General features: G+C 68.1%; 50 protein-coding genes (1 of these 50 only partly in view). 38 read left to right on the top strand and 12 right to left on the bottom strand.

What is annotated here, in order from left to right; all coding sequences use genetic code 11:
• The 3 genes from ABGI63_RS18040 to ABGI63_RS18030 form a co-directional block, all read right to left on the bottom strand.
• Positions 1 to 219, bottom strand: the start of a protein-coding gene (locus ABGI63_RS18040) for a hypothetical protein (RefSeq protein ID WP_349743751.1). The gene continues 378 nt to the left of window position 1, outside the view; the window shows 219 of its 597 coding nt (coding positions 1-219); its start codon is at positions 217 to 219; the stop codon falls past the left edge of the window.
• Positions 220 to 327: 108 nt separating this feature from the next.
• Positions 328 to 1,338, bottom strand: coding sequence for an HpcH/HpaI aldolase/citrate lyase family protein (locus ABGI63_RS18035; protein ID WP_349743750.1), 1,011 nt, complete (start codon positions 1,336 to 1,338; stop codon positions 328 to 330).
• Between the two features lie 79 nt (positions 1,339 to 1,417).
• Positions 1,418 to 2,407 (bottom strand): malate dehydrogenase, encoded by a 990-nt coding sequence (locus ABGI63_RS18030; protein WP_349743749.1) that lies wholly within the window; start codon positions 2,405 to 2,407, stop codon positions 1,418 to 1,420.
• Between the two features lie 261 nt (positions 2,408 to 2,668).
• Between ABGI63_RS18030 and ABGI63_RS18025 the strand changes: the two genes are divergently transcribed.
• From ABGI63_RS18025 to ABGI63_RS17965, 13 genes are all read left to right on the top strand, one after another.
• Positions 2,669 to 3,430 (top strand): GntR family transcriptional regulator, encoded by a 762-nt coding sequence (locus ABGI63_RS18025; RefSeq protein WP_349743748.1) that lies wholly within the window; start codon positions 2,669 to 2,671, stop codon positions 3,428 to 3,430.
• A 95-nt stretch (positions 3,431 to 3,525) separates the two neighbouring features.
• Positions 3,526 to 3,969, top strand: a complete 444-nt coding sequence (gene sdhC, locus ABGI63_RS18020; protein ID WP_349743747.1) for a succinate dehydrogenase, cytochrome b556 subunit — start codon at positions 3,526 to 3,528, stop codon at positions 3,967 to 3,969.
• 16 nt (positions 3,970 to 3,985) lie between these two features.
• A complete protein-coding gene (gene sdhD, locus ABGI63_RS18015) occupies positions 3,986 to 4,345 on the top strand; it encodes a succinate dehydrogenase, hydrophobic membrane anchor protein (RefSeq protein ID WP_266008263.1) in 360 nt (119 codons plus the stop codon).
• The gene (gene sdhA, locus ABGI63_RS18010; protein WP_269841634.1) at positions 4,345 to 6,141 is read left to right on the top strand and encodes a succinate dehydrogenase flavoprotein subunit; all 1,797 of its coding nucleotides are present in this window, start codon (positions 4,345 to 4,347) and stop codon (positions 6,139 to 6,141) included. The genes sdhD and sdhA overlap by 1 nt, the downstream gene beginning before the upstream one ends.
• A 13-nt stretch (positions 6,142 to 6,154) precedes the next feature.
• On the top strand, positions 6,155 to 6,859 hold the full coding sequence (locus ABGI63_RS18005) for a succinate dehydrogenase iron-sulfur subunit (protein ID WP_137940649.1): 705 nt from the start codon (positions 6,155 to 6,157) through the stop codon (positions 6,857 to 6,859).
• A 22-nt stretch (positions 6,860 to 6,881) separates the two neighbouring features.
• Positions 6,882 to 7,157: an FAD assembly factor SdhE gene (locus tag ABGI63_RS18000; RefSeq protein WP_137940648.1), complete on the top strand. Its 276-nt coding sequence runs from the start codon at positions 6,882 to 6,884 to the stop codon at positions 7,155 to 7,157.
• A gap of 27 nt (positions 7,158 to 7,184) precedes the next feature.
• On the top strand, positions 7,185 to 8,495 hold the full coding sequence (gene gltA / locus ABGI63_RS17995; protein ID WP_349743746.1) for a citrate synthase: 1,311 nt from the start codon (positions 7,185 to 7,187) through the stop codon (positions 8,493 to 8,495).
• A gap of 238 nt (positions 8,496 to 8,733) precedes the next feature.
• Entirely contained in the window at positions 8,734 to 9,744 is a 1,011-nt protein-coding gene (locus tag ABGI63_RS17990; RefSeq protein ID WP_266008260.1) for a LacI family DNA-binding transcriptional regulator, read from the top strand.
• A gap of 25 nt (positions 9,745 to 9,769) precedes the next feature.
• A complete protein-coding gene (gene rbsK / locus ABGI63_RS17985) occupies positions 9,770 to 10,696 on the top strand; it encodes a ribokinase (protein ID WP_349743745.1) in 927 nt (308 codons plus the stop codon).
• A 23-nt stretch (positions 10,697 to 10,719) separates the two neighbouring features.
• Positions 10,720 to 11,682: a nucleoside hydrolase gene (locus tag ABGI63_RS17980; RefSeq protein WP_349743744.1), complete on the top strand. Its 963-nt coding sequence runs from the start codon at positions 10,720 to 10,722 to the stop codon at positions 11,680 to 11,682.
• A 10-nt stretch (positions 11,683 to 11,692) separates the two neighbouring features.
• Positions 11,693 to 13,015, top strand: a complete 1,323-nt coding sequence (locus ABGI63_RS17975) for a TRZ/ATZ family hydrolase (protein WP_349743743.1) — start codon at positions 11,693 to 11,695, stop codon at positions 13,013 to 13,015.
• A gap of 129 nt (positions 13,016 to 13,144) precedes the next feature.
• A complete protein-coding gene (gene purL, locus ABGI63_RS17970) occupies positions 13,145 to 17,143 on the top strand; it encodes a phosphoribosylformylglycinamidine synthase (protein ID WP_349743742.1) in 3,999 nt (1,332 codons plus the stop codon).
• A 128-nt stretch (positions 17,144 to 17,271) separates the two neighbouring features.
• Positions 17,272 to 18,816 (top strand): methyl-accepting chemotaxis protein, encoded by a 1,545-nt coding sequence (locus tag ABGI63_RS17965; RefSeq protein WP_349743914.1) that lies wholly within the window; start codon positions 17,272 to 17,274, stop codon positions 18,814 to 18,816.
• An 18-nt stretch (positions 18,817 to 18,834) separates the two neighbouring features.
• Here the strand turns inward: ABGI63_RS17965 and ABGI63_RS17960 are convergent, their stop codons facing one another.
• Entirely contained in the window at positions 18,835 to 19,821 is a 987-nt protein-coding gene (locus ABGI63_RS17960; RefSeq protein ID WP_349743741.1) for an LLM class flavin-dependent oxidoreductase, read from the bottom strand.
• A gap of 131 nt (positions 19,822 to 19,952) precedes the next feature.
• On the opposite strand from ABGI63_RS17960, the gene ABGI63_RS17955 reads away from it, so the two are divergent.
• Positions 19,953 to 21,047, top strand: a complete 1,095-nt coding sequence (locus ABGI63_RS17955; RefSeq protein WP_349743740.1) for an ABC transporter substrate-binding protein — start codon at positions 19,953 to 19,955, stop codon at positions 21,045 to 21,047.
• Positions 21,048 to 21,057: 10 nt separating this feature from the next.
• Positions 21,058 to 23,676, top strand: a complete 2,619-nt coding sequence (locus tag ABGI63_RS17950) for an ATP-binding protein (protein WP_349743739.1) — start codon at positions 21,058 to 21,060, stop codon at positions 23,674 to 23,676.
• Here ABGI63_RS17950 and ABGI63_RS17945 read toward each other — a convergent pair.
• Complete coding sequence (locus ABGI63_RS17945; RefSeq protein ID WP_349743738.1) at positions 23,668 to 24,732, bottom strand: S1C family serine protease; 1,065 nt, start codon at positions 24,730 to 24,732, stop codon at positions 23,668 to 23,670. The genes ABGI63_RS17950 and ABGI63_RS17945 overlap by 9 nt on opposite strands.
• A 29-nt stretch (positions 24,733 to 24,761) precedes the next feature.
• On the opposite strand from ABGI63_RS17945, the gene ABGI63_RS17940 reads away from it, so the two are divergent.
• Positions 24,762 to 25,478 (top strand): heparan-alpha-glucosaminide N-acetyltransferase, encoded by a 717-nt coding sequence (locus ABGI63_RS17940; RefSeq protein WP_349743737.1) that lies wholly within the window; start codon positions 24,762 to 24,764, stop codon positions 25,476 to 25,478.
• A complete protein-coding gene (gene rlmB / locus ABGI63_RS17935) occupies positions 25,475 to 26,221 on the top strand; it encodes a 23S rRNA (guanosine(2251)-2'-O)-methyltransferase RlmB (protein ID WP_137940636.1) in 747 nt (248 codons plus the stop codon). The genes ABGI63_RS17940 and rlmB overlap by 4 nt, the downstream gene beginning before the upstream one ends.
• A gap of 6 nt (positions 26,222 to 26,227) precedes the next feature.
• Here the strand turns inward: rlmB and ABGI63_RS17930 are convergent, their stop codons facing one another.
• Complete coding sequence (locus ABGI63_RS17930) at positions 26,228 to 27,040, bottom strand: GGDEF domain-containing protein (protein WP_349743913.1); 813 nt, start codon at positions 27,038 to 27,040, stop codon at positions 26,228 to 26,230.
• Positions 26,923 to 27,678, bottom strand: a complete 756-nt coding sequence (locus tag ABGI63_RS17925; protein WP_349743736.1) for an MASE1 domain-containing protein — start codon at positions 27,676 to 27,678, stop codon at positions 26,923 to 26,925. The genes ABGI63_RS17930 and ABGI63_RS17925 overlap by 118 nt, the downstream gene beginning before the upstream one ends.
• A 125-nt stretch (positions 27,679 to 27,803) precedes the next feature.
• Here ABGI63_RS17925 and upp point away from each other — a divergent pair, with 125 nt between their 5' ends.
• The gene (gene upp / locus ABGI63_RS17920; RefSeq protein WP_137940635.1) at positions 27,804 to 28,436 is read left to right on the top strand and encodes a uracil phosphoribosyltransferase; all 633 of its coding nucleotides are present in this window, start codon (positions 27,804 to 27,806) and stop codon (positions 28,434 to 28,436) included.
• Here the strand turns inward: upp and ABGI63_RS17915 are convergent, their stop codons facing one another.
• Genes ABGI63_RS17915 through ABGI63_RS17905 form a run of 3 tightly spaced genes read right to left on the bottom strand, consistent with a single transcriptional unit; the run spans position 28,437 to position 30,584 of the window.
• On the bottom strand, positions 28,437 to 28,985 hold the full coding sequence (locus ABGI63_RS17915) for a chromate transporter (RefSeq protein ID WP_137940634.1): 549 nt from the start codon (positions 28,983 to 28,985) through the stop codon (positions 28,437 to 28,439).
• Entirely contained in the window at positions 28,982 to 29,566 is a 585-nt protein-coding gene (locus ABGI63_RS17910; protein WP_349743735.1) for a chromate transporter, read from the bottom strand. The genes ABGI63_RS17915 and ABGI63_RS17910 overlap by 4 nt, the downstream gene beginning before the upstream one ends.
• A gap of 10 nt (positions 29,567 to 29,576) precedes the next feature.
• Positions 29,577 to 30,584: a D-2-hydroxyacid dehydrogenase family protein gene (locus ABGI63_RS17905; RefSeq protein WP_349743734.1), complete on the bottom strand. Its 1,008-nt coding sequence runs from the start codon at positions 30,582 to 30,584 to the stop codon at positions 29,577 to 29,579.
• Between the two features lie 107 nt (positions 30,585 to 30,691).
• On the opposite strand from ABGI63_RS17905, the gene ABGI63_RS17900 reads away from it, so the two are divergent.
• Complete coding sequence (locus ABGI63_RS17900) at positions 30,692 to 31,198, top strand: DUF1993 domain-containing protein (RefSeq protein WP_349743733.1); 507 nt, start codon at positions 30,692 to 30,694, stop codon at positions 31,196 to 31,198.
• Positions 31,199 to 31,211: 13 nt separating this feature from the next.
• On the opposite strand, the gene ABGI63_RS17895 is transcribed toward ABGI63_RS17900, so the two are convergent.
• Positions 31,212 to 31,670, bottom strand: a complete 459-nt coding sequence (locus tag ABGI63_RS17895) for a hypothetical protein (protein WP_137940630.1) — start codon at positions 31,668 to 31,670, stop codon at positions 31,212 to 31,214.
• Between the two features lie 271 nt (positions 31,671 to 31,941).
• Here ABGI63_RS17895 and ABGI63_RS17890 point away from each other — a divergent pair, with 271 nt between their 5' ends.
• The 19 genes from ABGI63_RS17890 (at position 31,942) to ABGI63_RS17800 (ending at position 52,289) form a co-directional block, all read left to right on the top strand.
• Positions 31,942 to 33,831, top strand: a complete 1,890-nt coding sequence (locus tag ABGI63_RS17890; RefSeq protein ID WP_349743732.1) for an O-linked N-acetylglucosamine transferase, SPINDLY family protein — start codon at positions 31,942 to 31,944, stop codon at positions 33,829 to 33,831.
• The gene (locus ABGI63_RS17885) at positions 33,828 to 36,185 is read left to right on the top strand and encodes a type I secretion system permease/ATPase (protein ID WP_349743731.1); all 2,358 of its coding nucleotides are present in this window, start codon (positions 33,828 to 33,830) and stop codon (positions 36,183 to 36,185) included. The genes ABGI63_RS17890 and ABGI63_RS17885 overlap by 4 nt, the downstream gene beginning before the upstream one ends.
• A gap of 13 nt (positions 36,186 to 36,198) precedes the next feature.
• Positions 36,199 to 37,395, top strand: a complete 1,197-nt coding sequence (locus ABGI63_RS17880) for an HlyD family type I secretion periplasmic adaptor subunit (protein ID WP_349743730.1) — start codon at positions 36,199 to 36,201, stop codon at positions 37,393 to 37,395.
• A 69-nt stretch (positions 37,396 to 37,464) separates the two neighbouring features.
• A complete protein-coding gene (locus tag ABGI63_RS17875; protein ID WP_349743729.1) occupies positions 37,465 to 38,892 on the top strand; it encodes a TolC family protein in 1,428 nt (475 codons plus the stop codon).
• A 44-nt stretch (positions 38,893 to 38,936) separates the two neighbouring features.
• Positions 38,937 to 39,875, top strand: a complete 939-nt coding sequence (locus tag ABGI63_RS17870) for a class I SAM-dependent methyltransferase (RefSeq protein WP_349743728.1) — start codon at positions 38,937 to 38,939, stop codon at positions 39,873 to 39,875.
• Positions 39,876 to 39,878: 3 nt separating this feature from the next.
• On the top strand, positions 39,879 to 40,457 hold the full coding sequence (locus ABGI63_RS17865) for a GNAT family N-acetyltransferase (protein WP_349743727.1): 579 nt from the start codon (positions 39,879 to 39,881) through the stop codon (positions 40,455 to 40,457).
• 22 nt (positions 40,458 to 40,479) lie between these two features.
• A complete protein-coding gene (locus tag ABGI63_RS17860; protein ID WP_349743726.1) occupies positions 40,480 to 40,779 on the top strand; it encodes a hypothetical protein in 300 nt (99 codons plus the stop codon).
• Between the two features lies 1 nt (position 40,780).
• Positions 40,781 to 41,509, top strand: a complete 729-nt coding sequence (locus ABGI63_RS17855) for an SDR family NAD(P)-dependent oxidoreductase (protein ID WP_349743725.1) — start codon at positions 40,781 to 40,783, stop codon at positions 41,507 to 41,509.
• 1 nt (position 41,510) lies between these two features.
• The gene (locus ABGI63_RS17850; protein WP_349743724.1) at positions 41,511 to 42,209 is read left to right on the top strand and encodes an MBL fold metallo-hydrolase; all 699 of its coding nucleotides are present in this window, start codon (positions 41,511 to 41,513) and stop codon (positions 42,207 to 42,209) included.
• Between the two features lie 17 nt (positions 42,210 to 42,226).
• Positions 42,227 to 43,252 (top strand): 3-oxoacyl-ACP synthase III family protein, encoded by a 1,026-nt coding sequence (locus ABGI63_RS17845; RefSeq protein WP_349743723.1) that lies wholly within the window; start codon positions 42,227 to 42,229, stop codon positions 43,250 to 43,252.
• Positions 43,249 to 44,451: an SDR family oxidoreductase gene (locus tag ABGI63_RS17840; protein ID WP_349743722.1), complete on the top strand. Its 1,203-nt coding sequence runs from the start codon at positions 43,249 to 43,251 to the stop codon at positions 44,449 to 44,451. Before ABGI63_RS17845 ends, ABGI63_RS17840 begins: the two co-directional genes overlap by 4 nt.
• A complete protein-coding gene (locus ABGI63_RS17835; protein WP_349743721.1) occupies positions 44,445 to 46,292 on the top strand; it encodes an HAD-IIIC family phosphatase in 1,848 nt (615 codons plus the stop codon). The genes ABGI63_RS17840 and ABGI63_RS17835 overlap by 7 nt, the downstream gene beginning before the upstream one ends.
• Positions 46,273 to 46,521 carry an acyl carrier protein gene (locus ABGI63_RS17830; RefSeq protein ID WP_137940618.1) on the top strand — a complete coding sequence of 83 codons (249 nt, stop codon included), beginning with the start codon at positions 46,273 to 46,275 and terminating at the stop codon, positions 46,519 to 46,521. The genes ABGI63_RS17835 and ABGI63_RS17830 overlap by 20 nt, the downstream gene beginning before the upstream one ends.
• Before the next feature lie 12 nt (positions 46,522 to 46,533).
• Complete coding sequence (locus ABGI63_RS17825) at positions 46,534 to 47,874, top strand: class I adenylate-forming enzyme family protein (protein ID WP_349743719.1); 1,341 nt, start codon at positions 46,534 to 46,536, stop codon at positions 47,872 to 47,874.
• A 74-nt stretch (positions 47,875 to 47,948) separates the two neighbouring features.
• Entirely contained in the window at positions 47,949 to 48,359 is a 411-nt protein-coding gene (locus ABGI63_RS17820) for a sugar 3,4-ketoisomerase (RefSeq protein WP_137940616.1), read from the top strand.
• Positions 48,359 to 49,459: a DegT/DnrJ/EryC1/StrS family aminotransferase gene (locus ABGI63_RS17815; RefSeq protein WP_349743718.1), complete on the top strand. Its 1,101-nt coding sequence runs from the start codon at positions 48,359 to 48,361 to the stop codon at positions 49,457 to 49,459. The genes ABGI63_RS17820 and ABGI63_RS17815 overlap by 1 nt, the downstream gene beginning before the upstream one ends.
• A 6-nt stretch (positions 49,460 to 49,465) precedes the next feature.
• Positions 49,466 to 50,446, top strand: coding sequence for a glycosyltransferase family A protein (locus ABGI63_RS17810; RefSeq protein ID WP_349743717.1), 981 nt, complete (start codon positions 49,466 to 49,468; stop codon positions 50,444 to 50,446).
• Positions 50,447 to 50,458: 12 nt separating this feature from the next.
• On the top strand, positions 50,459 to 51,412 hold the full coding sequence (locus tag ABGI63_RS17805; protein ID WP_349743715.1) for an alginate O-acetyltransferase AlgX-related protein: 954 nt from the start codon (positions 50,459 to 50,461) through the stop codon (positions 51,410 to 51,412).
• A gap of 7 nt (positions 51,413 to 51,419) precedes the next feature.
• Positions 51,420 to 52,289, top strand: a complete 870-nt coding sequence (locus ABGI63_RS17800) for a CgeB family protein (protein ID WP_349743713.1) — start codon at positions 51,420 to 51,422, stop codon at positions 52,287 to 52,289.
• Between the two features lie 122 nt (positions 52,290 to 52,411).
• Here the strand turns inward: ABGI63_RS17800 and ABGI63_RS17795 are convergent.
• Positions 52,412 to 56,952, bottom strand: a 4,541-nt coding sequence (locus tag ABGI63_RS17795) for an SPM autocatalytic domain-containing protein (protein ID WP_490424230.1), incomplete at its 5' end; no start/stop codon positions are given.

The raw sequence follows: 56,952 nt of genomic DNA, 5'->3' as shown, positions 1-56,952 counted from the left end.
ATAGGCGCGCTCGGTGGCGGCCAGCTGTTCTTCGGTGGCATCGGCCAGCGGCGGCGGGGGCGGCACCGGCTTGGCGACGGGCTTGCCACGGGGCTTGGCCGGGGCTTTCTTGCCGGCTTGCGGGTTGGCCGGCTTGGCGGCGGGAGCCGCAGGCTGGGCCATCACGGCGCCAGCGCTCGCGAGGCTGATCAGCAGGGTCAGGGTGGGAATGATTTTCATGGGTATCTCTGGGTACGGCAGGGAAGGCTCGCGCTGCAATGTAGCCGCATCGGCGATCGGTGCGGGTGAGCGATTGTCACCGCCACCGCCGCAGCGCTGCCCCCTGCTTTACCCCAAATGGGCGGCGTCGCCGAAGTAGGCCTGCTCGACTTCGATCGGCAGGGTCTGGCCGGTGCGGTGAGCGCGCTCCAGCAACTGCCAGAAATAGCGGTAGCTGGCACGGTCGTGCAAATGGTCGCGGTACTGGATCGGCGCCCAATGGGCCGCCTGGGCGGCATGGATGATGTCGATGGCCTCGTCGATCTCGGCCACGCTGGGGGCGAAGGCGTCGATGATGGGTTGGATCTGGCTCGGGTGGATGCTCCACATGCGCGTGTAGCCGAACTCGCGGGCGGCGCGCCGCGCGGCTTCCTCGATGGCCGCGACCTTCTTGAACTCGGTGACGACGCAGTGCGACGGTGTCTTGCCGAAGCCATGGGCGGCGGCGGCGATCTCGAGCTTGGCTCGCACCACCAGCGGATGGCTGAACTGGCCCTGCAAGCTCATGCCCTGACGCGGGATCGTGCCGCGATGGGCCGAGACGAAGTCCATCAGGCCGAAGGACAGCGACTCGATGCGCGGATGGGCGGCGATCTGCTGCACCTCGCGCAGCGCGCCGTGGGTCTCGATCAGCACATGGACGGGCAGCGGGCGGCTGATGCCGTGGCGGGCCAGGCTGGCATCGATGAAGGCGCAGGCTTGCTCGACATCTTTGATGCCGCGCGGCTTGGGCACCATCAGATAGGCCAGCTTTGCACCGGCGCCGGCGATCAGGCCGTCGACATCGGCCTCGAAGGCGGGATGATCCAGCGGATGGACGCGGGCGCCGACACGGCCGAACCGGTTGTTCGCACTGTGGAGCATCGCGAGCACCAGCTGCACATGCTCGGCCTCGCCGCCTATCGGTGCGCCGTCCTCGCAGTCCAGCGTGATGTCAAACACCGGGCCCATCTCGGCCTGCAGCTCCAGGCTCTTGCTCATGCGGGCCTCGACGCCGCAGTAGTGGTCGACCACGGGCAGGGCGGTGGCGGCATCGCCTTCCTCGAACAGGGCCAGGCGGGGGTGGGGTGCGGTGGTCACGATGGCGGTCTCAATGAAAAAGGGCCGGCAAAAGCCGACCCTTGGTTTTGCTCAAGCGAGTGTCGCTCAAGCGCGAGGTTCAGAGTAGGTGCTTGACGCCCGCCTGCTCTTCCAGCAGCTCGTTCAGGGTCTTGTTGATGCACTCCTGCGAGAAGGCATCGATCTCCAGGCCGTCGACGATCTTGTATTCGCCGTTCTCGCAGGTGACCGGGTAGCCGAACATCACTTCCTTCGGAATGCCGTACTCGCCGCCCGAGGGGATGCCCATCGTGACCCACTTGCCATTGGTGCCCAGGGCCCAGTCGCGCATATGGTCGATCGCGGCATTGGCGGCCGAGGCGGCCGAGGACAGGCCGCGGGCCGCGATGATGGCGGCGCCGCGCTTGCCCACGGTGGGCAGGAAGGTTTCGCGGTTCCAGGCCTCGTCATTGATCATGGCCTTGACCGAGGCGCCGCCGATGGTGGCGAAGCGGTAGTCGGCGTACATGGTCGGCGAGTGGTTGCCCCAGACGGCCAGCTTCTCGATCTCGGCGACCGGCTTGCCGGTCTTGGCGGCCAGCTGCGAGGCGGCGCGGTTGTGATCCAGGCGCAGCATCGCGGTGAAGTTCTTGGCCGGCAGGTCCGGGGCCGACTTCATCGCGATATAGGCATTGGTATTGGCCGGGTTGCCGACCACCAGCACCTTGACATTGCGCGAGGCCACGGCGTTCAGCGCCTTGCCCTGGGCGGTGAAGATGGCGCCGTTGATCGACAGCAGCTCCGAGCGCTCCATGCCCGGGCCGCGCGGACGCGAGCCGACCAGCAGCGCGTAGTCGGTGTCCTTGAAGGCGGTCATCGGGTCGCTGTGGGCCTCGATGCCCACCAGCAGCGGGAAGGCGCAATCCTGCAGCTCCATGATCACGCCCTTCAGCGCGTTCTGGGCCTTCTCGTCAGGGATCTCCAGCAGCTGCAGGATCACCGGCTGGTCCTTGCCCAGCATTTCGCCGGAGGCGATGCGGAACAGCAGGGCGTAGCCGATCTGGCCGGCGGCACCGGTGACGGCGACGCGAACGGGTTTCTTTGTGCTCATGTGAAAGCTCCGGGGTAATGACGAAATATGGGGTTGTTCCATGCCCGCAGGGGTGCCGGAAGACAAGCTCCAGCGTTCCGGCGAGTGCCGCGCAAGTGTAGGACAGTCCAAGGGCTTACCCGGCTGGACTGGCGGCCTGCGATGCCATAGCGCGCGATTATGCGATGTTTTCCGGATTTCTTGTTCGCGTCTTATGTCTTATAGAAGATATCACTCAACTTTGATGGACGAATGGCCCCGACCTGTGCTGCAATGCCGGCCATGTCGACCGCCCTCCCGCTGTCCGGCGAATCCGCACGCCCGGACGCCGGCCCCTCCTTCAGTCCGCTGTACCGCCAGATCAAGGGGCTGATCATCGCCAGCCTGCAGGCCGGCGAGTGGAAGGCGGGCGAGGCGATCCCCAGCGAGATCGAGCTGGCGACGCGTTTCGGCGTCAGCCAGGGCACGGTGCGCAAGGCCATCGACGAGCTGGCGGCCGACAATCTGCTGGTGCGTCGTCAGGGCAAGGGCACCTTTGTCGCGACCCATGCCGAGCAGAAGATCCAGTACCGCTTTCTGCGCCTGATGCCCGACGAGGGCCAGGAAGCGCTGGGTCGCCAGCTGCTGGACTGCAAGCGCCAGCGCGCGCCGGCCTGGATCGCCAAGCAGCTGCAGATGCGTGCCGGCGACCCGATGGTCGAGGTGCGTCGGCTGCTGCACAGCAAGAACCACCCGGTGGTGCTGGACGATATCTGGCTGCCCGGCGCCCTGTTCAAGGGGCTGACGGCCGAACGGCTGGAGAAGCACCGCGGGCCGTTCTACGGCCTGTTCGAGGCCGAGTTCGGCGTGCACATGATTCGCGCCCAGGAACAGATCCGTGCGGTCGCGGCCGATGCCGAGGCCGCTGCGCTGCTGCAGGTGGCGCCGGGCACGCCGCTGCTGAGCGTCGAGCGCCTGTCCTTCACCTATGGTGACAAGCCGGTCGAGCTGCGGCGCGGCCTCTATAACACCGCCTCACACTTTTACCGCAATGAGCTGAACTAATCCTTGCGCGTTGCGTAGCGCGCACTGTCGCCGCAGAGGTCCTGCTGCATTGCAATAAAATCCTCGGGTTTCATGTTGATTACATAAGGTTGGGTATGACAAGCACCACCAACGGTACCGCCAAGAAAAGACCGGTCTATCGCAACATCAATATCTTTACCGATGTGCGAACCTACCGGCTGCCGCCGGCCGGCTTTGTGTCCATCCTGCACCGGGTCAGCGGTCTGCTGATGTTCCTGCTCTTGCCCTTCATCATCTGGATGTTCGACAACAGCCTGACATCCGAGATCTCCTACGACGCCTTCACCAACGCCTTTGTGGCCGGCATCGGCTTTGTGCCGGCCTGGTTCGTCAAGCTGGTGGTGCTGGGCCTGGCCTGGGCCTATCTGCATCACTTCATCGCCGGCGTGCGCCATCTGTGGATGGATGCGACGCACAGCGTCAGCAAGGAGCAGGGCCATTCGTCGGCGGTGTTCACGCTGGCCGCCAGCGTGCTGCTGACGGCGGCCGTCGCGGCCAAGCTCTTCGGCCTGTACTGAACGCGAGGTTAAAACAATGAGTACTTTTGGTTCCAAGCGCATCGTCGTGGGTGCGCACTACGGTCTGCGCGACTGGCTGGCCCAGCGCATCACGGCCGTTTTGATGGCCTTGTTCACCGTCGTGCTGCTGGTGCAGTTCCTGATGCCCGGCGAGCTGGGCTATGACCACTGGGCAGCGATCTTCTCGTCGCAGTGGATGAAGGTGCTGACCTTTGTCGTGATCATCTCGCTGGCCTACCACGCGTGGGTGGGCATGCGCGATATCTGGATGGACTATGTGCAGCCCGTCGGCGCGCGCCTGTGCCTGCAGGTGTTCACCCTGGTGTGGCTGGTGGGTTGCGCCGGCTGGGCGATCCAAGTGTTGTGGAGACTGTGATGACGGTGGCAAATTCGATTCCTAAGCGCAAGTTTGATGTCGTGATCGTCGGTGCCGGCGGCTCCGGCATGCGCGCCTCCTTGCAGCTCTCGCTGGCCGGCCTCAATGTGGCCGTGCTGTCCAAGGTTTTTCCGACCCGCTCGCACACCGTGGCCGCCCAGGGCGGCATCGGCGCCAGCCTGGGAAATATGTCGGAAGACAACTGGCACTACCACTTCTTCGACACCGTCAAGGGCTCGGACTGGCTGGGTGACCAGGACGCGATCGAGTTCATGTGCCGCGAGGCGCCCAAGGTTGTCTACGAGCTTGAGCATTTCGGCATGCCCTTCGATCGCAATGCCGACGGCACGATCTATCAGCGCCCCTTCGGCGGCCACACCGCCAACTACGGCGAGAAGCCGGTGCAGCGCGCCTGCGCGGCGGCCGACCGGACCGGCCACGCGATGCTGCACACGCTGTACCAGCAGAACGTCAAGGCCAAGACGCAGTTCTTCGTCGAATGGATGGCGCTGGACCTGATTCGCGACGCCGAGGGCGATGTGGTGGGCGTGACCGCGCTGGAGATGGAGACCGGCGAGGTCCACATCCTGCAGGCCAAGACCGTGCTGCTGGCCACCGGCGGGGCAGGGCGCATCTTCGCCGCCTCGACCAATGCCTTCATCAACACCGGCGACGGCCTGGGCATGGCGGCGCGTGCTGGCATCCCGCTGGAAGACATGGAGTTCTGGCAGTTCCACCCGACCGGCGTGCACAACGCCGGCGTGCTGCTGACCGAAGGCTGCCGTGGCGAAGGCGCGATCCTGCGCAACAGCAATGGCGAGCGTTTCATGGAACGCTATGCGCCGACCCTGAAGGACCTGGCACCGCGCGACTTCGTTTCGCGCTGCATGGACCAGGAAATCAAGGAAGGGCGTGGCTGCGGTCCGAACAAGGACTACATCCAGCTGGACATGACCCATCTGGGCGGCGACACCATCATGAAGCGCCTGCCTTCGGTGTTCGAGATCGGCCACAACTTCGCCAATGTCGACATCACCAAGGAACCGATCCCGGTGGTGCCGACCATCCACTACCAGATGGGTGGCATCCCGACCAATATCCATGGCCAGGTGGTCGTGCCCAAGGACGGCAAGCCCAATGCGGTGATCAACGGCCTGTACGCGGTGGGCGAGTGCGCCTGCGTCAGCGTGCACGGCGCGAACCGCCTGGGCACCAACTCGCTGCTCGACCTGCTGGTGTTCGGCCGTGCGGCCGGCAACCACATCGTCGACGCCGGCCTGAAGACTAAAGCGCACAAGGATCTGCCGGCCGATGCGGCCGACCGCTCGCTGGCCCGCCTGGCCCGCCTGGACGCCAGCACCAGCGGCGAGTATGCGCAGGATGTGGCCAACGATCTGCGGGCCGCGATGCAGCAGCATGCCGGCGTGTTCCGCACCCAGGCCATGCTCAACGAGGGCGTGGCCAAGGTGGCCGAGATCGCCAAGCGCGTGGCCAACATCACGCTGAAGGACAAGTCCAAGGTCTTCAACACCGCCCGCATCGAGGCGCTGGAGGTCGAGAACCTGATCGAGGCGGCCCAGGCCACCATCGTCTCCGCAGCGGCCCGCACCGAGAGCCGCGGCGCCCACACGGTGGACGACTACGGCGACACGCCCGCCCATCCGAATGGTCGCAACGACGAGCAGTGGATGAAGCACACGCTGTGGTACTCGGAAGGCAACCGCCTGGACTACAAGCCGGTCAACTTGAAGCCGCTGACGGCCGAGTCGATTCCGCCCAAGGTCCGTACGTTCTAAGAGGTAAATCACTATGACCAAGCGTACTTTTCAGATCTACCGCTACGACCCGGACAAGGATGCCAAGCCCTATATGCAGACCCTCGAGGTCGAGCTGGACGGCTCTGAGCGCATGCTGCTGGATGCCCTGAACAAGCTCAAGGCCGTCGATCCCAGCCTGAGCTTCCGTCGCAGCTGCCGCGAGGGCGTCTGCGGCTCGGATGCGATGAACATCAACGGCAAGAACGGTCTGGCCTGCCTGACGAATATGCGTACCCTGCCGGGCACCATCGTCTTGAAGCCGCTGCCGGGCCTGCCGGTCGTGCGCGACCTGATCGTCGACATGACGCAGTTCTTCAAGCAGTACAACTCGATCAAGCCCTATCTGGTCAACGACACGCCGCTGCCCGACAAGGAGCGTCTGCAGTTCCCCGAAGAGCGCGAAGAGCTCAACGGCCTGTACGAGTGCATCCTGTGCGCCAGCTGTTCGACCAGCTGCCCCAGCTTCTGGTGGAACCCGGACAAGTTCGTCGGCCCCGCCGGCCTGCTGCAGGCCTACCGCTTCATCGCCGACAGCCGCGACGAGGCCACCGGCGAGCGTCTGGACAATCTGGAAGATCCGTACCGCCTGTTCCGCTGCCACACCATCATGAACTGCGTCGATGTCTGCCCGAAGGGGCTGAACCCGACGAAGGCCATCGGCAAGATCAAGGAATTGATGGTCCGGCGCGCCGTCTGACGATGCCCGGCCCCGCTCAGTCATGACCGCTGTCAACACCCTGATCGACGAGAGAGCCCTCTCCAAGCTGCGCTGGCGCTGCCGGCGTGGTCTGCTGGAGAATGATCTCTTCATCGAGCGCTTCTTCGCTCGATACGACCGCAGTCTGACCGAGCATCAGGCCGAGGGCCTGCGCGTGCTGATGGAGCTGTCCGACAACGATTTGTTGGACCTGTTCCTGTGCCGCAAGCAGCCCGAAGGCGAACTCGATCGCGCCGATGTGCAAGAGGTCCTGGCCCTGCTCAGGACCGCCCCCTGAATCCCCAAGAAGTCATAAGGAACGCCCATGACCCCGTCTGACGTCAAAGCCACCCTGTCGTTCTCCGATGGCAGCCCGCAAATGGATCTGCCGCTGTACAAGGGCACGATAGGCCCGGATGTGATCGACATCCGCAAGCTGTACGCGCAGACGGGCAAGTTCACTTACGACCCCGGCTTCCTGTCGACCGCTTCGTGCAACTCGACCATCACCTATATCGATGGCGACAAGGGCGAGCTGCTGTATCGCGGCTACCCGATCGAGCAGCTGGCCACCAGCTGCGACTACCTCGAAACCTGCTATCTGCTGCTGTACGGAGAGCTGCCCAACCCGACGCAGAAGGAAGACTTCGTCGCCCGCGTGACCAACCACACCATGGTCAACGAGCAGATGCAATTCTTCCTGCGCGGCTTCCGCCGCGACGCGCATCCGATGGCCGTGATGACCGGCCTGGTCGGTGCGATGTCGGCCTTCTATCACGACTCGACCGACATCAATAACCCCGAGCACCGCGAGATCGCTGCGATCCGCCTGATCGCGAAGATGCCGACCCTGGTTGCGATGGCCTACAAGTACACCGTCGGCCAGCCCTATATCTATCCGAAGAACGACCTGAGCTACGCCGGCAACTTCATGCGCATGATGTTTGCCACGCCCTGCGAGGACTACAAGCCCAACGACGTGCTGGTGCGCGCGATGGACCGCATCTTCACGCTGCATGCCGACCACGAGCAGAACGCGTCGACCTCGACCGTGCGCCTGTGCGGCTCCTCGGGCACCAACCCCTTTGCGGCCATCGCGGCCGGCGTGGCCTGCCTGTGGGGCCCGGCTCACGGCGGCGCCAACGAGGCGGCACTGAACATGCTGGGCGACATCCAGAAGCAGGGTGGCGTCGCCAAGATCGGCGAGTTCATCAAGCAGGTCAAGGACAAGAACAGCGGCGTCAAGCTGATGGGCTTCGGTCACCGGGTCTACAAGAACTACGACCCGCGCGCCAAGCTGATGCGCGAAACCTGTCACGAGGTGCTGGACGAGCTGGGTCTGCACAACGACCCGATGTTCAAGCTGGCGATGGAGCTGGAAAAGATCGCGCTGGAAGACGAGTACTTCGTCGCCCGCAAGCTCTACCCGAACGTCGACTTCTACTCCGGCATCGTGCAGCGCGCCATCGGCATCCCGGTGCCGCTGTTCACTGCGATCTTCGCGCTGGCCCGCACGGTCGGCTGGATCGCCCAGCTCAACGAAATGATCGGTGACCCCGAGTACAAGATCGGCCGCCCGCGCCAGCTCTTCGTCGGCTCGACCTCGCGCGACGTCAAGCCGATCGCGCAACGCTGATCGATCCCGCGCGGGCCGCTTGCCCGCCGGCTCTTGCCAAACCCGCCCGGCCTTCAGGCCCGGCGGGTTTTTTGATACCCGGGCCGCCAAAGCAGGGAAAGCCCGAGGCCGCTATGCCCGGATATTTGCGCAAACAGCGCTGCCGGCCTGCCGTCAGGCTGCTGGTTTCAGCTATGCTTTGTGGCTGGCAAACGTTTGCCACTGTGTAGCCATTGATGATGGAAAGCGCTGAGTCCTTGTGAGCACGATCAAAGATGTTGCGGCCCTGGCGGGGGTCTCGTTCACCACCGTCTCCCATGTGCTGAACGACACCCGGCCGGTCAGTGCCGATGCGCGGCGCCGGGTGCTGGCGGCGGTCGAGGAGATCGGCTATCTGCCCAGCGCGGTGGCGCGCTCTTTGCGCAAAAGCGAGACCAAGATCGTCGGCGTGCTGGTGCCCAACGTCAACAATCCCTTCTTCGCCGAGCTGGTCTGCGGCGTCGAGGAATGCTGCCGGCTGGCCGGCTACTCGGTGTTCCTGTGCAACTCCGACAACGACCCGAAACGCCAGCAGCAGTACATGCGCACACTGCTGGAAAAACGCATCGACGGGCTCTTGCTGTCCTCGGCCGGCGATGCCGCATCGCTGGCCCGCATCTTCAAGCTGGCCACCGTTCCCTCGGTGACGGTGGACCGCCTGGTGCCGGGCGCGCGTGCCGACCGGGTCAGCGTCAACAATGCCGACGGCGCCTACAAGGCGGTTAAGCATCTGCTGGACCTCGGCCACCGCCGCATCGCCTGCATCAGCGGGCCGGCCGAGTTCGAGGTGACCGCGGAGCGGGTCGACGGCTGGCGCCGTGCCCAGCTTGATCGCGGCATCACACCCGATGAGAGCCTGCTGATCGAAAGCGACTTCAGCAGCGCCGGCGGCTACGAGGCGGCGCGTCGCCTGCTGCGCGCGCAGGCCGGCATCACGGCGCTGTTCGCCAGCAATGACATGATGGCCCTGGGCGCGCTGCGCGCGGCCGCCGAATCGGGGCTCAAGGTGCCGCAGCAGCTCTCCATTGTCGGCTTCGACGATATCGAGCTGAGCGGCTTCGTCTACCCGGCGCTGACCACGGTGGGCTGCTCGATCAAGGAGCTCGGCCGCGAAGCCGCCCGGGTGCTGGTGGACCGCATCGAGAACCCGGCGGCGCCGCTGAAGGATGTGCTGCTGACACCGCGTCTGGTGGTGCGCGAAAGCACCTCCGCGCCGCAGCGACTGGGCTGAGAGAACACAAAAGGGAAGAAGTTTCATGACGCAGCGCGCAAATGCAGCCCCCCAGGTGGTGGTGGTCGGCAGCATCAATATGGACATGGTCTCGCATTCCCGGCGTCTGCCCGGACCCGGCGAGACCCTGATGGGCGAGGCCTTTGTGATGGCGCCCGGTGGCAAGGGCGCCAACCAGGCAGTGGCAGCGGCCCGGCTGGGCGCGCCGGTGGCTTTTGTTTCGCGGGTCGGCACGCGCCAGCATGGCGCGGAGCTGCTGGCCGCGCTGGCCGAGGAGGGCATCACAACCTCCGGCGTGGTCGCCGATGCGGCGGCGCTGCCCGGCGTCGCCGTCATCATGGTGGCCAGCGAGGGCGGAGAGAACTCCATCGTCTATGTGCCCGGCAGCAATGCCCAGCTCAGCGCGGCCGATGTGCAGGCCAGCGCCGTGCTGCTGCAGTCGGCCCAGGTCGTCGTGGCTCAGCTGGAGGTGCCGGTGCCGGCCATCACCCAGGCCTTCGAGCTGGCCCGCGCGGCCGGTGTCACGACGATTCTGAACGCGGCACCGGCCCTGCCGGTCGGCGATGCCTTGCTGGCCCTGAGCAACTGGTTGATCGTCAACGAGACCGAGGCCGGCCAGCTCGCGGGCATGGCCAGCGGCAGCGTCGATCAGGCGGCTGCTGCGGCGCTGGCGCTGCTGCAGCGCGGCCCGCAGCAGGTGCTGGTGACGCTGGGCGCGCAAGGCGTGCTGCTGTGCGGCGCGGCCGGAGTCCAGCATCTGCCGGCCCGGGTCGTCAAGGCGGTCGACACCGTCGGTGCCGGCGACACCTTTGTCGGCGGCCTGGCCGCCGGTCTGGCCGAGGGCCTGAGCGCGGCCGATGCGGTGCGCCTGGGCCAGGCGGCGGCGGCCATTGCGGTCAGCCGCAGCGGCGTGCAGTCGGCGATGCCGCGTCGCGCCGAAATCACTCTTTGAACAACCGAACTGGTGCTTGCAGTATGAAAGCCTCTGCCGTAATTTTTGACACCGACCCCGGCATCGACGATGCGATGGCGCTGCACCTGCTGGCGCGCCACCCGGCCATCGCGCTGCGTGCGCTGACCACCGTGTTCGGCAATGCGCCCATCGCGGCCACCACCCGCAATGCGCTGAGCCTGGCGGCCTTCTACGGCCTGGACCTGCCGGTGGCGCAGGGCGCGGCCGGCCCGCTGCACACGCCGGCCGAGCAGGACTTCCCGGCCCATGTGCATGGCGACGACGGCCTGGGCGGCATGTTCGGGCAATTGCCCGCCTCGCCGGCCCGAGCGGATGCCCGCCCGGCCCATCAGCTGATCTGCGATCTGATCAATGCCGAACCCGGCGAGATCACGCTGCTGGCCGTCGGCCCGCTGACCAATATCGCGCTGGCCCTGCGTCATGACCCGACGATCACGTCCAAGGTCCGCCAGGTCGTCGTGATGGGCGGCGCCTTCGGCAGTCATGGCCATGGCGGCAATGTCACGCCGGTGGCCGAGGCCAATATCATCAATGACCCCGAGGCGGCCGACATCGTCTTCACGGCCGACTGGCCGGTCGTCATCGTCGGCCTGGACGTGACCCAGGAGGTGGTGATGAAGCACCAGTACCTGGCCGCGCTGCAGGGCAAGGACGGCGCCATCGGCGACTTCCTGTGGGCCGCCACCCGCCACTACCAGGACTTCTATCACGAGCGCGACGGCATCGGCGGCATCTACTCGCACGACGCCAGCGCGGCGGCCTTCTGCATTGCACCCGAGCTGTTCAGCCTGCGCAGCGGCCCGGTGCGTGTCGTCACCGAGGGCATCGCGCGCGGTCAGACCATCCAGGACTTCCACAAGCCCACCGGTGCCCAGACGCCCTGGAGCAGCTGCCCGCCGCAGCAGGCCTGCATCGCCGTCGATGCGGCCGGCGTGCTGAATCTGTTTGCCCAAGCCTTCAATTGAGGAGAAACCCATGAGCCAAGCCCCACAAACCCTGCTGAAGGCCCGCTGGATCGTCTCGATGGCGCCCGGCAGCGAGGTGCTCAATGAGCATGCGCTGGTGATGGAGGGCGAGCGCATTGCGGCCCTCCTGCCCTGGGCCGAGGCCGAGACCCGGTACCCGGATGCGGCCAAGGTCGAGCTCGGCTCGCATGTGCTGATCCCGGGCCTGATCAACGGCCACACGCATTCGGCGATGTCGCTGCTGCGTGGCGTGGCCGACGATGTGCCGCTGATGGACTGGCTCAACAACCACATCTGGCCGCTCGAGAAGAAGTGGGTCAGCGAGGACTGGACCTACCAGGGCTCGCTGCTGTCGGCGGCCGAGGCGCTGCGCGGCGGCGTCACCTATCTGAACGATATGTACTTCTTCCCGACCGCGATGGCGCGCGCCGCTGTCGACTCGGGCATACGCGCCGGCGTCTCGATCAACGTGATCGATTTCCCGACCGGCTATGCCGCCGGCCCGGACGACTACATCGCCAAGGGGCTGGCCGCGTATCAGCAGTTCAAGGGCGAGAAGCTCCTGGACTGGACCAGCGCGCCGCACGCGCCCTACACCGTGTCGGACGAGACTTTCATCAAGCTGCGCCAGCTGGCCGAGCAGCATGAGATGCAGATGCACTGCCATATCCATGAGACCCAGGACGAGGTCGATGGCAGCCTGAAGCAGTACGGCATGCGGCCGCTGGAGCGCCTGAACAAGCTGGGCCTGCTCAACGAGAAGATGATGGCCGTGCACATGGTCCATCTGAACGAGGACGAGATCGCGATGCTGGCGCGGCAGAAGGTGCACCTGGTCCACAACCCGAACTCGAACATGAAGCTGGCCTCCGGCGTCTGCCCGGTGACGGCGCTCGAAGCCGCCGGCGTCAACACGATTCTGGGCACCGACGGCGCAGCGTCGAACAACCGCCAGGACATGTTCGGCGAGATCCGCGCCGCGGCCCTGCTGGCCAAGGGCTCGACGCAGAATCCCACGACCGTCTCGGCCCGCACCGCGCTGGAGATGGCCACCATTCGCGCCGCCAAGGCCATGGGCCGGGGTGACGACCTGGGGTCGCTGGAAGTGGGCAAGCTGGCCGACGTCGTCGCCGTCTCGCTGGACGCGCTGGAATGCCGGCCGGTCTACAAGCCCGAGGCCCAGCTGGTCTATGTGGCCGGCCGCGAGCATGTCTCCGATGTCTGGGTCGGCGGCCGCCAGGTCTTGAAGGGCCGCGAGCTGAGCACCGTGGACCAGGGCGCCTTGCTGGATCGCATCGAAGGCATCGTCGCCAAGATGAAGACCGAGCGCTGAGTTCACTTACTGGCTGGTGAAACTTGCCGCCTTTGCGGGCGGCAAGTCCAAGACCCAGGCCAGCCTCGGTAGAATCCCGCACTTCATCGAAGGTCGGCCGTCTCGGTCCGGCTAGCACTGCGGGATTCCATGGCTTCCACCAAGCATCTGCTTTCGTTCGAGGGCGGCAACGCTCTTTCCGCGTTCCGGGCCCAGGCGCTGCTGCCTCGGCTGCAGGCCGTCAATGCGCGCATCAGCGCGGTCCAGGCACGCCATGTGCACTGGGTCTGGAGCGATGTGGCCTTGGCCGCCGATGAGCAGGCCAAGCTGGCCGCGCTGCTGAACTATGGCGACGCCTATGAGGGCGGCGGCGAAGGCAGCCTAGTGCTGGTGGCGCCGCGTCTGGGCACGGTCAGTCCCTGGGCTTCCAAGGCCACCGACATCGCCCACAACTGCGGGCTGAGTAGCATTCACCGCGTTGAGCGGGTCACCGAGTACCGCCTGGTGCTGAAGTCCGGCCTGCTGGGGGGACTGATCGGCAGCGAGAAGACGCTGAGCCAGGCCGAGCTGATCGCCTGTGCCGAGCTGCTGCACGACCGCATGACCGAGAGCGTGCTGCTGGCCCGCGAGGATGCCGCCCATCTGTTCGACGAGAAGACCGCGCAGCCGCTGGCCCATGTCGATGTGCTGGCCCAGGGCCGGGCGGCGCTAGCGACGGCCAACAAGGACTTCGGCCTGGCCCTGTCCGACGACGAGATCGACTATCTGGTGACGGCCTTCACCGGCCTGAAGCGCAATCCCAGCGACGTCGAGCTGATGATGTTTGCGCAGGCGAACTCCGAGCACTGCCGCCACAAGATCTTCAATGCCAAGTTCACGGTGGACGGCGTCGAGCAGCCGCTGAGCTTGTTCGGCATGATCCGCAATACCGAGAAGCTGAGCCCGCAGCACACGGTCAAGGCCTATTCGGACAATGCCTCGGTGATGGAAGGCCACCGTATCGAGCGCTGGATGCAGGCCGGCGACCAGCGCGCGCCGCGCTACGAGGCGCGTGAGGAACTGGCCCATGTCTTGATGAAGGTCGAGACCCACAACCACCCGACCGCGATCTCGCCTTTCCCCGGCGCCTCGACCGGTGCCGGCGGCGAGATCCGCGACGAAGGCGCCACCGGCCGCGGCTCCAAGCCCAAGGCCGGCCTGACCGGCTTCTCGGTCTCCAATCTGCACCTGCCGGGCCTGTCCGAGCCCTGGGAGCAAAACCCGGTGGGCAAGCCCAGCCATATCGCCAGCGCACTGCAGATCATGATCGAAGGCCCGCTGGGCGGCGCGGCCTTCAACAACGAATTCGGCCGGCCCAATCTGAACGGCTATTTCCGTGTCTACGAGCAGCAGGTGGACGGCGTGCAGCGCGGCTACCACAAGCCCATCATGATCGCCGGCGGCCTGGGGGCGATTCGCGACGACCAGACGCAGAAGATCGAGTTCCCCACCGGCTCCCTGCTGGTGCAGCTGGGCGGCCCCGGCATGCGCATCGGCATGGGCGGCAGTGCCGCCAGCTCGATGGCGGCCGGCACCAACACCGCCGACCTGGACTTCGACTCGGTCCAGCGTGGCAATCCCGAGATCGAGCGCCGGGTGCAGGAGGTCATCAACCACTGCTGGGGCCTGGGCGACAAGAACCCCATCCTGGCCATCCACGATGTCGGCGCGGGCGGCATCTCGAACGCCTTTCCCGAGCTGGTCAATGACGCCGGCCGCGGCGCGCGCTTCGACCTGCGCAAGGTGCCGCTGGAAGAGTCCGGCATGGCGCCCAAGGAAATCTGGTGCAACGAGAGCCAGGAGCGCTATGTGCTGGCCATCGCACCGGACAGCCTGGATCTGTTCCAGCGCATGTGCGAACGCGAGCGCTGCCCCTTTGCGGTGGTGGGCGTGACGACCGAGGCGCGCGAACTGATCCTGGAAGACGGGCCCGACGGCCAGCGTGCGGTGGACATGCCGATGGACGTGCTGCTGGGCAAGCCGCCCAAGATGCACCGCGAGGTGAGCCGGCTCGAGCGCGACGCCGGCCGGCTGGAGCTGACCGGCGTCGATCTGGCCAAGGTCGCCGTCGACGTGCTGCGCCACCCGACCGTGGCCTCCAAGCGCTTCCTGATCACGATCGGCGACCGCACGGTCGGCGGTCTGAACAGCCGCGACCAGATGGTCGGCCCCTGGCAGGTGCCGGTGGCCGATTGCGCCGTGACCCTGGCCGACTTCAAGGGCTTTGCCGGCGAAGCGATGAGCATGGGCGAGCGCACGCCGCTGGCCGCCGTCAATGGCCCGGCCTCGGGCCGCATGGCCGTGGCCGAGGCCATCACCAATCTGCTGGCCGCGCCTATCGAGCTCCCGCGCGTCAAGCTGTCCGCCAACTGGATGGCCGCCTGCGGCGAACCCGGCGAGGACGCCGCGCTGTTCGACACCGTCAAGGCGGTCGGCATGGAGCTGTGCCCGGCGCTGGGCATCTCCATTCCCGTCGGCAAGGATTCGCTGTCGATGCGCACCAAGTGGAATGACGGCGCCGACAAGCAGGTCACCGCGCCGGTGTCGCTGATCATCACCGCCTTCGCCAGCGTCGCCGATGTGCGCGCCACGCTGACACCCCAGCTGCAGCCCGGCGACACCAGCCTGATCCTGGTGGACCTGGGCCAGGGCCAGCACCGCATGGGCGGCTCCATCCTGGCCCAGGCGCTGAACCAGTTTGGCGGCGCGGTGCCCGATCTGGACGATGCGGCGCTGCTGAAGAACCTGGTCGCGGCCGTCAATCAGCTGCGCGCCGAAGGGCGTCTGCTGGCCTATCACGACCGCGGCGATGGCGGCCTGTGGTCCACGGCTTGCGAGATGGCTTTTGCCGGCCATATGGGCATCAGCCTGAATGTGGACATGCTGGTCACCGAGAGCGACGGCGTCAACGACAGCCGGGTTGATCAGGGCGATGCGAAGAACTGGGCCGCCCAGGTCAGCGCGCGCCGCGAGGAACTGACGCTGAAGGCGCTGTTCAACGAGGAACTGGGCGTGCTGCTGCAGGTGCCCACCGCCGAGCGCGATGCGGTGATGCAGGTGCTGCGCGCCCACGGCCTGTCCAGGCTGAGCCATGTGGTTGGCAAGCCCAACAGCACGGGCAAGGTCGAGATCTGGCGCGATGCCAAGACCGTGTTCAGCGCGCCGCTGGAGGCGCTGCACAAGAGCTGGGACGAAGTGTCATGGCGCATCAGCCAGCTGCGCGACAACCCGGCCTGCGCCGACAGCGAGCACGCCCAGGCCGGCCTGGCCGCCGACCCCGGCCGCCATCTGCAGCTGAGCTTCGATCCGCTGGAGGATGTCGCCGCGCCCTTCATCAACAGCGGCGCGCGGCCCAAGCTGGCGATCCTGCGCGAGCAGGGCGTCAACTCGCATGTCGAGATGAGCTATGCGATGGCGCTGGCCGGCTTCGATACCTATGACGTGCACATGAGCGATCTGCAGGCGGGCGCGGTCGGCCTCGATCAGTTCAAGGGCTTTGTCGCCTGCGGTGGTTTCAGCTACGGCGACACCCTCGGTGCCGGCGAGGGCTGGGCCCGCTCCATCATGTTCAACCCGCTGCTGGCCGAGCAGTTCAAGGCCTTCTTCGCGCGCCCCGACAGTTTCGCGCTGGGCGTATGCAACGGCTGCCAGATGATGGCGGCGCTGTCGCCCATCATCCCGGGTGCTGCGGCCTGGCCCAAGTTCACCCGCAACAAGAGCGAGCAGTTCGAGGCGCGCCTGGCCATGGTCGAGGTGCTGGACAGCCCCAGCCTGTTCTTCAAGGGCATGGCCGGCAGCCGGCTGCCGATTGCGGTGGCCCACGGCGAGGGCTATGCCGACTTCTCGCAGCGCGGCGATGCGAAGACGGTGGCGCGCGCGATGCGCTTCGTCGACCACGCCGGCGCAGCCACCGAGACCTATCCGCTGAACCCCAACGGCAGCCCCGAGGGCCTGACCTCGGTGACCACGCCGGACGGCCGCTTCACCGTGCTGATGCCGCACCCCGAGCGCGTCTTCCGCAATGTGCAGATGAGCTGGACCTCGGGCGACAAGAGCGCCTACAGCCCCTGGATGCGCATGTTCCGCAATGCGCGCAAACAGCTAGGCTGAGCGCCTTTTCCATCCTCAAGACTCACCACCCCCGGCCGATAGCCTGGGGTGGTCTCGACGGAGCTCAAGACCTGACCCCGGCGGCTATGGTGTCCCGGGGCGGCCATCAAGAGGAGTTGTGAGTGAGGATGTTTGCCAATTTGTCGATCGGCCGTCGTCTGGCCGTGGCCTTTGCTGCGGTGATCGGCGTGTTCCTGCTGGTGGTCTGGACCGCGCTGGGCAGCGGCGCCAAGCTGGCCGAGGCCGAGAGGCTCAATATCCACACCTATGAGGTGCTGGACCGCGGCGAGAAGCTGCTGCAATCCCTGGCCAATATGCAGACCGGCGGCCGCGGCTATCTCTTGGCCGGCGAGGACCGCTACCTGGGACCATGGAAGATCGGACATGAGTCTTTTGACAAGACCTGGGCCGAGGCCAAGCAGCTGACTGCCGACAGCCCGGCGCAGCAACAGCGGCTGGATCTGATGAGGCAGCGCCAGCAGGAGCTCAAGGCATCCATCGAGGCGCTGTTCCCGGTGCGCCAGGAGGTGCGCGCCGGTAGCAAGATCATCGATGATCTGGTCTCGGCCTTCATGCTGAGTGGCGGCGAGGCCGCGATGGACGGTTTCCGCAGCGTGCATGCCGAGTTCGTCAAGGTCGAGCGCGAACTGCAGGCGCAGCGCAGCGCCGAGGCCGAGGCCAGCCGCAGCCTGAACCGCTGGCTGATCCTGGGCGGCAGCGCGGTGGCCCTGGTGATTGGCGTGCTGCTGAGCACCGGCATCACCCGCAGCATCGTCGCTCCGATCCGGCAGGCCGTGCGCCTGGCCGAGACCGTGGCCGCCGGTGACCTGAGCTCGCGCATCGAGGTGGGTAGCCACGATGAAACCGGCCAGCTGCTGCAGGCCCTGAAGGCGATGAACGAGAGCCTGGTCACCGTGGTGTCCACCGTGCGCCAGAGCAGCGATTCGATCGCCACCGGCTCCAGCCAGATCGCCACCGGCAATGCCGACCTGAGCCAGCGCACCGAGGAGCAGGCCAGCAATCTGCAGCAGACGGCCGCGTCGATGGAACAACTGGCCGGCACCGTGCGCTCCAGCGCCGACACCGCCCAGCAGGCCAACACCCTGGCCGGCTCGGCCCGCGCGGCGGCCACGCAGGGCGGCGAGGTGGTGGCCCGGGTGGTCGGCACGATGGACGAGATCAGCGCCTCCAGCCGGCGCATCAGCGACATCATCAGCGTGATCGACGGCATCGCTTTCCAGACCAATATCCTGGCGCTGAATGCCGCCGTCGAGGCGGCACGCGCCGGCGAGCAGGGGCGCGGCTTTGCGGTCGTCGCCTCCGAGGTGCGCAGCCTGGCGCAGCGCAGCGCCAATGCGGCCAAGGAGATCAAGAGCCTGATCAATGACAGCGTCGAGAAGGTCGAGACCGGCACGCGCCTGGTGGGTGACGCCGGCCAGGCGATGGAGGGCATTGTGGCCCAGGTCAAGCGGGTGGCCGATCTGATCGGCGAGATCAGCACCGCCACCGTCGAGCAGACCTCGGGCATAGGCCAGGTCAGCGATGCAGTGGGCCAGCTCGATCAGGTCACACAGCAGAACGCCGCGCTGGTGGAGCAGAGCGCCGCCGCCGCCGAGAGCCTGAAGCACCAGGCCGGCCGCCTGGTCGAGGCGGTGCAGGTCTTCAAGCTCTGAGCAAGGCCCTGCGAAGGCCTAGCGGCTCAGCTGGGCCAGCAGCTCGTAGGAGCGCCGGCGCGCCCCCTGGTCGTACACCGCGCAGGCGACGATGAACTCGTCGGCACCGGTGCGCTCCTGCGTCGCGCGCAGGCCGGCGCGCACCGTCACCGGCGAGCCGACGATGGACTCGGCCAGCATGCGTGCCACGCCGGCCTTCTCGGCCGCGTTCCAGCGCGACTCCATATCGTCGACCGGCCGCGGCAGCAGACCGCGCTGGCCTCGCTGCATGCCCAGAAAACGCTGCTGCAGCGAGCTGAACAGAAAGGCCGCCTCGGCATCGCTGTCGGCCACGACCACGTTCAGTCCGACCATCGCATAGGGCTTGGGATGCCTAGCGCTGGGCCGGTAGTGGCTGCGGTAGAGGTCCAGGGCCTGCATCAGCAGATCGGGCGCGAAATGCGAGGCAAACGCAAAGGGCAGGCCCAGATAGGCGGCCAGCTGGGCGCTGTAGAGGCTGGACCCCAGCAGCCAGATCGGCACCTCGGTGCCCTGGCCGGGAATCGCGCGCACGACCTGACCCTCCTTGGCCGGGCCGAGATAGGCCTGCAGCTCCAGCACATCCTCGGGGAAACGGTCCTCGGCGGCCGTGCTCAGATGGCGGCGCAGCGCCCGCATCGTCGGCCCGTCGGTGCCGGGCGCGCGGCCCAGGCCCAGGTCGATGCGGTCGGGAAACAGCGTGGCCAGCGTGCCGAACTGCTCGGCGATCGTCAGCGGCGCATGGTTGGGCAGCATGATGCCGCCGGAGCCTATGCGCAGGGTCTGCGTCGCCTGCGCCAGCTGGCCGATCAGCACGGCGGTGGCCGAGCTGGCGATACCGTCCATATTGTGGTGTTCGGCCACCCAGAAGCGGGTGTAGCCCAGCGCTTCGGCATGCCGGGCCAGCGCGATGCTGTCGTGCAGGGCCTGGGCGGCGGTGCCGCCTTCGACGATGGGGGCGAGATCGAGGATGGACAGAGGACTCATGCGGCCAGTCTAGGAGTCTCGCGCCAACCTTGCCGGCGCAAGGCCTTGCCGTGGCGCGGTGGCCGCAAGGGCTTTGCCCGCTTGTGGGGCGCGCGGTGAAGGCTTATCGTGCCTCGCAAGGAGCCATCGGCATGAAGCGTATTGCAGCCCTGGGATTGTTGCTATGCCTGCTCTGGGCCTGCGGGCCGCGGCCGCCGATCAAGGTGGGTTTTGTCTCCGGCTTGTCGGGCTCGGCGGCCGATCTCGCGGTGGAGGGGCGCAACGGCGCGCTGCTGGCCGTCGAAACGCTGAACGCCGCCGGGACGCAGCGCTTCGAGCTGCTGGCCGAGGACGACCAGCAATCGCCGCAGCGGCTCGGCGAGGCACTGCAGTCGCTGGCGGCGCGCGGCGCGCAGTGGGTGGTCGGGCCGATGACCAGCGCGATGGCGGTGGCGGCCTTGCCCGAACTGGAGCGGCTGAAGCTGGTGGCCATCAGCCCAACGGCCACCTCGCACGAGCTGTCCGGCCGCAGCGACCATTTCTTTCGTATCGCCACCGATGCGCCGCAGAGCGCGCGCCAGCTCAGCCAGGTGCTTTATCAGCGCGGCCTGCGGCGGGTGGCGGTGCTGATGGACATGCGCAACCGTGCCTACACCGAGAGCTTCGGGCTGGCCCTGGTGGCGCAGCTGCGCGAGCTGGGCGCGCCGGCGCCGGCCGAGCAGCGTTACGAGTCGGGGCCGGGGCTGGACTATGCGGCGCTGGCCGAGCGCCTGCTGGCCACACAGCCCGAGGCCGTGGTGCTGGTCAATAGCGCGCCCGAGGCGGCGCTGACGGCCCAGGCCCTGCGCCGGATCCGGCCCGCGCTGCAGCTGGCCATCTCGCCCTGGGGGGCCAACAAATCCCTGCTGGAGTATGGCGGCCGCGCCATCGAGGGCGCGCTGGTCTTGCAGGCGCTCGATCTGGACGATGAGTCGCCCGCCTTTGTCGACTTCAAGAAGCGTTATCAGGCCCGTTTTGGCGACCCGCCGGGCACGGCCGCCGTGCAGAGCTACGACTCGCTGATGCTGGGCGCGCAGGCCTGGCGTGCGCGCACCGGCACGCAGAGCCTGCGCGAGGTGCTCGGCGAGGCGGGCCGGCGCTGGACGCTGTTGCAGGGGCCGCTGCAGCTGGACGCCTATGGCGATACCGACCGGCGCCTGCATCTGAGCGAGGCGCGGGCCGGCCGGTTGCAAGGTCTGCGCCCCTGAGATCGCGGCGATGACGAAGAAGAAACCCAGCCTGCGACGCCTGCTGGCGCGGCAATTCATCGTCGCGGCCCTGCTGCCGCTGGTGGCGTTCGCCGTGCTGTGGGGCGCCCTGACCCTGCCCGAGGCGGTGCGGGCCATGGCGCAGGAGAACGAGCAGCTGGCCATGCAGACCCGCAGCCGCATCGCCAGCCTGCTGGCCGCGCCGCAGCGCGGCATGCTGCTGCTGGCCGCGCTGCTGCGCGCCGATCCGGCCCGGTCCTGCGACAAGGCCATGCTGGGCCCGGCGCTGGATCTGACCCAGGAGTTCGAGGCGGTCTACTGCGTCGATCCCCAGGGCCTGATCGAGGAGGCCCAGGTGCGGCCCAGCGCCGGCGTCCAGGCCAGCGATCTGGTCGGCATGGATGTGTCGCAGCGGCCGTTCTTTGAGCGCGCACGCACCGCCGATCATGCGGTCTGGTCCGACACCTTTTTGTCGCCGCTGACCGGCCGCGTCACGGCCGTGCTGGCGCTGCGTGCCGGTACGCGCCTGCTGGTCGGCGAGCTGGCGCTGGGCGGTCTTTCCGAGGAGCTGGCGGCCCTGGCGCAGGCCGACGACGCCATCGTCATCGTGCTGGACGGCCGCGGCCGCGTCATCGTCCACCCGCAGCAGCAGCTGGCCGACTGGCAGGAGAGCCTGGTGAACCTGCCGCTGGTGCGCGCGGCGCTGGACGGCCGGCCCGGCAGCGGCGAGCTCGTGCTGGCCGGCCAGCGCTGGCTGGCCGCCATCGCGCCGGCCGCCGACTCGGGCTGGCAGGTGCTGGTGGCCCATCCGCAGGCGCGGCTGTACCGGCCGGTGCTGCGCCTGCTCGGTCTGGCCGCCGTGGTGCTGACCTTGTCGCTGGCGCTGGCGGTCTGGGCGGCGCTGCGGCTGGCGGACCGCGAGGCGGCACGCTACCGCCGCATCGTCGCGCTGGCCGACGCGGTGGTGGCCGGGCAGGGCGGAGAGGCCTCGGGCGATCTGGGCAGCGAGGAGGTCTATGCCTTGTGGGAGCGGCTGCGGGCGGTGATGGACCGCTTGCAGGAGCAGGAGCAGCGCGCCAAGCGGGCCCAGCTGGATCTGCAGGCGGTGCTGGACGCGGCCACCGAGGTGGCGGTGATGTCGGTGGACGAGCAGGGCGTGTTCCGGCTCTTCAATCGCGGTGCCGAGAAGATGCTGGGCCATAGCGCCGCGCAGATGGTGGGGCTGCGCAGCGCGCTATGCCTGCATGACGGCGCCGAGGTAATGGCGCGGGCGGCCGAGCTGGGCGCGCCGGCCGACAGCCCGGAGCAGGCCTTCGAGGCCCTGCTGGCGGCCGCCCGGGCCGGCCGCTTCGAGTTTGGCGACTGGAACTACCGCCGCGCCGACGGCTCGGTGCTGCGGGTCTCGCTGTCGGTCACGGCCCTGCATGACGGCGCCGGCCGTGCCAGCGGCTTCCTGGCGGTCGCGATCGATCAGACCGAGCGCCTGCGCGCGGCCGAGCTGGAGCTGGCGCGACGCGGCGCCGAGGCGGCAAGCCAGGCCAAGAGCGAGTTTTTGTCGCGCGTCAGCCATGAGCTGCGCACGCCGATGAATGCCATCCTCGGCTATGCGCAGCTGCTGGCGCTGGAGGCGCTGACGCCGGCCCAGCAGGAACGGCTGCGCCGCATCGAGACGGCCGGCTGGCATCTGGTGCATCTGATCGACGATGTGCTGGACCTCTCGCGCATCGAGAGCGGCGGCCTGCAGCTGAGCCTGGAGACGGTGAATCTGGGCGAGGCCGCCCAGGCGGCGCTGCGCCTGGTCGCCCCGCAGGCCGAGGCCGCCGGCGTCAGCCTGCATGCGAGCCTGGTCGGCGCGGCCCATGTGCGCGCCGACAAGACGCGGCTGCAGCAGGTGCTGCTGAATCTGCTCAGCAATGCGATCAAGTACGGCCATGCCGGCGGCTCGGTCTGGCTGAGCCTGGAGCCGGGCCCGGCCGGCTGGCTGGGGCTGGCGGTGCGCGATGATGGCCGCGGCATGGACGAGGCTCAGCTGGCCCGCTTGTTCCGGCCTTTCGATCGCCTCGGCCTGGAGGGCACGGCGGTGCCCGGCACCGGCATCGGCCTGGTGATCACGCAGCGGCTGCTGCAGCTGATGCAGGGCCGACTGACGGTCAGCAGCCGGGCCGGGCAGGGCACGGTGTTCACGCTCTGGCTGCCGCTGGCCGAGGCGGCCGAGCTCGGGCCGCTGCCGCTGGTCAGCGATGCGGCGCCGCCCGGGCAGAGCGCCGATCTGCTGTATGTGGAGGACAACGCGGTCAATGCCGGCCTGATGCGCGAGCTGCTGGCGCTGCGGCCGGGCCTGCGGTTGCGCCTGGCCGCCGATCTGGCCGCGGCGCGGCGCGAGCTGGCCGAGCGGCGGCCGACCCTGCTGCTGCTGGACATGCATCTGCCCGACGGCTCGGCGCTGGAGCTGCTGGACTGGCTGCGCCAGCGCGGCGAGCTGGCCGGCCTGCCGGTGCTGGTGATTTCTGCCGACGCGACACCGGCACGGCGCGAGGCCGCGCTGGCCGCCGGCGCTGCGGGCTATCTGACCAAGCCGCTGGAGATTGCCCAGGTGCTGCGGTCTATCGACGCGGCCCTGTCAGTCTGAGCTGCCCAGCACGACGCTCAGCACCCGGGTCTTGCCGCCGCGCCAGACCGTCAGCCGCACCGTGTCGCCGCTCTGGCGGCGCTCCAGCTCGCTGAGCATGTCGTCGAGATCGGCCACCACGGCCTCGCCGACCGCGGTGATCACATCGCCCTGGACCAGGCTGCCGTCGCGTGCCCGGGCAAAGGCCTGCAGGCCGGCCTTGGCCGCCGGGCTGCCCGGCGCGACGCGCAGCAGCGCCACGCCCTTGGGCAGCTTCAGCGCGCGGTGCAGGTTCTCGGGCGCCGCGCTGACGCCCAGGGCCGGGCGGATGAAGCGGCCGTCCTTGATCAGGCGCGGCACGACGCGGTTGACCTCGTCGACCGGAATCGCGAAGCCGATGCCGGCGCTGGCGCCGCTGGGGCTGTAGATCGAGGTGTTGACGCCGATCAGGCGGCCGGCCGAGTCCAGCAGCGGGCCGCCGGAGTTGCCGGGGTTGATGGCCGCGTCGGTCTGGATCGCGCCGCGGATGCTGCGCCGTGTCACCGACTCGATCTCGCGGTTCAGCGCCGAGACGATGCCGGTGGTCAGCGTCTGGTCGAGGCCGAAGGGGTTGCCGATCGCATAGACCTGCTGGCCCACCAGCAGATCGCGGCTGGCGCCCATCGGGATCGGCGGCAGCTTGTCGCGCGGCGCCTTGATGCGCAGCACGGCCAGGTCGCGGTCCTCGAAGGCGCCGACCAGCTCGGCGTCGTAGCTGCTCTGGTCGTTGAGCGTGATGCGGGCCGCATTGGCGCCCTGGATCACATGGAAGTTGGTGACGATATGGCCCTGTTCGTCCCAGATGAAGCCGCTGCCTGTGCCGCGCGGCACCTCGGAGACATTCATCGAGAACATATCGCGGCTCAGGCCCAGCGTGGTGATGTGGACCACCGAGGGCGCGACCTTCTTGAAGACATTGATGTGGTTGAGCTCGGCTGCCTGGAGCGGGCCGCGCGGCTGGACCTCGCGGGGCTGCTGGGCCTGGGCGGCGCCGAGGCTCAGCGCGGCGAGCAGGGTGATCAGAAGAAGACGGTGCATGGCTGGCTTGTCGTTAGACTGCGGCGCTGATGATAAGACCTGACCCCGCCCTCCGCTATGAACGCCTGGACGCGCTGCGCGGCGCCGCCGTCGTCTGGATGGCGATCTTCCATTTCTGTTTCGATCTCGATCATTTCGGGCTGAACGCGGCCGATTTCAAGCACGACCCGTTCTGGACCTGGCAGCGCACTGCCATCGTCAGCCTGTTCCTCTTCTGCGCCGGGCTGGGCCAGTCGGTGGCGCTGGCCCAGGGCCAGCGCTGGCCGCGTTTCTGGCGCCGCTGGGCCCAGGTGGCGGGCTGCGCGCTGCTGGTCTCGGCCGGCTCCTGGCTGATGTTCCCGCGCAGCTTCATCAGCTTCGGCGTGCTGCACGCCATGGCGCTGATGCTGCTGATCCTGCGGCTGCTGGCGCCGCGTCTGCCGCCGGCCGCGCTGTTCGGCCTGGGCCTGCTGGCGCTGGCCGCGCCGCTGCTCTGGCAGCACCCGGTGTTCGACAGCCGCTGGACGAATTGGGTCGGTCTGGTCACCGCCAAGCCCTTCACCGAGGACTATGTGCCGCTGCTGCCCTGGATCGGTGTGATGCTGTGGGGCTGCGCGCTGGGGCGCTGGCGGCCGGCCCTGCTGCGGGGCGCGCTGCCGGCCGCGCTGGCGCCGCTGGCGGCCTTGGGCCGCTGGTCGCTGAGCTTCTACATGCTGCACCAGCCGCTGCTGATCGGCCTGCTGATGGCAGTTACCATGGCGGCATGAGTACCAGCAACAAGATTCTGTTCGGCTTTCATGCCGTCACCGTGCGCCTGAAGACGCATCCCAAGTCGATCAGCGAAGTCCATGTCGACGCGACGCGGCGCGATCAGCGCATGCGCCAGTTCGTCGAACGCGCCAAGGAGGCGGGACTGAAGATCGTCGACAGCGACGACGAGCGCCTGTCCAAGCTGGCCGGCTCCAGCCGCCACCAGGGCGTGGTCGCCCGCGTCACCGCGCTGGCGATGCTGCATTCGCTGGACGAGGTGATGGAAGGCTTGGAAGCGGCCGAAGTCGTGCCGCTGCTGCTGGTGCTGGACGGCGTCACCGATCCGCACAATCTGGGCGCCTGCCTGCGCGTGGCCGATGGGGCAGGCGCGCATGCGGTGCTGGCACCCAAGGACCATGCGGTAGGCCTCAACGCGACGGTGGCCAAGGTGGCCAGCGGCGCGGCCGAGACCGTGCCCTATCTGATGGTCACGAATCTGGCCCGCTCGCTCAACGAGCTCAAGGAGCGCGATGTCTGGATCATCGGCACCTCGGACCAGGCCGAGAAATCGATCTACGACATCGACCTGAAGCGACCGGTGGCCCTGGTGCTGGGCGCCGAGGGCGACGGCCTGCGCCAGCTGACCGCCAAGACCTGCGACGAGCTGGTGCGCATCCCGATGAAGGGCGCGGTCGAGAGCCTGAATGTCTCGGTGGCGGCCGGTGTCTGCCTCTACGAGGCGCTGCGTCAGCGCGGCTGAGCCGGCTCAGACCGGCAGCGTGCGGCAGGCGACGCGGTCGCGGCCCTCGGCCTTGGCCTGGTAGAGCGCCTTGTCGGCCGCCAGCAGCAGGGCTTCGAGCTGCGGTCCGGCCGGCATCGCCAGTGCCGCCCCTATGCTGACCGTGGCGCGCAGGCGGCGGCCCTCGCCGATGTCCAGCTCCGCCGCAGCAAAGGCCTGGCGCACGCGTTCGGCCACCGCCAGCGCGGCGGCCCGCTCGCAGCCGGGCAGCAGGATGGCGAATTCCTCACCGCCGACACGGCCCATCAGATCGACCTCGCGCAGGCAGGCGGTGCTGATCGCGGCGAAGGCCGTCAACACGCGGTCGCCCGCCGCATGGCCATGGCTGTCATTGACGGGCTTGAAGTTGTCGATGTCCAGCATCAGCAGGGCCACCGGCTGGCGGCCCGATGCCAGCTGCTGCAGGCTGTCCTGCGCCTGTTCGTGGAAGGCGTGCCGGTTCAGCAGGCCGGTCAGCTGATCATGGCTGGCCAGGTGTTGCAGGCGCTGCAGCAGTTGCTGGCGCCCGGCCATCACGCAGGCCACGGTCAGCGGCGCGATCGCGATCAGCGACACGCCCAGCCGTGTCGACAGCAGCGCGACACTGGCGTTGGGGCCGCTGCCGTCGACGGGCAGCAAGCCCAGCGCGATGCTGCTCAGCGCCCAGGCCCCGAACAGCAGGGTCAGCAGCGCGGTGCTGAACACGCTGTAGCTGAGCGCGCACCACAGCAGCGCCGGCACCGGAAAGGCCACGGCCCCGGGGCCGGCCACGGCAATCGCCAGCGCGCCCGAGGCCAGCAGGGCCAGCACGGGCAGGGGTGGCGCAGCCGCGTCCGCCAGGGCGGCGGCCGACGGCGCTCGCGGCCGGCATGCCGGCGCTCGGGCAGGGTCAGCACGGCCGGCAGAAAGGCCAGGTAGTTGGCCAATTCGCTGATGAAGCAGAAGACCCAGCCGCTCAGCGGATCCAGCCCCAGCAGACTGGGGCCGATGATCAGGCCCACCAGCGCGGCCATGGCCGATGCCGCCGCGATCACCAGCAGCAGGTAGGGCACCGAGAGCGTGCCCTGCAGCCGCCGGTCGATCGGCGGCAGACGCTGCAGCAGTTTCAGGCCGGTGATCACCCCCAGCAGATTGCCGGCGGTCAGCAGCAGGGTGGTGTGCAGATCGCTGCCGGTCAGCCGGTCGGCCGCCAGATAGCCCAGGCAGGCGCCCAGCCAGCCGGCCGGCGTGCAGCGCTCCGGAAAGCGCAGCAGCAGGCCCAGCAGCAGCGCATTGGCGGGCCAGAACGAGGCCAGCTGACCCATCGGCCGGCTGGCGATGCCCAGCAGCGCGGCTACCATCACCAGCAGCCCCAGCAGGGTCGCCGTCTCGGCGCCCCGGACCCAAGAGTTTCTTTGTCTGACCGTCATCGACTGCGCGGCTTGTTGTCGCCACAGCATGGCGGATGGCCAGGGCTGCAGCGGCTAGGGCTTGCCCTGATCGACAACGGTTTGAGGGCCGGCCGCCGCGCAGCCCCTGGCAGCGCCGATAATCCGGCCCATCACAGCACAGCCATTCCAGCATCATGTCCGTCATCGAAGTCCACCACCCCCTGATCAAACACAAGATCGGCCTGATGCGCGAGGGTGATACCTCGACGAAGAAATTCCGCGAGCTGACCGGCGAGGTCGCACGGCTCCTGGCCTATGAGGCGACGGCCGATTTCCCGCTGGAGAAGACCACGATAGAAGGCTGGTGCGGCCCGGTCGAGATCGACCAGATTGCCGGCCGCAAGGTCACCGTGGTGCCGATTCTGCGTGCCGGCCTGGGCATGCTGGACGGCGTGCTGGACATGATCCCGAACGCCAAGATCAGCGTCGTCGGGCTGGCCCGCGACCATGAGACCCTGCAGCCGGTGCATTATTTCGAGAAGTTCGTCGGCCAGCTCGATGAGCGTACCGCGCTGATCGTCGATCCGATGCTGGCCACCGCCGGCTCGATGATCGCGACCATCGACCTGCTCAAGCGCCGCGGCGCCAAGGATATCCGTGCCCTGGTGCTGGTGGCCGCGCCCGAGGGCATTGCCGCGCTGACCAAGGCCCATCCCGATGTGCGCTGCTGGACCGCCGCGATCGACAGCCATCTGAACGAGCAAGGCTACATCATCCCGGGCCTGGGTGATGCCGGGGACAAGATTTTTGGCACCAAGGAAGCCTGATCAGACGATCCCCAGCGCCCCCAGCACCCCGCCGCCCAGCACCAGCCAGACCAGGCTGATGCGGGTCTTGACGGTCAGCAGCACGGTCAGCGCGATGACGGCCAGCGTGGCCACCCGGTGCTCGGGATCGCGCACATAGGGCACGGCCAGCAGCCAGCCGGTGGCGATCAGGAGGCCCAGGGTCAGCGGCGCCATGCCGGCGGTGAAGGCCCGCACGCCCACCGTGTGCTTGTGCTCGCGGGCCCAGCGGGTGGCGGCCAGCACCAGGGTGGTGGAGGGCAGCATGATGCCGGCCATCGTGGCAAGCGCGCCCAGCGGGCCGGCCACATTCCAGCCCAGCACCGCGACAAACAGGATGTTGGGCCCCGGCGCGGCCTGGGCCAGCGCGATCGAGCTGGTGAACTGGGTGTCGCTCAGCCAGCCCTGCTGGCCGACGAGATAGCGGTGCATCTCGGGCGCGGCCGTGATCGCACCCCCGATGGACAGCAGCGACAGCATCAGGAAATGCAGGAACAAGCCACCGAACTGGGCCAGGCTCAGCTCGTTCATGCCCGTTCATCCTCATCGTCGTCCCGCGACAGCCGCCGCCAGGCCAGGCCCATGCCGATGCCGCCCAGGCCCAGCACCACCCAGACCAGCGGCGTGCGCGCCAGCGCGATGGTGCCGAAGGCGGCCAGTGCCAGCAGCAGGGCCCAGGCGCGCCCGAGCGGATTGCGCTTCAGCGAGGGCAGCAGCTTCAGCCCGGTGGCGATGATCAGGCCGGCCGCCACCGCGCCCATGCCGCGCAGCGCGCCGGCCATGGTCTGGTGCTGCAGCAGCGCGTCGGAGATCGAGGCCAGGCCCAGCACGATGACCGAGGGGAACAACAGCATGCCGGCCAGCGCCGTCAGCGCGCCGCGCAGGCCGAAGAAGCGGTCGCCAATCATCAGCGAGAGATTGACCACATTGGGCCCGGGCAGCACCTGGGCGATGGACAGCATCTCGACGAAATCCTCGCGGCTGAGCCAGCTCAGGCGTTCGACCAGCTCGCGCTGCGCCACCGCCAGCACGCCGCCGAAGCCCTGCAATGCCAGACGGTTGAAGGCCCAGAACAGCATGCTCAGCGAAGCGGGCCGCGCCGTGCCGCTCACCGCCTGACCCTCACCGCTTGACCTTCAGTGCGTCCGGATTGACGAGGTTGCTGGGGCTGCCCTTGAGGAAGTTCAGCACATTGTCGAAGGCGGCATCGAAGTACATCTCGTAGCTGTCCTGCTCGACATAGCCGATATGGGGGGTGCAGACCGCATTCTCCAGCCGCATCAAGGGGTGGCCCTGCAGCGGCGGCTCGCTCTCGAACACATCGACCGCCGCCATGCCGGGCCGGCCGCGGTTGAGTGCCGAGACCAGCGCGCCGTCGGCCACCAGTTCGGCCCGCGAGGTGTTGACGAGCAGGGCGGTCGGCTTCATGCGGGCCAGATCCTCGGGCGTGACCAGGCCGCGGGTGGCGTCCGACAGGCGCAGATGCAGGCTCAGCACATCGCTGCTCTCGAAGAAGGCGGCTCTGCTCTCGGCCGCCAGATAGCCGTCGGCCACCGCCTTGGCCCGCGAGGCCTCGCTGCCCCAGACCTGCACCTGCATGCCGAAGGCGCGGCCGTAGCCGGCCAGCAGCTGCCCGATCTTGCCGTAGCCCCAGATGCCCAGCGTCTTGCCGCGCAACACCATGCCCAGCGCGAAGTTAGGCGGCATCGACCCGCTCTTGAGCCCGGACTGCTGCCAGGCACCGTGCTTCAGATTGCCGATGTACTGCGGCAGCCGCCGCATCGAGGCCATGATCAGCGCCCAGGTCAGCTCGGCCGGTGCGATCGGAGAACCCACGCCTTCGGCCACCGCGATGCCCAGCCGGGTGCAGGCCTCGACATCGATATGGCCGCCGACCCGGCCGGTCTGCGCGATCAGCTTGAGCTTGGGCAGCTTCTCCAGCAACTGGCGCGGGAAATGGGTACGTTCGCGTATCAGCACCAAGACCTCGGCATCGCGCAGCCGTATCGACAGCTGGCCTATGCCCTTGACGGTGTTGGTGAAGACCTTGGCGTTCAGCGGGTCCAGCTTGGCGGCGCAGCGCAACTTGCGCACCGCGTCCTGGTAGTCGTCGAGGATGATGATATTCATGGTGTGCTGGCCCCCATTTTGCCCCGGCTTGCGGGCATCTCCGGCCGCTCTGCAGCGAATGAGCCAAATCGTTACGATCGCGCCACCCCTGATACATGGAGCCCCTGATGACGATTTCGATGCATTCGGCCAGCGCGCCGGTTTTTACCCGCATGTTTGGCAACGCGCTGAACTGGCTTGAAGCCGCCAAAGCCCATGCCGAGGCCAAGAAGTTCGACACCAGCGTCTATATGACGCTGCGCCTGGCGCCGGATATGTTGCCGCTGCCGCGCCAGATCCAGATCGCCAGCGACGCCGCCAAGGGCTGCATCGCGCGGCTGTCAGGCCAGCAGGCCCCCAAGTGGGAGGACACGGAAGCGACGCTGGACGAGCTGATCGAGCGCATCCGCAAGACCATCGCCTATGTGAATTCGGTGCCGGCGGCCCTGGTGGACGGTAGCGAGGGCCGCGCGATCGAGATCCCGACCCGCGCCGGCGAGCCGCACCGCTTCAATGGCGAGGACTATCTGCGCCACTTCGCGCTGCCCAACTTCTATTTCCACCTGACGACCACCTACGCGCTGCTGCGCCATGCCGGCGTCAGCCTGGGCAAGATGGATTATCTGGGGCGCTGAGCCGGCGCGGCCCTCATTGCCGCCGGTTCGGGCCGCTGAAGAAGAAGGCGTCCAGCGGATCGGTGAAATGGCGGTTGATATGGGCCAGCCGCAGCTCGGCCTCGCGCTGGCTCAGTGCGCGGGCCACCTCGGTGTAGAGCCAGCCGCGCAGATGCCAGAAATCATCGAGACTGCGGCCGCGCTTGATGCTGCGCCGCAACTCCTCGGCGGCCGGCACATCGCACAGCGAGGCCTCGAAATCGGCGCGCAGCTGCGGCAGCAGCTGGGCGCAGCGGGCCCGCGCCTGCGCCGGGGTGTCACCCCAGGGCTCGGCCTCGCGCGGCAGCCAGCGCAGCAGGCTTTGCAGCAGCGAGTCGTCGGGGCGCTGGCCGGGTGGATGGACGGCCGCACCACGGACGGTGCTGTGCTCGGATGGCGGCTGGGACGATCTGGACCGGGACTGCTTCCAACGCGGTAAGAGCTTGTTCAGCATGGCTTGATCTTGTTTTCATCAGCGGACGGCGCCTTTCCCCCTCCGGGTGGCACGCTGCAGATTCTGGTCATGCCCGAGCGCTAGGAAACCTCGAAAACCCGGGCTTTGTGGCCCCAGATCCTCGCCGCCGCCCCGTCCGCCGGGGCGTCGCTGCGGCACAGCCGCCGGATTTGGCGGTGAAATGCGCGCTTAATCCTGGGCTGTCGGCCGGGGGGCAGCCTCTACGATCAAGGCGAACCCGTTCTGCGCCGTCGAATGACGGCTTCTTGCCATGGACATGTCACAGCCCAGTCTCCAGACGCTCGCCGTTCCCGATGCGCACGCCGCCGCCTGGCAGCAGGCGCTGGCGCAGGCCAGCACGGCAGCCATCGGCCTGCCCGAGCTGATGGGCGAGGCGGGCCGCTGGCAGGCGCTGGGTATGGCCGATGCCGCCGCGGCGCTGTACCTGGCCTGGATTGCCGCGTCCGACTCGCCGCTGCGCACGGTCGCCTGCTACAACTGCGGCACCTTGCTGGGCAATCTGCAGCGCCATGCCGAGGCTGAGCAGGTCTACCGCCAGGCGCTGGCGCTGAAGCCGGATTTCGCCCAGGCGCGCCTGAATCTGGGCCACCAGCTCGAACACCTGGGCCGCGTGGCCGAGGCGCTCGCCTCCTGGCAGGAGGTGGCCGAGAGCGTCCATGGCCTGGACAGCATCGGCGGCGACCCGCTGGAGCTGCGCCTGCACGCGATGAACAATCTGGCCCGGCTGCTGGAGCTGCAAAAGCGCTTTGCCGAGTCGCAGTCCTGGATGCGGCGCAGCCTGGCGCTCAAACCCGAGCAGAGCGATGTGATACAGCACTATGTGCACATCCGCCAGAAGCAGTGCGAATGGCCGATCTACCAGCCGGTCGGCGAGGTCACGCACAACCAGCTGCTGTGCAGCACCTCGCTGCTGGCGATGCTGAGCATCAGCGACGACCCGGTGCTGCAGCTGATGACCTCGCAGCGCTTTGTGCTGGAGAAGGTCAATAAATACAAGGGCAAGCCTTATCACCAGCTGCATGCCAGCGGCCCGCGACAGGGCCGGCTGAAGATCGGCTATCTGTCGGGCGATCTGTGCATGCATGCGGTGGGCCTGCTGACTCCCGAGCTGTTTGAGTTGCATGACCGCGAGCGCGTCGAGGTCCATGCCTTCTGCTGGAGCCGCGAGGACGGCTCGGCCCAGCGCCGCCGCATCCTCGGCGCGATGGATCAGGTGCACCGCATCGGCGGCCTCGATGACGAGGCGGCGGCCCGCCTGATCGCCCAGCAGGGCATCGATGTGCTGGTCGATCTGCAGGGCCTGACCAATGGCGCGCGGCCCAACATCCTGAGCCTGCGGCCGGCGCCGGTGCAGGTCAGCTATCTGGGCCTGCCGGCCACCTCGGCGCTGCCCGGGGTGGACTGGATCATCGCCGACCGTTTCGTGATGCCGCCGGACTATCTGAGCTTCTGCACCGAGCGCCCCATCGTGCTCGATCACTGCTACCAGATCAGCGACCGCCAGCGCGAGGTCGGCCCGGTGCCCAGCCGCGCCCAGTACCAGCTGCCCGAGGACGGCTTCGTCTTCTGCTCCTTCAACAACAACCACAAGTTCAACGAAGAGATGTTCGCGGCCTGGATGCGCATCCTGCGGCAGGTGCCGGGCAGCGTGCTGTGGCTGCTGGCCGACAACGAATGGGCCAAGGCGAATATGCTGGCCACGGCGGCCGCGCATGGCGTGGCGGCCGAGCGCCTGATCTTCGCGCCGCGGGTGGCGCCGCCCGAGTATCTGGCCCGCTTCGTGCTGGCCGATCTGGTGCTGGACACCTTTCCCTTCAATGCCGGCACAACCGCCAGCGACTGCCTGTGGATGGGTGCGCCCATCCTGACGCGCTCGGGCCGCAGCTATATCTCGCGCATGGCCGGCAGCCTGCTGACCCATGTGGGATTGCCGGACCTGGTGACCTATTCTCTGCAGGAGTACGAGCAGCGGGCGGTGCAGATCGGCCAGAATCCGGCACGCTCGGCCTCGTACAAGCGCTATCTGAGCGAGCATGGCCGGGCCTCGACGCTGTTCGACATTCCCGGCATGGTGCGCGAGCTGGAAGACAAGTTCGAAGCCCTGGCGCTGCCCAGGCGCCAGCCTGAAGGAACGCGGTGACGAAGCACGACGCCTTCTTTGATGGCGGCAAGAAGCCGTCCGGACCGCCGGGTCTGTACCTGGCGGCGGACGGTTCCGTGCCGCCGCCAGCGGATGAGCGGCGCGACTGGGAAGAGCAGGCCGGCCCCGAGATCGGCGATCCCTTGCTGCATGCGCTGGTCTGGCTGACCCGCCACCATGGCCGGGCCCGCTCGGCCGAGTCGCTGGCGGCCGGCATGCCGGTCGAAGGCGCGCTGGGCCCCGACCAGGCCTTGCGGGTGATGCGCGAGGCCGGCTACAACGCCGGGCTGACGCGCAAGAAGATTGCCGAGATCAACCCCTTGTTGCTGCCGGCCATCTTGCTGCTGAAGGGCGGCGATGCCTGCGTGCTGGTGGCCCGCCATGACAGCGCCGAGGGCGGGCAGGCCGCCTACGATGTGGTCTTTCCCGGCGCCGATGCCAATGTCTGCCGGGCCACGCTGGCCGAGCTGGAGGCCGAGTTCACCGGCTTTGTGCTGCTGGTCACCCTGCCCGAGGCTGCGCAGGCGGCCACGACCCCGGGGCGGGGCGAGCCGCTGCTGCGCGCCGAGGGCAGCCATTGGCTGTGGGGCACGCTCAAACGTTTCATTCCCTATTACCGTGCAGCCATGGTCGCGGCCCTGCTCAGCAATCTGTTGATGCTGGTGTCCGGCATGGTGACCATGGTGATCTATGACAAGGTCATTCCGAACCAGAGCTTTGTGACGCTGTGGACCCTGGCGATCGGCGCGAGCCTGGCCCTGCTGTTCGATCTGTTCGCCAAGCAGCTGCGCTCGCATCTGATCGATATCGCCGGCCGCAAGGCCGATCTGATCATCGGCTCCAAGCTGTTCCGCCAGACCCTGGGCGTGCGCATGGAGCACAAGCCCGAGTCGGCCGGCTCCTATGCCCACACGCTGGCCCAGATCGAGATCGTGCGCGACTTCTTCGCCTCGGCCAGCATGTCGGTGGTCTCGGACCTGCCTTTCATCCTGCTGTTTGTCGCGATGGCCTTCATCGTCGGCGGCCCGCTGGGCTGGGTGCTGGTGATCGCGATACCGATCATCCTGGGCCTGACCTGGGCGATCCAGGGCCAGATGCGGCGCGCGGTGCGCGCCAATATGAGCGAGATGGCCGATCTGCAAGGCACCCTGGTCGAGGCTATCGAGGGCCTGGAGGACCTGAAGACCTCGGGCGCCGAAGGCCGTTTCCTGCGCCGCTACGAGAGCAGCACAGCGATCGCCGCCGAGTCCGGCATGCGCACCCGCAGCCTGCACAGCTGGAGCAACAACCTGTCCTCGACGCTGCAGCAGGCCATCACCGTGGTGATGCTGGTCTGGGGCGTCTATCTGATCGAGGCCGGCACGATCAGCTCCGGCGCACTGATAGGCGCGGTGATGTTTGCCGGCCGGGCGATCGCCCCGCTGGGCAGCGTGGTCAGCCTGGCCGCGCGCTATCAGGGTGCGCGCGCCGCGCTGATCTCGCTGAACCAGTTGATGGCCAAGCCGACCGAGCGCAGCGCCGAGCGCAACTATGTGCCCCTGAACAGCGGCGGCATCAGCGGCAGCCTGGGCCTCAGCGAGGTGGGCTTTGCCTACCCGATGAGTGGCGAGGGCAATGCGCCCAAGGTGCTCAAGGGCGTCAATCTGCGTCTGAAGGCTGGTGAGCGGGTGGCCGTGCTGGGCCGTATCGGCAGCGGCAAGTCCACCGTGCTGCGCCTGCTGGCCGGGCTGTACCAGCCGACCGAGGGCATGGTCGAGGTGGACGGCATCGATCTGCGCCAGATCGACCCGGCCGAGTTCCGCGCCCGGGTCGGTTTCGTGGCCCAGGAGCCGCGGCTGTTCCACGGCACTTTGCGCGACAACGTGCTGATGGGCCGGGCCCATCTGGATGCGGCGCGCCTGGTCGAGGTGGCGCGGCTGACCGGGCTGGATCGCGTGATTGCCGGCCATCCCCTGGGCTGGGATCTGCCGGTCGGCGAGATGGGCGGCCTGCTGTCGGGCGGCCAGCGCCAGCTGGTGGCGCTGGCGCGCAGCCTGGTGACCAAGCCCCAGGTCTTGCTGATGGACGAGCCGACCAGCTCGATGGACGCCCAGTCCGAGGTGGCCTTTCTGCGCCAGCTGCGCGACGCGGCCGGCGAATGCACGCTGGTGGTCGTGACCCACCGGCCGGCGGTGCTGGAGCTGGTGTCGCGCATCGTCGTGATGGACTCCGGCCGCCTGGTGATGGATGGCCCGCGCGATCAGGTGCTGGCGGCGCTGTCGGGTGTGCGCCCGGCCCAGCCGCAAGCCGGCGACGGGGCCAATCTGCATATGCATCCGGCCGCCCAGCCGGTGCAGCGCTCGGCCTCGCTATGACGAGGGTGCCCGCATGACGGTCGTGCGCGACGAAGGCATGTTCATGAGCGCGCTGGCCGCGGCCCAGGCGGACGAGCCGCTGCCGCGGGTCACCTGGGTGCTCTATCTGCTGCTGGCGGCGGTGCTGGTGGCCCTGGTCTGGGCGGCGCTGGCCGAGGTCGATCAGGTCAGCCGCAGCGACGGCCGCATCGTGCCGGACGCGCGCGAGCAGGTGATCGCCAGCGCCGAGGTGGGCATTCTGCGCGAGCTGCTGGTGCGCGAGGGCGACCGGGTCGCGCAGGGCCAGGTGCTGGCGCGGCTGGATCCGACCCGGGTCGAGGCGCAGCAGAACGAGGGTCAGGTCAAGCGTCTGGCCTTGCTGGCAACGATCGCACGGCTCAGCGCCGAATCGGCCGGCCGGCCGCTGCAGTTTCCGCCCGAGCTGAAGAACCAGCAGGGCCTGATCGATGCCGAAACCGAGGCCTTCGAGGCGAGGCGCCGCCTGCTCGACGAGGCGGTGGCCAGCATAGGCCGCAGCGCCGGCCTGCTGGGCCGCGAGCTGCGCATCGCCCGCGATATGTCGGCGCGCGGGCTGATGTCGGATGTCGAGGTGATGCGGCTCTCGCGCCAGGTCAATGAGCTGGAGCTGCAGCGCAGCGAGCGGGTCAGCCGTTTCCGCCAGGAGGCCAGCGGCGAGCTGGTCAAGCTGCGCAACGAGCTGGCCCAGCAGCAGGAGCAGATGGTGGTGCGCCAGGACGCGCTGACCCGCACCGTGCTGACCTCGCCGGTCGATGGCCTGGTCAAGAACATCCGCGCCAACACGCTGGGCGGCGTGATCACCACCGGCTCGCCCATCATGGAGATCGTGCCGCTGACCGAGCGCATCCTGGTCGAGACCCGCATCAAGCCCTCCGAGATCGGCTATCTGCGCGTCGGCCAGAAGGCCACGATCAAGGTCGGGGGCTTTGACTACAACGTGTTCGGCGGCCTGCAGGGCCAGGTCGAGTACATCAGCCCGGATGCCCTGGGCGAGGCCGACAAGGGCAGCGAGGGCCGCTACTACCGTGCCCTGGTGCGGGCCGAGCGCAGCACGCTGCGCTACAAGGGCAAGGCGGTCGAGGTGATCCCCGGCATGACGGCCTCGGTCGAGATCAAGACCGGCGAGCGTTCGGTGCTGAGCTTTCTGCTCAGGCCCATGTTGCGCAGCCAGGAGGCGATGCGCGAGCGCTAGCAGATTAGCGCCGGCAGAGCCCTGTTGTTCGGTCCTTCGCGCACGGCGATCCGTGTTGAAGTACCGCCTATGTTCAGAACCCATTCCGCCCCCCCGCGCCCGGCCCTGCTGATGCTGGCGCTGGCCCTGCTGGCCGGCGAGCCGATGCTGGCCCAGGCGCAGCCCGCCCGTGCGAAAAAGGCCGCGCCGCCGGCCGTCGCACCGGCCGCGCCCGAGCCGCGCCAGCAAAGCCGTTGCGGCGAGGAGGATGCGTTGCCGGCGGCCGCCGGTCGCGACAGCACCAGCTTCGAGATCAGCAGTGCCGATCCGCGCGCCCAGCTGCAGGAGCTGGTGCAGCGCGCCCAGCAGCGCAGCCAGGGCCTCGGCGCGGCCACCTTGCTGGCCCAGGCCGCGCGCGAGGAATGGGAGGAGGCGCGCGCCGCGCGTCTACCCCAGGTCAATCTGGGTGGCACCCTGACCCATAGCGGCACCAAGAGCGAGGGTCTGAAGCTGCAGCACGGCATGCGTGCCAGCGCCAACCTCAATGTCAGCGCCCCGCTCTACGATTCGGGTCGGCTGGTGCAGCTGGCCAACTGGCGCAGCCAGCTGGCCGAGGCCGCCCGGCTGGGCCTGAGCAGCACCGAGCAGCAGCTGGCGCTGCAGACCGTGTCGCTGGCGATGGACCGCAGCCGCTACCAGCTGCAGGCCCAGGTCTACGGCCAGTATGTGCGCAAGATGGCCTGCCTGGTCGATGCGCTGGGCTTCATCGTCCAGGCCGACCGTGGCCGCGCCAGCGAGCTGGTGCAGGCACAGAAGAACCAGCAGCAGGCCGAGCTGGCCCTGGTGCAGACGCTCAGCGCGCTGCGCCAGGTCGAGAGCCGGCTGCGCCGTTTCGTCGGCGATGAGCTGCCGCCCAGCGCCAGCTACTCGGCCCTGCTGACCCAGGTGCCCGAGCTGGCCGAGATGCAGCGCGATGCCGAGCTCTCGCCCGAACTGACCCAGCTCGACGCCCAGGCGCGGGCCCAGAACAGCTATGCCGAGTCGGTGGCGGCCGGCTACAAGCCGCAGGTCAATCTGCTGATGGGCGGCTCGGCCACCGGCGGCGTGGTCAAGAGCGGCGAATGGGCGGCCGGGGTCAGCATCAATATCCCGATCTACAACGCCGGTGCCGACCACGGCATCGCGGCCGCGCGCAAGCGGGCCGAGGCGGTGCGCCTGCAGCGCGAGGACCAGCTGGAGGCGCGGCGCTACCGCATGGTCGATGTGCATGAGGCCGCGGCCTCGTCCTTCGACCGCGCGCGCCGCATCGTCGATGTGCTGCGCAACAGCGACCGCGTGCGGGCCTCGACGCTGCAGCAATGGCAGCAGCTGGGGCGGCGTTCGCTGTTCGATGTGATGGGCGCCGAGGCCGACTACTATTCGCTGCGCGTGGCCCAGGTCAACGCCCTGTTCGATGGCCAGCAGGCCGTGGCGCTGCTCTGGTCCATGGGCCGGGGCGTGCTGACGCCGCTGCGCTGAGGCCTGCGATGCCGCCAACGGCGGCGCGACAACAAAGGATACCCATGACCGCGACGCTATCAGCGCCCGACGATCAATCGATAGCCCGTTTGCTGACGATGATGGAGGGCTCGGCCCGTTTCGCACGCGAGAGCGTGCACCGTGCTGCTGCCGCTTTCGGCCCCGCCTGGGAGGCCGATTTCACGGCGATGCTGAGCCGCTTCTATGCCAGCGAGAGCCGGCTGCAGGACGCGGTCAAGGGCTATGGCGCCTTCGTGATGGACTCGATGCGGCGTCAAAAGCGCTTCGAGCAGGAACTCAGCTATCCGGCCAAGACCTATGCCGAGGCGGCCGCCGAGGTCTATTACAACGACGACTACATGCGTCGCCAGTACCTGCCGGGCCTGCTGCTGTCCCACTATCTGTGGACCCATCACTACCAGCAGATCGAGTACTTCAAGGGCTTCTTCCTGCCCTGGCTGGAGCGCCAGGGCGTGGCCGAGTTCGCCGAGGTCGGTGTCGGCACCGGCATTTACTCGCGCCTGGCCCTGCAGGCCTTGCCGGCGCTGCGGGGCACCGGTCTGGACATCAGCCCGCTGTCGCTGGAGTTCACCGCCGAGCATGTGGCCAGCTTCGGTTTTGCCCCGCGCTACCAGACTCGGCGCCAGAACATCCTGGAGCCGGGCGAGGGCGGGGAGCCGCTGCCGCGCTTCCGGGCCGTGATCTGCGTCGAGGTGCTGGAGCATCTGGAAGACCCGGTGGCGTTGCTGCGCGGCCTGCGCGAGCTGTGCACGGCCGATGGCAAGCTCTTCGTCACCGCCGCGCTGAATGCGGCACATGCCGATCACATCTATCTGTACAGCCGCCCCGAGGAGGTGCTGGCCCAGGTCGAGGCCGCCGGCCTGCATCTGGAACACAGCTTTTTCGCCAACGCCTATGCGCCGGCCAAGCCGGGGCTGCCGGTGCCCGGCGCGCTGGCCATGGTCCTGAGTCCCAAGGCCTGAGCGATGCCGCAGATCACTCTTCAGGGCGAGTTTGTCGATCTGGTGCCGCTGACGGTCGAGCATGCGGCGCTGAGCTGGGGCTGGCGCCAGAGCGAGCGCGCGGCGCTGCTGAACCGCGGCGCGGCCAGCATCGAGCAGCAGGCGGCCTGGATCGCCGGCCGGCCGACCTCGGAATACAACTTCATCATCCAGCTCAAGAACGGCCGTCCGGTCGGCATGGTCTCGGTCACCGGCATCGACAGCCAGCACGGGCATTGCGAGCCGGGCCGTTTCCTGATCGGCGAGGAAGAGGCGGTGCGCGGCATCCCGGCCGCCGTCGAGGCGATGAAACTGGTCTATGAACTGGTGTTCGATCGCCTGGGACTGCAGCGCATCTTCGGTACCATCGCGTCCGACAACACGCTGATGATCAAATGGCAGAAATTCCTCGGCATGAAGGAGGAAGGGCGGCTGCGCCGCCACTACTTCATCAATAGCCACCACCAGGACGCGGTGATATTCGGCATGCTGGCTGAGGAGTACCGGCAGACGGCCTTGCCCCGCATGACGGCGCTGATCAAGGCGGGCCGTCCAAGCCATTGAACAAGACAACACTGGAGAAACCATGACTAGCCCCCAAGAAAGCGCCGTGCTGGAAGCCATTTACCAGGCCTTGCGCACCCTCAACGAGGAGCGCGACCCGGCCGAGCAGATCGCGATCGGCCCCGACACCTGCTTGTTCGGCGAGGGCTCGGTGCTGGACTCGCTGTCCCTGGTCTCGGTCATCGTCGATCTGGAGACCTCGGTGTCCGACCAGTTCGGCCGCGCGATCAGCCTGACCGACGACAAGGCGATGAGCCGCGATCCGGTGCCCTTCACCGATGTCAGCGCGCTGAAGACCTATATCCTCGAACTGCTGGCCTGATATGAACCAGGCTTACGCCGGCCGCATCGTGCTGATCACCGGCGCCCGTCGGGGCGTCGGCCGTTTGCTGGCCGCGCATTTCCTGGCCCAGGGCGCGCAGGTGATCGGCTTCAGCCGGCACGAGGACGAGGGCGAGGACCTGCCGGCGCATGGCGGCCGCTATGCGGGCATCGCGGTCGATGTCGGCAATGCCGACTCGGTGGCCCAGGGCTTCGAGCAGCTGCGCAAGCGCTTCGGCCGGGTCGATATCGTGATCAACAATGCGGCGCAGCTGACCTCGCAGTACGCGATGATCATGCCGGCCGCCGCAGCCAAGAGCATGCTGGATACCAATGTGCTGGGCAGCTTCCTGGTCGCACGCGAGGCCGCCAAGCTGATGCGCAAGAACAAATGGGGCCGCATCATCAATATCGGCTCGATGGCGGCCAGCCTGGAGCCGATGGGCGACTCGGTCTACGCGGCCAGCAAGGCGGCCGTTGCGACCCTGGCCCATGTGATGGCCAAGGAGTTCGCCGCCTTCAACGTCACCTGCAACACGCTGGGCATCACCGCGATCGCCACCGATATGCTGGCCCAGCTGCCCAAGGACAAGATCGACGCGGTGATCGCCGGCCTGCCGCTGCCGCGCTATGCCGAGGCCGACGACATCTTCAATGTGGTGGACTTCTTCGCCTCCGAGCGCAGCGGCTATATCAGCGCACAGACCCTCTATCTCGGCGGAGTCCACTGAGATGAGCGGCGCTGCGGCCAAGCCTGCGGTCGAACTCTTGCTGGACGGCGCGCTGCGCCGCATCACCAACAGCGATCTGCACTCCAACACCTATCTGCTGGCCGACGCGAGCGGGCAGGGCGGCTGTGTGGTGGTCGACCCCGGCCTGGACCGCGAGCGCATCGAGGCCGCGATTGCCGAGAGCGGCTGGATACCGGCCGCCGTGCTCTGCACCCACGGCCACTTCGACCATATCGGCGGCGCCGCCTGGCTGCAGCAGCGCTACGGCATTGCCGTGCACCTGCGCCGCGCCGATCTGAAGCTGGCCAAGCTGGCCAATTTCATGATGGCGGCCTTCAAGCTCAAGCACCGCATCGCGCTGCCCGAGTTCAGCCTGATCGATGACGAGGCTGCCGAGCTGCAGGCCGCCGGCCGCCAGTTCCGCTTCCACCCGCTGCCGGGCCACACGCCGGGCAGCGCCGGCATCCTGAGCGAGGCGCTGCTGTTCTCCGGCGACTCGCTCTATGCGCGCCGCACCGCCTTGTCCAAGCTGCCCGGCGAGGACCACGAGCAGCTGCGCGCCTCGCTGAAGGGACTGTTCGCCTGGATAGACGGCGGCGTGCTGGTGCTGCCGGGCCATGGCGGCAGCGCGACCATTGCCGAGATCCAGGCCGGCAACACCGAGCTGCGCGCCTTCATGTCGGCGGCCCAGCCCGCCTGAACAACAACAATATGACCGTGCTGAACCCCCTCAATCCCCATCTGCCCGCCGTCGCCATCCTCGGCGTCGGCCACCACCTGCCGGCCCAGTTCGAGGACAACGAGAGCCTGTGCCGCAGCCTCGATGTGACGCCCGAGTGGATCGTCGAGAAGACCGGCATCGAGCGCCGCTACATCGCCGCGCCCGAGGACACGGCCTGGGGCTATGCGCTGGCCGCCGCACGCCAGGCACTGGCGATGGCCGGCATCGCGCCCGAACAGCTGGGCCTGATCGTCTGCTGCACCTTCTCGGGCGACTACCAGTTTCCGCCGCTGTCGGCCAAGGTGGCCCAGCAGCTGGGCGCGGCCAGGGCCCAGACCTTCGATCTGCAGGCCAATTGCTCGGGCTTCGTCGCCGGGCTGACCACGGCCTCGGACCGCATGCGGGTCGATCCCGAGGTGGGCCATGCGCTGGTGATCGGCGTGGAGCTGTGCAGCCGCTATATCGATCGCCGCGACGCCAATACCGCGATCTATCTGAGCGACGGCGCCGGCGCCGCCGTGCTGGGCCCGGCCGAGGCGGGGCAGGGCATCCAGGCCTCGGCCTTCCATACCGACCCGTCCAATTACGAGGCGGTGCGGCTGCGCGGCGGCGGCGCCTCCTTCGCCAACAACGGCCGGCCCTTCGATGCCGCGGTCGATCTGATGGAGATGAACGGCATCGCCACCTGGAAGCAGGCCATCACCCATCTGCCGCCGACCATCAAGCGCGCCTGCGCCAAGTCCGGCGTCGATGTGAAGGCGCTGGACTTCATGGTTTTTCACCAGGCCAATCTGCGCCTGATCGAGTACCTGGTGCGCAAGCTGGGCCTGGGCATGGACAAGACCTATACCAATGTGGCCCAGATCGGCAACAGCGGCTCGGCCTCGCTGGCAATCGCGCTGTCCGAGGCGCAGCGCGCCGGCCATCTGAAGGCCGGCGATCTGGTCGCGCTGGCCGGGGTCGGCGCCGGTTTCAATTTCGCCGCCAGTGTCTGGCGCTGGACGCTGGGAGCGCCGCAATGACGACCGCCGTGTTTGCCGACTTCGAGTCGGTCAAGGAAGGTGACAGCCAGTCGCTCAGCAAGACCATCACCGAGGCCGACATCCGCCGCTTCGTCGAGCTGACCGGTGACGACAACCCGCTGCATGTGGACCCGGATTACGCCAGCGAGACCTCGTTCAAGGAGATCGTGGTCCACGGCATGCTGGGCGCCTCCTTCATCTCGACCGTGATCGGCACCAAGCTGCCGGGCCCGGGCGCGCTGTGGGTCTCGCAGGCGATGGACTTCAAGCTGCCGGTGCGCCTGGGCGACACGCTGACCGTCAGCTGCACCGTGCTGAAGATCCACCCCCGCGAGCGCCTGCTGGAGCTGGACACCCGCATCGTCAACCAGCATGGCCAGCTGGTGCTCAGCGGCGGCGGCAAGGTCAAGCTGCTGGAGCCTCCCAAGCCCAAGCCCAGCACGCCCGCAGCGCGGCTTCAGGTAGCCATCGTCACCGGCGGCGCCGGCGGCATCGGCCGGGTGATCTGCGAGAAGCTGGCGGCCCAGGGCTTTGCCGTGGTCGTCAACTATCTGAGCAGCCGCGACAAGGCCGAGGCCCTGGTCGCGCGGCTGAAAGAAGGCGGCGCGCGCGCGGTCGCGGTGCAGGCCGATGTGGCCAGCGCCGCGGGCGCGGCGCGGCTGGTGCAGGAGGCTAGCGCCCGTTTCGGCGGCGTCAGCCTGCTGGTCAATGCGGCCTCGCCCCGCATCGTCGCGCGCAGCATCGACGAGCTGGGCTGGGACGAGGTGCAGCAGCACCTGGACGGCCAGCTCAAGAGCGCGCTGCTGATGATCCAGGCCTGCAAGCCGGCGATGCAGGCGGCCGGAGGCGGCCGCATCGTCTCGCTGGGCTCGCAGTCCTGGGACGGCGTGCCGGTGGCCGGCTGGACCGCCTACGCGATCGCCAAGGGCGCGCTGTCCACCCTGACCCGTTATCTGGCGGCCGAGCTTGGTCCGCTGGGCATCACGGTCAATCTGGTCTCGCCGGGCATGACCAACACCGGCTTCATCGCCGGCGTGTCCGAGAAGCAGCAGCTGATGGCCGCACGCCAGACCCCGCTGCGCCGCCTCGCCGAGCCCGAGGACACGGCCGGCGCGGTCGCCTTTCTGGCCTCGGACGAGGCCGCCTACATCACCGGCCAGAACCTGCGGGTCAATGGCGGGGGATCGATGGCATGGTGACGGGCCTGCTGACGGTGCCCAGCGAGCAGGCCGCGCTGGCCACGCTGGCCCGGCCCGACGCGAGCCTGGCCGAGCTGATGCAGGCGCTGCAGCAGCTGGACCGCAGCGAGGCGGGCTTCAGGCCGCTGAGCCTGGGCATCGCCGCCAATATCACGGTGGACCTGCTGTCCACCCAGCTGCGCCGCCAGGCCTATCTGGCCGGTGTGCGGCTGGCGGTGGCCAAGGGCAGCTATGACGATCTGGTTGGCGATGCCCAGGCCCATGCGGCGGCCGGCGTCGATCTGCTCGTGATCCTGCCTTTTTTCGACAATCTGCAGCCGGGCTGGGAAGGCCGTCTGGCCGGGCTGGACGGCGCCGAGATCGAGGCCACCCAGGCCGACTACCTGAGCCGGCTGGAGCTGGCGCTGCAGGCGGCCCGCGGCGTCGGCCAGGTGCTGCTGCTGGGCGCGCATCTGTGGAACCCCGAGGTCGCGGCCGACAGCCCGCAGCAGCAGGCACTGCAGGCCTTCAACAGCGGCCTGGCGGCCGCCGCCGCGCGCCATCCCCAGCTGCGCTTGATCGAGACCACCGGTCTGCTGGCCCGCCATGGCGCCGAGCAGGCCTTCGACGCGCGCTTCTACTACCGCGCCAAGTCGCCCTACACAGCCGGCTTCCTGGGGCGGCTGGCCCGCCAGGCCAGCCTGGCCACACGCGGCTTCGGCAGCGCCTTCCACAAGGTGCTGGTGCTGGACTGCGACAACACCTTGTGGGGCGGCATCCTCGGCGAGGACGGGCTGGACGGCATCAAGCTGGATCGCCACAGCTTCCCCGGCAATGTCTACTGGACCGTGCAGCAGCAGCTGCGCGCGCTGGAGGCCCAGGGCGTGCTGCTGTGCCTGGCCAGCAAGAACAATGCGGCCGATGTCGACGAGGTGCTGGCCCGGCACCCGGACATGGTGCTGGGTGACGCGCAGCTGGTGGCCAAGAAGGTCAACTGGGACGACAAGCCCAGCAATCTGCGCGCGCTGGCGCGTGAGCTGAATCTGGGGCTGGAGAGCTTTGTCTTCGTCGACGACTCGGCCTTCGAGATCGAGGCGGTGCGCGAGCAGCTGCCCCAGGTGCGGGTGTTCCAGGTGCCGGTCAAGGCCTTGCAGGACTATCCGGCCCTGCTGCGCGATCAGATCGCGCCGCTGTTCACGGCCGGCGGCGTCAGCGCCGAGAGCCGCCACAAGACCGGCCAGTACAAGGCCCTGGCCCAGGCCGCCGAGGCCCGGGCCGGCTTTGCCAGCCAGCAAGACTATCTGCGCTCGCTGGGCCTGAAGCTGCGGCTGCAACGCAATGCGAGCGCGCAAGTGCCGCGGATCACCGAGCTGATGGCCAAGTCCAACCAGTTCAATCTGACGACGCGGCGGCTGCAGGCCGGCGATGTGGCGGCGCTGATGGCGCGCAGCCCGGCCGCCTGTGTCTATTCCTTCTCGGTCAGCGACCGGCTGGCCGATCATGGGCTGACCGGGGTGCTGATCTGCGAGGACCAGGGCGAGGATGCGGTGGCGGTGCACAGCTTTCTGATGAGCTGCCGGGTGATAGGCCGGGGCGTCGAGTTCGCCGTCTGGCGGGCTGTCGTCGCCGATGCGCTGGCGCGCGGTAAGCGCCTGCTCAGGGCGTTTTATCTGCCCACCGCGAAGAACGCCCAGGTGGCAGACTTCTTTGATCGGCTTGGTTTGCACCGGGTCGACATGACCGACGAGATGATTGACGAGACGGGCGAGGGTGCCCGTGCCTATGAATCCGCGCTCGAGGGCCTTGTGCTGGCCGAGAGCGCCTGGGTGGAGTTGCAAGAAGATGACGACGAGCAAGCTTGATCACGCGCTGCTGAAACAGGTGATGGCCACGGTGCTGGAGGTTGATGCCGCCAGCCTCGACGAGGCTTCCAGCATGGACAATGTGCCGGGCTGGGATTCGCTGAAGCAGATGAATCTGGTGCTGGCGCTGGAGGAGAGCTTTGGCGTGGCCATTCCCGACGAGGATGCCGCCAATGCCACCTCCTATGCACTGATCGCGCTGGTGCTGCAAGAGCAGCTGGCGGCCTGAGCGAGCCCGGCGATGGACTGGCTGCTTGAACGTTTTGCCCAGGCCGATCCGGCGCTGCCGGCCTTTGTGCACCAGGACCGCGCCACCGGCTACGGCCAGGTGTCGAGCAAGATCAGCGGCTTTGCCGCCGAGTTGACCGCGCGCGGTGTCGCCCCCGGTCACACCGTCGTGGTGCTGGCCGACTACGCGCCCGATGTGTTCTGCATGATTCTGGCGCTGGCCTCGCTGCGCGCCATCGTCGTGCCGATGACGCGGGGCTCGGTGATCGAGGAGGGCGAGGCGCTGGCGATCAGCGGCTGCGACCACGCGATCGAGTTCGCACCCGACGGCCTGAGCTGGACCCTGACAGCCCATGCGGTGCCGGTGGCCAATGCGATGCTCGACGAGTTCCGCGCCAGCGGCAAGCCCGGCCTGGTGCTGTTTTCCTCGGGCTCGACCGGCAAGCCCAAAGGCATGCTGCACGACTTCGAGCGGGTGATGGACAAGTTCCGCACGGCGCGCGCGCCGGTGGTCGCCATCCCTTTTCTGATGCTGGACCATTTCGGCGGCATCAACACGATTCTGGCCATCACCGCCAGCCTGGGCACCGTGGTGACGGCCGAGAACCGCGCGATCGCGACGATTTGCGAGGCCATCCAACGCCACAAGGTCGAGCTGCTGCCGACCACGCCGTCCTTTCTGACCCTGCTGGCTGCTACCGACCTGGCCCAGCGCTACGACCTGAGCTCGCTCAAGCGCATCACCTATGGCACCGAGACGATGCCGCAGGCCACGCTGGACCGCATCCGTGCCCGCTTCCCCGGCGTCGAGCTGCAGCAGACCTATGGCCTGTCCGAGGTCGGCGTGCTGCGCTCGCAGTCGCGGCCCGATGGCTCGCTGTGGGTGCGCATCGGCGGTGCTGGCTTCGAGACCCAGGTGCGCGAGGGCATTCTGTGGATACGCTCGAACTACCGCATGGTCGGCTATCTGAACGCACCGTCGGGCTTCGACGAGCAGGGCTGGTTCAACACCCAGGACCGGGTCGAGGTCGACGGCGACTATTTCCGCATCCTCGGCCGCGTCACCGACCTGATCAATGTCGGCGGCCAGAAGGTCTATCCGGCCGAGGTCGAGGATGTGATCCTGGCCCTGCCGAATATCGATGATGTGGTCGTGCTCGGCGAGAAGCATGCGCTGCTGGGCCAGATCGTCGTCGCCAAGGTGGTGGTGCACGAGGCCGAGGCGGCCGACGTGCTGCGCCTGCGCGTGCGCAAGGCCTGCCTGGCGAAGCTGGCGGCCTACAAGGTGCCGGCCAAGGTGGAGCTGCTGGACCGCGAGATCTACTCGGCGCGTTTCAAGAAGATGCGGCGCTGAAGCGGGCTTTTTCCGAGGCGGCATCGCCGCGTCCCGGGCCACAATCGGCGCCAACGCACCAAGGGACGCAAAACATGTCGATTGATCGCTGCCAGATGCTGGATCTGCCCAAGATCCATGATCCGCGCGGGAACCTGACCTTTATCGAAGGCGGGGACCATGTGCCCTTCGATATCCAGCGGGTCTACTACCTCTATGACGTGCCCGGCGGCTCCGAGCGCGGCGGCCACGCGCACAAGGAGCTGCACCAGTTCATCGTCGCGATGTCGGGCAGCTTCGATGTGGTGCTGGACGACGGCAAGGAGAAGAAGCGCGTCCATCTGAACCGCTCCTACAACGGCCTCTATGTCTGCCCGATGATCTGGCGCGAGCTGGACAACTTCTCTTCGGGCGCGGTCTGCATGGTGCTGGCCTCGAACAAGTACAGCGAGGACGACTACTACCGCGACTACGCCGAGTTCATGCGCGCGCGCTGGAGCAAGTGATGGCGGGGGCGATTCCTTTTCTGGACCTCAAGCGCATCAACGCGGCTCACGAGCCGGGCATACGCGCCGGCATAGACCGGGTGCTGAACTCGGGCTGGTATGTGCTGGGCGAGGAGGTCGCGGCCTTCGAGCGCGAGTTTGCCGACTACTGCGAGGCCAAGCACTGCATCGGCGTCGCCGACGGGCTGGACGCGCTGCATCTGCTGCTGCGCGCCTATGGCATCGGCCCGGGCGACGAGGTCATCGTGCCGTCCAACACCTTTATCGCGACCTGGCTGGCGGTCAGCCAGGCGGGGGCGCGGCCGGTGCCGGTCGAGCCCGATCATCGCACCCACAATCTGGACCCGCGCCTGATCAAGGCCGCGATCACGCCGCGCACCCGCGCCATCATGCCGGTCCATCTCTACGGCCAGCCGGCCGAGATGGACGCCATCATGGCGATCGCCGCCGAGCACGGGCTCAAGGTCATCGAGGACGCGGCCCAGGCCCATGGCGCGCGCTATCGCGGCCGCCGCACCGGCAGCCTCGGCGATGCGGCCGGCTTCAGCTTCTACCCGGGCAAGAACCTCGGCGCGCTGGGCGATGGCGGCGCGATCACCACCGATGATGAGGCGCTGGCGGCCAAGCTGCGCATGCTGCGCAACTACGGCTCCAGCATCAAATACAAGCATGAGATGGCCGGCGTCAACTCGCGACTCGACGAGATCCAGGCGGCGGTGCTGCGCGCCAAGCTGCCGGCGCTGGACGAAGAGAACGCCGCGCGCCGCCGCGTCGCGGCCCTGTATCTGCAGGCGCTGGACGGCTTGCCGCTGCAACTGCCCCAGGTGGCGGACGGTGCCGAGCCGGTCTGGCATCTGATGGTGGTGGCCACGCCGCGCCGCGCCGCGCTGCAGGCGGCGCTGACGGCCGCGCAGATCGGCCATCTGGTGCACTACCCGACCGCCTGCCACCAGCAGCAGGCCTATGCCGATCAGGCCTGGCCGGCGCTGCCGATGGCCGAGCGCCTGCAGCACGAGGTGCTGAGCCTGCCGATCGCGCCCTATATGACGGCCGAGGAGGTCGGTCGCGTGGCTGCCGTGATCCGCGCCGTGCTGGGCTGAGCCGCCATGCAGATCACCACCCTGGTGCCGGCCTACAAGCCCAAATATCTGATCGAGCTGCTGACCGCACTGCGCCACCAGACCGTCAAGCCGGCCCGCGTCATCATCTCCGACGACAGCCCCGACCAGGCTTTCGTCGCGGCGCTGAGCGCCGAGCCGCTGAAAAGCCTGGTGGCCGATCTGGCCATCGAGGTCGTCGCCGGGCCGCGCAGCGGCGCCTACGACAACTTCCGTCACCTGCTGTGGCTGTTCCGCCAGCGACCCACCGAGCTGTTCCATCTGCTGCTGGACGATGACATTCCCTACCCGAGCTTCTACGAGCGCCATCTGCTGGCCCATAGCAGCGGCCAGGTCAATGTCGCGGTAAGCCGGCGCTGGACCGCCACCGAAAGCGGCCAGCCGATCCGCGATCTGCCGGTGCCCGAGGCGGTGGCCAGCTTTCCGCAGCGCCTGCTGGAGCTGCGTGCCGAGCTGCTGTTCCAGCACACGGCCGGGCGCAGCGGCAACTGGCTGGGCGAGTTCTCGAACGCGACCTTCCGCGCCGCGATGGCCGAGCCGCTGGACGACCCCAGCCTGGACGGCATCTGCTTCACCGGCCTGGAGGATCTGGGCGCCTTTCTGAAGGCCAGTGTGGACAAGCCGCTGGCCTTTATCAACGAGCATCTGGGCTTCTTCCGCACCAGCGCGGCGCAGCATTCGGCCAACCCGATGGGGCGGCCGCTGAAGCTGGCCCACCTGGCCTATCTGGCGCTGACACTGTCCGGGCGCCGCCTGGGCCTCTTGAGCGCCGAGGCGGCGGCCCAGAACATCGCCGGCCTGGCCCCGCTGATCGCGCATCGCTATGGCGCCCAGGAGGATCTGGTCGCGCTCGGCGCGGTGCTGCCGGCGCTGGGCCGCGGCGAGCCCGGGGCGGAGGCGGAGTTCCTGTCGCTGTGGCAGGTCTACAGCGGCGCGGCGGCGCGGCGTGCGCTGCCGCTGGTGGCCTGAGGCCCTCGGATGATGAGCGAAGAAGAGCAGCTGTCCGAGTTTCTGGCCGCCGAGCGCGCGCTGGCCGAGGCCAATCACCAGCGCCTGGCCGCTCTGTATGACCGGCCCTTCGGCGCGCTGTCGGCCGACCAGGTGGCGATCACCGGGGTTGATGGCTGGCAGTTCATCGCCAATGGCAATAACAGCTGGGAGCAGCAATATCTGGGCGAGCTGCGCCTGAGCGAAGGCGGGCTGGCCGAATGGCGCCAGGTGTTCGAGCGCCGTCTCGCGGCCAGCGCGGCCATAGGCGCGCGCTTCGCGCACCTGGTCGTCCCCGAGAAGCAGTCCATCATCCCCGAGGCCCGCTGGCCCGCCGGCTCGGCCCAGGTGCGCGGCGAGCGGCCGGTGCAGCAGCTGCTGCAGGCCATGCCGGCCGGTGCCCTGGTCTATCCGCTGGAGCGGCTGCGCGCCGAATCCTGGCGGGCCGAGCTGGTGTTTCGCGGCAACAGCCATTGGGCCCTCAGCGGCGCCTGGTTCGGCTTTGCCGCGCTGATGGCCTCGGTCTGGCCCGAGCGGCATTTCGATGTCCGGCTGCTGCCGCTGATGCGCAGCTGGTGGCGTCATGACCTGCTGCTGAAGTACACGGCCGAGCCCTGCTATGAGAGCGTGCTCAGCATCGCCCGGCGCGCGCCGCCGGTCTATGACAACCGCCTGATGGCCACCACCGGTGCCCATGTCGGCAACCACTATGTGCTGCAGAACCCGGCCGCGCCCTACCAGGAAGCGGTCGTGATCTTCGGCGACAGCTATGCCTTCGACATCGGTTTCTCGGACCTGCTGGCGAGCTTCTTCGGCCAGGTGCACTTTGTCTGGAACACGATGATCGATTTCCGCTACTGCAAGAGCGTCGGCGCCCGTCTGGTGCTGGTGGAAAGTGCCGAGCGTTATCTGGTGCGGGCCCACCCGATGGACTTGCTGCCTGATTGAGAACCCCATGAAGATCTGCCTGGTCCAGTACAACCCCTTCCACCCCAAGGTGGGCATTCTCGACGCCTATAACGAGGTGGTGGAGTCCTATCACTGGGGCTTTGCCGCACTCGGCCACGAGGTGCAGCGCCGCATCAACCACTTCGATCCCGAGGCGCTGAACATCGTGTTCGGCTTCCAGATCCCGCTGCAGCTGGGCCTGATCGACAGCTTTCCGAGCGGCACCATCTTCTTCAATATGGAGCGCTATGCGGACAAGGATCTGCGTGGCACCGGCGCCCAGTATGTGGCCGACCGTTTCCAGATCTGGGACTACAGCCAGAGCAATGTCGCGAGCTGGAATGCGATCCAGCCGCGCTTCCCGGCCTACCACGCGCTGACCGCCTATGCGCCAAACCTGGAGAAGGTGCCGCAGGGCGTGGCCCAGGACATCGACGTGCTGTACTACGGCAATATCACCGCCGACCGCATGGAGGCGCTGCACAAGGTCTCGGGCCTGCGTCGCGATCTGAGCGGGCTGTCGGTGATGACGCTGTGCAATGTTTGGGGCAAGCAGCGCGACGAGTTCATCGCCCGTGCCAAGGTGGTGGTGAACTTCTCGCGCGGCACTATCTTCGAGATCGTGCGCGTCTCCTATCTACTGGCCAATCGCAAGGCGGTGGTCTGCGACTACAGCGAGGAACTGGAGATCGAGGACGATCTGCGCCAGGACGACGCGCTGCAGTTCGTCAAGACCGAGCAGCTGCAGGCCGCCTGCGAGGCCCTGGTGGCCGACGATGCGGCCCGCGAGCGCTACGCGCTGCAGGGCTATGAGCTGATGCGCCGGCGCGATATCCGCACGGTGATCCAGCGCTTCTTCGACAAGCACCCGGCCTAGGCCGCACACCCCCTCCCGACCCAACCCGCCGCGCCGCGGGTTTTTTTGCGTCCGCAGCCCACCATGGAAAAAGGCCCGGATGCCTGGGTCGGCATCCGGGCCCTTGGGGGGGCGCCTGGCCTTTAGATCAGCGGCGGCAGGCGGTTCAGGTCGTCCTCATCGCTGGGCTTGAGCCTCAGCAGCGCGGCATCCGGACCGCTGGTCTGCGGCGGTGTCACCACGGCGCTCGGCAGGGCGCCCAGCAGATTGGCCTCGGGCTGGGCCAGCAGGTCGCTGAGCTGCGGCGGCTGATCCTTGGCGAACCAGACATCGGCCATCGCGTGGCTGGCGCCATCGGTGGTGGTGTAGCTGGACACCAGACCCAGCAGATTGCCGTTGTCGATCTCGGTGCCGGTGCTGGCCTTCAGATCCAGGGAGCCGATGCCCATATCGACCAGGCCGCGCAGCTCGTTGACATCGGTCTTGCCGTCGCTATTGCCGTCCACCCAGACCTTGAGCTTGTAGAACTCGGCATCGTTGGCATCCAGCTTGTGGTCGCCATTGCTGTCGAGATCCAGCATCGCCGCGAAGCCGTTGCCCGCGCGCTGACCGCTGCTCAAGGTGGTGCCGGTGCCGAACAGCTCGCTGCCGTCATTGATCTGGCCGTCGCCATTCCTGTCCATCGCCAGCAGGCCGTCCTGCTTGCCCGCCCAACCCCAGCGCTGGGCATTGCCCGTGCCGTTCATGTCGAAGCTGACGCCCTCGCTGGCCGCCAGGGTCTGGACACCGTTGCCGTCCAGATCCAGCACGATGGGCGTGGCCAGGAAGAGCGCATCGATCTGACCGGAGTCCATCGCGCTCATCTGCTCGGAGGTGAAGGCCGAGACCTGGTCCATGGTCATGCTGGCCAGATCCCGGGTTTCGAAGCCCTGGATCTGCTCGGTGGCGAAGGACACGATCTGCGCGGTGCTCAGCCCGTCGATCTGGCCGGTGCTCAGTGCCGTGATGTCCTCGGTGGCCAGGGCACGGATGTGCTCGGTCTCCAGTGCCCCGACCTGCACGGAGCTCAGGCTGGCGAGCTGGGCGGTGCTCATCGCGACGATGTCGGCCGTTTCCAGCGCCGTGACCTGGATCGTGCTCAGACCCGCCACCTGCTGGGTGCTCAGCGCGGCGACCTGCTCGGTGCTCAGGGCCTCGATATGCTCGGTCGACAGGCTGCGCAGGGCCGCCGTGCTCAGTGCACGCAGCTCCTCGGTCGCGATCGCCTGCAGATCCACCGTCTCTATGCCCTGGACCTGGGCGCTGCTGATGGCCGCCCACTGCGCACTGCCCAAGGCTTCGATCTGGCCGCTGCTCAGCGCGCTGAAGTCCGCCGAGTCCAGGGCACGCAGATTGGCCGTGCTGATGGCCGCGATGTCCTCGCTGTCCAGCGCCGCAATCTGGTGGGTACCCATGGCGCCGAGCTGAGACGAGGTCAGCGCCGTGACCTGGCTGCTGCTCAGCGCTGCCACATCCTCGGTGGCCAGCGAGGCGACCTGGGCCGTGCTCAGTGCGCCGAGCTGCAGATTGCTCAGCTGAGTCATCTGCTCGGTGCTCAGCGCGCCGAGCTGCTCGGTGCTGAGGGCTCGCAGGCTGAAGATATTGATCGCACGCAGATCCTGCGATTCAAGCGCCAGGACTTGCGCGGTGGCCAGGCCCTGGATCTGCACCGAGGTCAGCGCCGCGAAGTGCTGGGTGCCCAGCGCGTTCAGATCCTCGGTCGCCAGGGTGTTGATCTGGGCCGAGCTCAGCGCGCTGGCCTGGGCCACGCTGAGTGCCGCGACCTGCTCGGAGCTCAGCGCCTCGATCCGGTCGGTGGCGAGCGCACGCAGGGTGGCCGTGCCGAGGGCGCCGATGTCGGCGGTCTCGATCGCGACGATCTGCTGCGTGGTCAGGCCCGATGCCTGGGCCGAGCTCAGCGCACCGATCTGGTTGCTGCTCAGCGCGACGATCTGCTCCGAGCTCAGCACCGACAGCTGGCCGGTGGTCAGCGCCCGGATGCTGGCCGAGCTGATGGCCTGCAGATCCGCAGTTTCCAGCGACGAGACCTGCAAGGTCGACAGGCTGGCCAGCTGCACCGACGAGAGGCCGGCGAACTGGTCGGTGCGGAAGGCGTTCAGATCCTCGGTGGTCAGACCGCTGATCTGGGCCGTGCCCAGGCCAGCGATCTGGGCGCCGGTCAGTGCGCCGATCTGGGCCGAGCTGAAGGCTTCGAACTGCGCCGTCGTCAGGCCGCGCAGCGCCGCCGAGGTGATGGACGACACATCGGCCGTCTGCATCGCCTCGATCTGGGCCGTGCCCATGCCGGCGATCTGGCCCGAGCTCAGCGCGGCGACCTGCTGGGTCAGCAAGGCCTCGATGTTCTCGGTCGACAGGGCGCCGATCTGGGCCGAGCTCAGCGCCCGCACCTGTTCGGTCTTCAGGGCCTGCAGATCCTCGCTGGTCAGCGTGGCCATCTGGGCGGTGGTGAGCCCGCCGAGCTGGCCGGTGCTCAGCGCACGCACCTGGTCACTGCTCAGTCCGGCCAGATCCTCGCTGCTCAGATTGGCCAGCTGGGTGGTCGACAAGGCGGCCACCTGTGCGGTCTGCAGCACCGAGATCTCTGCCGAGCCCAGGCTGTCGAGCTGTGCAGTCGACAGCGCGCGGACGGCGGCGGTCGACAGCGCTCGCAGGTCTTCGGACTCCATCGCCAGCAACTGGTCGGTGTTCAGGCCGGCGACCTGGGCCGAGCCCAGGGCCGCGACCTGCTGGGTCTGCAGATCCTCGATGTTCTCGGTCGACAGGGCCGCCAGCTGAGCCGAGCTCAGCGCGCGGATCTGTTCGGTCTTCAGCGCTTGCAGGTCCTCGCTGGTGATGGTGGCCAGCTGGGCCGTGCTCAGGCTGACGATCTGACCGGTGCTCAGTGCGCGCAGCTGATCGCTGCTCAGCGCGGCCAGGTCCTCGCTGCTCATGCTGCTCAGCTGGGTGGTCGACAAGGCCGCCACCTGACCGGTGGCCAGTGCGCCGATCTGCTCGGAGGCCAGGCTGTCGAGCTGGGCGGTCGACAGGGCGCGCAGCGCGGCCGTGTTCATCGCACGCAGGTCGGCCGACTCCATGGCCGCGAGCTGGTCGGTTTCAAGACCGCCGACCTGGGCGGAACCCAGGGCCGCGACCTGCTGGCTTTGCAGCGCGGCGATGTTTTCGCTGCTCAGCGCGCCGAGCTGGGTCGAGCCCAGGGCACGAATCTGCTCGGTCTTCAGCGCCTGCAAGTCCTCGCTGGTGATCGTGGCCAGCTGAGCCGTCGAGAGCCCGGCAATCTGTCCGGTGCCCAAGGCACGCACCTGGTCGCTGGTCAGCGCGGCGAGATCCTCGCTGCTCATATTGGCCAGCTGGGTGGTCGACAGGGCGGCAACCTGGGCCGTGGCCAGTGCGCCGATCTGTTCGGAGGCCAGGCTGTCGAGCTGGGCGGTGGACAGGGCACGCAGCGCGGCCGTGTTCATCGCACGCAGATCGGCCGACTCCATCGCCGCCAGTTGGTCGGTCTCCAGACCGCCGACCTGGGCCGAGCCCAGAGCCGCGACCTGTTGGGTCTGCATCGCAACGATGCTTTCGGTGCTCAGCGCACCGAGCTGGGCCGAGCCCAGGGCGCGGATCTGCTCGGTCTTGAAGGCCTGCAGATCGTCGCTGGCAATGGTGGAGACCTGGGCGGTGCTCAGGCCGCCGATCTGGGCCGTGGTCAGTGCGCGGACCTGGTCGCTGGTGAAGGCGGCGAAGTCGTCGCTGCTCAGGTTCGCCAGCTGGGTGGTGGACAGCGCGGCTACCTGTGCTGTTGCCAGACCGGCCAGCTGATCGGTGCTCAGGCCGTCGATCTGCGCGGTCGACAGGGCGCGCAGCGCGGCCGTGTTCATCGCACGCAGGTCGGCCGATTCCATGGCCGCGAGCTGGTCGGTTTCAAGACCGCCGACCTGGGCGGAACCCAGGGCCGCAACCTGCTGGCTTTGCAGCGCGACGATGTTCTCCGAGGAGAGGGCGCCGAGCTGGGCCGAGCCCAGCGCGCGGACCTGTTCGGTCTTGAAGGCCTGCAGATCTTCGCTGGTGATGTTCGCCATCTGGCCCGTCGTGAGCCCGGCGATCTGAGCGGTGCTCAGCGCACGGATCTGGTCGCTGGTCAGCGCGCTCAGGTCATCGCTGCTGAGGTTGCCCAGCTGCGGCGCCGAGCTCAGTGCGGCGATCTGCTGGGTGGACAGCGCGGCGATCTGCTCCGAACTCAGTCCGTCGATCTGGGCGGTGCTCAGGGCGCGCAGCGCGGCCGTGCTCAGCGCGCGCAGATCGGCCGATTCCATCGCGGCCAGTTGTTCCGTCTCCAAGCCGCCGACCTGGGCCGAGCCCAGGGCCGCGACCTGCTGGGTCTGCAGCGCCACGATGTTCTCCGAGGAGAGGGCGCCGAGCTGGGCCGAGCCCAGCGCGCGGATCTGCTCGGTCTTCAGCGCTTGCAGATCCTCGCTGGTGATCGTGGCCAGCTGGACCGTGCTCAGGCCGCCGAGCTGGCCGGTGGTCAGTGCACGCACCTGATCGCTGGTCAGCGCGGCGAGATCCTCGCTGCTCAGATTGGCCAGCTGGGTGGTGGACAGGGCGGCCACTTGGGCCGTGGCCAGGCCGGCCAGCT

The organism is Roseateles cavernae (genome assembly GCF_040187885.1).
Taxonomy (GTDB): Bacteria; Pseudomonadota; Gammaproteobacteria; order Burkholderiales; family Burkholderiaceae_C; genus Roseateles_E; species Roseateles_E cavernae.
The sequence above is the reverse complement of the archived record's forward strand: the minus strand, read 5'-3'. Positions and strand labels throughout refer to the sequence as shown.

Coding starts and splice junctions, on each gene's coding strand:
- ABGI63_RS17830 (WP_137940618.1), top strand. CDS start 46,273: ATGACGACGAGCAAGCTTGATCACGCGCTGCTGAAACAGGTGATGGCC.
- ABGI63_RS17850 (WP_349743724.1), top strand. CDS start 41,511: ATGAGCGGCGCTGCGGCCAAGCCTGCGGTCGAACTCTTGCTGGACGGC.
- sdhD (WP_266008263.1), top strand. CDS start 3,986: ATGAGTACTTTTGGTTCCAAGCGCATCGTCGTGGGTGCGCACTACGGT.
- ABGI63_RS17950 (WP_349743739.1), top strand. CDS start 21,058: ATGACGAAGAAGAAACCCAGCCTGCGACGCCTGCTGGCGCGGCAATTC.
- ABGI63_RS17960 (WP_349743741.1), bottom strand. CDS start 19,821: ATGAGTCCTCTGTCCATCCTCGATCTCGCCCCCATCGTCGAAGGCGGC.
- ABGI63_RS17975 (WP_349743743.1), top strand. CDS start 11,693: ATGAGCCAAGCCCCACAAACCCTGCTGAAGGCCCGCTGGATCGTCTCG.
- ABGI63_RS17875 (WP_349743729.1), top strand. CDS start 37,465: ATGTTCAGAACCCATTCCGCCCCCCCGCGCCCGGCCCTGCTGATGCTG.
- ABGI63_RS18005 (WP_137940649.1), top strand. CDS start 6,155: ATGACCAAGCGTACTTTTCAGATCTACCGCTACGACCCGGACAAGGAT.
- ABGI63_RS17865 (WP_349743727.1), top strand. CDS start 39,879: ATGCCGCAGATCACTCTTCAGGGCGAGTTTGTCGATCTGGTGCCGCTG.
- ABGI63_RS18030 (WP_349743749.1), bottom strand. CDS start 2,407: ATGAGCACAAAGAAACCCGTTCGCGTCGCCGTCACCGGTGCCGCCGGC.
- ABGI63_RS17980 (WP_349743744.1), top strand. CDS start 10,720: ATGAAAGCCTCTGCCGTAATTTTTGACACCGACCCCGGCATCGACGAT.
- ABGI63_RS17800 (WP_349743713.1), top strand. CDS start 51,420: ATGAAGATCTGCCTGGTCCAGTACAACCCCTTCCACCCCAAGGTGGGC.
- ABGI63_RS17925 (WP_349743736.1), bottom strand. CDS start 27,678: ATGCTGTGGCGACAACAAGCCGCGCAGTCGATGACGGTCAGACAAAGA.
- ABGI63_RS17825 (WP_349743719.1), top strand. CDS start 46,534: ATGGACTGGCTGCTTGAACGTTTTGCCCAGGCCGATCCGGCGCTGCCG.
- purL (WP_349743742.1), top strand. CDS start 13,145: ATGGCTTCCACCAAGCATCTGCTTTCGTTCGAGGGCGGCAACGCTCTT.
- ABGI63_RS17815 (WP_349743718.1), top strand. CDS start 48,359: ATGGCGGGGGCGATTCCTTTTCTGGACCTCAAGCGCATCAACGCGGCT.
- sdhC (WP_349743747.1), top strand. CDS start 3,526: ATGACAAGCACCACCAACGGTACCGCCAAGAAAAGACCGGTCTATCGC.
- ABGI63_RS17940 (WP_349743737.1), top strand. CDS start 24,762: ATGATAAGACCTGACCCCGCCCTCCGCTATGAACGCCTGGACGCGCTG.
- rbsK (WP_349743745.1), top strand. CDS start 9,770: ATGACGCAGCGCGCAAATGCAGCCCCCCAGGTGGTGGTGGTCGGCAGC.
- ABGI63_RS17955 (WP_349743740.1), top strand. CDS start 19,953: ATGAAGCGTATTGCAGCCCTGGGATTGTTGCTATGCCTGCTCTGGGCC.
- gltA (WP_349743746.1), top strand. CDS start 7,185: ATGACCCCGTCTGACGTCAAAGCCACCCTGTCGTTCTCCGATGGCAGC.
- ABGI63_RS17905 (WP_349743734.1), bottom strand. CDS start 30,584: ATGAATATCATCATCCTCGACGACTACCAGGACGCGGTGCGCAAGTTG.
- ABGI63_RS17945 (WP_349743738.1), bottom strand. CDS start 24,732: ATGCACCGTCTTCTTCTGATCACCCTGCTCGCCGCGCTGAGCCTCGGC.
- ABGI63_RS17895 (WP_137940630.1), bottom strand. CDS start 31,670: ATGCTGAACAAGCTCTTACCGCGTTGGAAGCAGTCCCGGTCCAGATCG.
- ABGI63_RS17965 (WP_349743914.1), top strand. CDS start 17,272: ATGTTTGCCAATTTGTCGATCGGCCGTCGTCTGGCCGTGGCCTTTGCT.
- upp (WP_137940635.1), top strand. CDS start 27,804: ATGTCCGTCATCGAAGTCCACCACCCCCTGATCAAACACAAGATCGGC.
- ABGI63_RS17855 (WP_349743725.1), top strand. CDS start 40,781: ATGAACCAGGCTTACGCCGGCCGCATCGTGCTGATCACCGGCGCCCGT.
- ABGI63_RS18025 (WP_349743748.1), top strand. CDS start 2,669: ATGTCGACCGCCCTCCCGCTGTCCGGCGAATCCGCACGCCCGGACGCC.
- ABGI63_RS17900 (WP_349743733.1), top strand. CDS start 30,692: ATGACGATTTCGATGCATTCGGCCAGCGCGCCGGTTTTTACCCGCATG.
- ABGI63_RS17860 (WP_349743726.1), top strand. CDS start 40,480: ATGACTAGCCCCCAAGAAAGCGCCGTGCTGGAAGCCATTTACCAGGCC.
- ABGI63_RS17870 (WP_349743728.1), top strand. CDS start 38,937: ATGACCGCGACGCTATCAGCGCCCGACGATCAATCGATAGCCCGTTTG.
- ABGI63_RS17880 (WP_349743730.1), top strand. CDS start 36,199: ATGACGGTCGTGCGCGACGAAGGCATGTTCATGAGCGCGCTGGCCGCG.
- ABGI63_RS17915 (WP_137940634.1), bottom strand. CDS start 28,985: ATGAACGAGCTGAGCCTGGCCCAGTTCGGTGGCTTGTTCCTGCATTTC.
- ABGI63_RS17820 (WP_137940616.1), top strand. CDS start 47,949: ATGTCGATTGATCGCTGCCAGATGCTGGATCTGCCCAAGATCCATGAT.
- ABGI63_RS18000 (WP_137940648.1), top strand. CDS start 6,882: ATGACCGCTGTCAACACCCTGATCGACGAGAGAGCCCTCTCCAAGCTG.
- ABGI63_RS17810 (WP_349743717.1), top strand. CDS start 49,466: ATGCAGATCACCACCCTGGTGCCGGCCTACAAGCCCAAATATCTGATC.
- ABGI63_RS17835 (WP_349743721.1), top strand. CDS start 44,445: ATGGTGACGGGCCTGCTGACGGTGCCCAGCGAGCAGGCCGCGCTGGCC.
- ABGI63_RS17805 (WP_349743715.1), top strand. CDS start 50,459: ATGAGCGAAGAAGAGCAGCTGTCCGAGTTTCTGGCCGCCGAGCGCGCG.
- ABGI63_RS17840 (WP_349743722.1), top strand. CDS start 43,249: ATGACGACCGCCGTGTTTGCCGACTTCGAGTCGGTCAAGGAAGGTGAC.
- sdhA (WP_269841634.1), top strand. CDS start 4,345: ATGACGGTGGCAAATTCGATTCCTAAGCGCAAGTTTGATGTCGTGATC.
- ABGI63_RS17890 (WP_349743732.1), top strand. CDS start 31,942: ATGGACATGTCACAGCCCAGTCTCCAGACGCTCGCCGTTCCCGATGCG.
- rlmB (WP_137940636.1), top strand. CDS start 25,475: ATGAGTACCAGCAACAAGATTCTGTTCGGCTTTCATGCCGTCACCGTG.